Genomic DNA, 57,671 nt, shown 5'->3' with positions numbered 1-57,671 from the left:
CCACGCGCCCGGCGACGGTAAACGCCTCGTCGTCGGCGTATCGCTGTTCGTGCGCGGCGCCGGCCAGTCGCTGTGGGAAAACGGCATCTTCCAGAACTGCCTGCTGCTGATCCTGCTGCTGCGCCAGTCGCCGCTCGTCGCCGAAGCCGTAATGGTGAACGGCGGCGAACAGCTCGCCGATCCGCAGATGATGCTCGGCGAATGGAACGTGCCGCTCGTCACGATGGACGAAGCGATGCAGCGCTGCGACGTGCTGATCGAAATGAGCGCGCAGTTCAGCGCCGACTATCTGCGCGCGTTCCGCGAGCGCGGCGGCAAGGTCGTGACGATGCGCGTCGGCAACGACTACGTGATCGACATCGAGCGCGCGATGTTCGGCAAGCCGTCGGGCTTCCTGTTCTCGGGTGCGCCGTACGACGCGGTGTGGACGATTCCGGAATTCGAGCGCTCGTGCCTGCACTACTACCGGACGGGCCTGCGCGCGCCGGTCACGATCGTCCCGCACATCTGGCATCCGGTGCTGTTCGACAAGGCGCGCGCGACGCTCGGCGCCGGGCTGTCGTTCGGCTATCGGCCGGGCAAGCCGCGCTGGCGCGTGACGATGTTCGAACCGAACATCTGCATGGTGAAGACGAGCATCATTCCGATGCTCGTGACGGAAGAAGCGTATCGGGCGAAGCCGGATTTCCTCGAGATCGTGCGCGTGTGCAACACGCTGCATCTGAAGGAGCACGCGACGTTCGTCCACTTCGCGAAGAGTCTCGACATCGTCAATCACGGCATCACGACGTTCGAAAGCCGCTACGCGGTGTACGAGTTCATGGCCGCGTACGGCGACGCGGTGGTGTCGCACACGTGGGAAAACGCGCAGAACTACCTGTATTACGAGCTGCTGTACGGCGACTATCCGCTGATTCACAACTCGCCGTTCCTCGGCAAGGCCGGGTATTTCTATCCGGACTTCGACTGCCAGGCCGGCGGCCGCGCGCTGCTGCAGGCCTTTGCCGAACACGACGCGAACCTCGATGCATATCGCGAGCAGTCGAAGCACGTGCTCGATTCGGTCAGCATCTACAACCCCGACAACGTCGCCGCGTATACGAACGCGATCGCGGCGCTCTACACGACCGGCGCGTGACGCGCCGGCTTCAACGGACCTCGACATGAATGCATTCCTGCCCGTCACCCGCGCGAAATGGCTGATCGGCTGCGCGCTCGCTTCGATCGCGATCGGCGCGCACGCGCAACCCGGCGGCGAATCGGCCGACGAACTGCTGCGCGACGCGGACGCGGTTTTCAAACGGCTGGACGCGGGGCAATACGCGGCGGTGTGGGCCGACGCCGCGCCGTTCGTGAAGGCGCGCATCAAGCAGGACCAGTTCGCGGCCGACATGCAGCGCGCGCGCCAGTCGGTCGGCACGGTCGGCCGTCGCGGCTGGGCGCAGATCACGCGCATTCTCTACACGAATTCACCGCCGCTGCCCGACGGCCTGTATGCGAACGTCGACTACGCGACGACGCTGACGAACGGCGCGACCGTGTTCGAGAAGCTGAGCTTCCGCCTCGACGACGACGGCCGCTGGCATCTGACCGGCTACGTGCCGCGGCAGGCGCAAAACGACGCACGTTGAAACGGGCGACGCTCGCCGCGCCGATTCCGGCGCAATGTCGCGACCGCGATGAACGGCCGATGCAGCGCGGCGCGATGCGCTACGCGAACATGCGTGCGCCGCATTGCGCAGCGAACGTGCGACCGTGCCGCCGTCCGATTCGCGCAACGCTGATGAAACAGCGCAGCACCGCGCGGTCCGCATGACGGGCCTGCCGCGCGAGATCGTCCGACACGCCGCGCGCGATCGCCGAATCGTCCCCGCACGCGCCTGCGATCACGCCTGCGTAGTAGTGGCGCGCCGCGGCCTCACGGCCGCGCGCGTCGAGCGCCGCCATCCGCCGAATCCGGCGCGCGACCGCATTCAATCCGTTCAGATACCGCGCGATGTCGGCCGGCGCATCGGCCGCTTCCATGCCGAGCTGCCGCAGCATGTCGGCCAGTTCGCCGAGCGCGAGCAGTTCGCGCGTCGCGCTCGCGTGCGTATCGGTTCGCTCCGCAGCCGTCGTCTCCACCATGTCCGTGCCCCTTTACGGTTCGTCGATCGGCGGCCGCACCGCGGGCCGCATGCACACCGTCACGCGGCCGCCGGCGACCGCCACGAGAAACGGATGCCCTGCGCCCACGCGACGCCGGCATCGACGATCATCTGCCGGTCGCTCTCGTTCTCCACGCCTTCGACGACGACGTGCCGCGCCCCTTCGTGCGCGAACGCGATCAGCCGGCGGAACTGGTAACGTCCGATCGCGTTGCGCTTGATCATCGACAGGATCGACTTGTCGAGCTTCACGATATCGGGATTGCCGACCACCAGATTGTTCAGCGCGCTGAACCCGACGCCGAAATCGTCGATCGCGACGCGGCAGCCGGCGCGCCGGAACCGGTGCACGAACGACCGCCCGGCGACGGGGTTCAGCGGGCCCGTCTCGGTAATCTCGACGACGAGCCGCGCCGCAACCGCCGGTTCGCGCTCGAGCCGCCTGAAGATCGCGAGCCATCCGTCGTCCATCACCGCGCTGGCCGCCGACACGTTGCAGCCGTATACGGCATCCGGATCCGCGCGCAGCTCGTCAATGGTCCGTCCGACCACGAGCCGGTCGAACCATTGCATCAGCCCGAGCGATTCGAGACGCGGCAGGAACGCGACCGGTGCGAGCGCGGCGCGCGGCCCCCAGCGCAACCGCGCGAGGCATTCGTGATACAGCACGCCGGCCGACAGATCGGCCCGGCACACCGGCTCGCGCACGAACCTGAGCCGGCTTTCCACGAAACTGCGTACCGACGCGAGATCGGGGTGATCGTCGGGTGCGCCGAACACGAGATCGACTTCGTCACGATTGGCTACCCGATTCGCCTGCAGGCGAGCTTCGATCGCATTCATCCGGCGCTCCGGCAATGTCGGGCCACCGAGAACGGCACGCCCCCACGATTCATGCGGAGCGAGTCGACTTCACGCGCGCCGCCGCTTACCCGGCCATCCTGTTATTTCGATCTTTCCGGGAGCGTACTTTTCATTTCGGCGCGCCGTCAAATCCGATATTTGCTTGCGATATTCAGTTTCATAAAATAAACCATGCATCGGGGAAGTGAATTGTGCGGCAGATTACATAAAGCAGCCGATGCAATTGAAATTTCTGCCAGCCATTGTTACCGGACAGGGCGCTTTGACCGGAATCCCTTTCAGGACGCACACTGCGCGGGACGCGCGACTTTTCCCCGCTCGCTCGCGGCGCCGCGAGCGCACCGCCGCGGGCGGCCTTCACAGCGGCATTCGATCGCGCCGGCATTCAATCTCTTCGTTTCAAAAGGCATTGCGTCGATTGCCCAATTCAATTCGATGCGGTCGCCCGATAATATCGAGAAGAATTATATGACGGTTATCAAACGCACGATGTTTAACAAACCTTCCAGCTTGTTAACCTATAAGATGATTACCGACGGACGTCCTCGGAGCCGTCAAATTCGTGCCTTGAAAACCATCGGATCACCCCGGTCCGATGGTTTCTTTTTTTGCGCGATGCGCCGCGTGTCTGCCGAAAATCTGCCGGCGCCGCGCTTCAACCCGCGGTCGCGCCGATCAGGTTCGCGAGCAGCGCGTCGTACTCGGCGACGAGCGCCGGATTCGCCGACGTATAGCGCGCGAGAATCTCGCGCTGGCGCCGCGTATACGCGTGCCACGCGTCGTCGTGCGTATGCAGCGCATGCAGCAGCGCGTCCGCGCCCTTCTGCACGTCGTTGTCCGGGTAGTAGTAGCCGAGATCCGGCGCGAGGCTCGCGTTGTGCACGAGCGGGTAGCCCTGCCAGCACACGTCGAAATAGAAATAGTTGAGCGGGTTCGACCATTGATGCGACACGACGACGTCGGTCAGCTCGGCGAGGAACACCGGCGTGTCGAAGCGTCCGACGAAGCTCGCCTTGCCCGCGCGCACGATGTCCAGATAGTTCATCAGCATCACGAATTCGGGGCTCTCGCGCGCGAGGCGATCGGCGTTCGTCACGTGCGTGAAGCAGATCGAATCGGGATCGCGGCGGTACGCTTCGTCGATGATCAGCATCGGATACACGCAGAACTTCACGACGTTGTGATTCGGCTCCATCACCGTCAGCCGCTTCGCGCGCTCGCCGCGCGGCCGGTATTCGCCGTGCTCGGGCAGCGAGCGCGCCCGCTCGGTCACGAACATCGGGTCCCATACGAACGGCACGACGCGCCCCGGACAGCGGCGCAGCGATTGCAGGAACGGCAGCGACGACGGCGCGATCTGCGGAATCGCCCACACTTCGTCGTAGCCGCGGTTGATGAACAGCGAATCCCACAGCCGGCGGCCGAACAGCATCGACTCCATCGCGTTGATGTACTCGACGCCGCAGCAATAGCTGACGATCTTCGCGCCGCGCGCCTTCAGATAGGCGGTCTGCTCGCCGTCGATCTGGCCGCCGAGTTCGATCAGCACGTCGAGCGCATCCTTCATGTCGGCGAACGCGCGCGTGTCGTACACGCGGCGATCCCACGGCAGCGCGTCCGTCAGCGGCACGTCCGTCGTGTTGACCAGCGTCACGCGGTAGCCGTGCGGCGACGCCATCAGCAGCTTCGCGAGAAACAGCGCGTTCTGCTTGATGCCGTTGATCCACAGGCTTTCGTCGGGGGCGCGCAATCCGATCGTGATACCGATGCGCAGGCCGTTCAGGGCAGGAGACGTCATCGTCGGCGGGATGGGACAGTCGAGGAACGGAGTGTAGCGTGCGCGGCAGCGCACGCCTGAAACGACTCGCATTCTAGCCGAGCGCGGGCCGGCGGACTGTCATGGATGGTCAGGCCCGGTCGGCTACGGCGATGGCGCGCGCCGCCGGCGTCGAATGGCGGCGCGTCCGATGCGTCCGATGCGTCCGATGCGTCCGATACTTCCAACGCTTCCGGCGCCTCCGACATCCAGCGACGGCCGCAACCGGCCGTCATCGCACGTCGCGATCAGCCTTCCGCCATCCGCAGCAGCTGCGCGCCGTCCGCGACCTGATCGCCGACGCCGTACAGCACTTCGGCGACGACACCCGCATTCGGCGCGCCGATCGTGTGCTCCATCTTCATCGCTTCCATCACGATCAGCGGCGTGCCGGCGTCGACCTTCTGGCCAGGCTCGACGAGCACCGCGATCACCTTGCCGGGCATCGGCGCGGTCAGCCGGCCGCCGCCGTGCTCCGCGTCGCCCGCATGCGCGAGCAGGTTGCGCCATTCGAACGTCTCGGCCGCGCCCTGCGTAAATACGTGGAACTGATCGCCGTCCGCATAAACGCGGCCGCTGCTGCGCACGCCGCCGAGCGTCACGTCGAAATCGAGCGGCGTCGCGCCGCGCGTCCATGCGAACGACTGCGGCGTGCCGCCGTCGATCGCGATGCGCGCGCCGCCGTCGCCGCTTTCGTAAGCGACTTTCACGTCGGCTTCGCGCTCGAGCGCGCGCCATTCGAGCGTGCGGCGATAGCCGCCGTTCAGCCGCCAGTCCGGCAGCGCAGCCCACGGCGACGCGCTCGCGCTCGCGTGCGCGTCGCGTTCGCGCGCCAGCAGCGCCGCGCATGCGAGCGCGAGCGCCGCGCGCGGCGACTGCGGCGGCGCGAACAGCACGTCGTGGTTGCGCTCGATCAGCCCCGTATCGAGATCGCCGATCGAAAACGGCTCGCTCGCGACGATCCGCTGCAGAAACGCCGCGTTCGTGTGCAGTCCGACCACCTCGCATGCGCGCAGCGCGCGCAGCATCAGCGCGAGCGCTTCCGCGCGGTCGGCGCCGTGAACGATCAGCTTCGCGATCATCGGATCGTAGAACGGCGTGATCGCATCGCCTTCGCGCACGCCGCTGTCGATACGCACCGGCGCGCCGATGTCGAATTCGACGCCGTCCGGCAGCCGCAGGTGCTTCAGCGTGCCGGTGGACGGCAGAAAGCCGCGCGCCGGATTCTCCGCATACAGCCGTGCCTCGATCGCATGTCCGCGCACGCGCAGCGCGTCCTGCGTCAGCGGCAGCGGCTCGCCGGCCGCGACGCGCAGCTGCCATTCAACGAGATCGAGGCCCGTGACCATCTCGGTGACCGGATGCTCGACCTGCAGCCGCGTGTTCATTTCCATGAAGTAGAACGCGCCGCCGGTGATGATGAACTCGACGGTGCCCGCGCCGACGTAGCCGACCGCGCGCGCGGCCGCGACGGCCGCCTCGCCCATCGCGCGGCGCATGTCGTCGTGCAGCCCCGGCGCCGGCGCTTCCTCGAGCACCTTCTGATGACGGCGCTGCACCGAGCAGTCGCGATCGAACAGGTACACGGTATTGCCGTGCGTGTCGCCGAACACCTGCACTTCGACGTGGCGCGGGCGCGTCAGGTATTTCTCGATCAGCACGCGATCGTTGCCGAAGCTGCTCGCCGCTTCGCGCTGGCACGACGCGAGCGCCGCCGGAAAGTCGTCGGAGCGCTCGACCACGCGCATCCCCTTGCCGCCGCCGCCCGCGCTCGCCTTCAGCAGCACCGGATAGCCGATCGCGTCGGCTTCGCGATGCAGCCGCGCGGGATCCTGATCGTCGCCGTGATAGCCGGGCACGAGCGGCACCGCGGCCGCGTGCATCAGCGCCTTCGCGGCCGCCTTCGAGCCCATCGCGGCGATCGCGTCGACCGGCGGCCCGATGAACACGATGCCGGCCGCTTCGCACGCATGCGCGAAATCCTCGTTCTCCGACAGAAAGCCGTAGCCCGGATGAATCGCCTGCGCGCCGGTCGCACGCGCGGCGTCGATGATCCGGTCGATGCGCAGATAGCTGTCCGCGGCCGCCGCGCCGCCGATGTGCACCGCTTCGTCGCATGCGGCGACGTGTTTCGCGTGCGCGTCGGCATCCGAATAGACGGCGACGCTCGCGATCCCGAGACGTTTGCACGTGGCGGCGACGCGGCACGCGATTTCGCCGCGGTTGGCGATCAGAATCTTGTCGAACATGGCTTCGATGTGTTCCGGAAAGGGTTATTCACGCCACGACGGCGTGCGCTTCTCGAGAAACGCCGCAATTCCTTCGCGCGCCTCCGCGCCGGCGCGCGTGCGCGCGATCCAGTCGGCGGTCTGCTCGATCAGCGCGGCGTCGAGCGGGCGGCCGGCCACGTCGGCGACGAGCCGCTTGCACGCGCGCACCGCATCGGGGCCGTTCGCGACGAGCGCCGTGGCGAGCTTCGCGATCGTTTCGTCGAGCGCGTCGGCCGGCACCGCGTCGTGAATGAAGCCGAGCGCCGCCGCGCGTACGCTGTCGAACACTTCGGCGGTCGTGAAGTAGCGGCGCGCCGCGCGCTCGCCCATCGCACGCACGACGTACGGCGCGATCGTCGCCGGAATCAGCCCGAGCCGCGCTTCGGACAGGCAGAACTTCGCGCCGTCGGCGGCGATCGCGATGTCGGCCGCCGCGACGAGGCCGACCCCGCCCGCATACGCGTCGCCGTGCACGCGCGCGATCACCGGCTTGCTGCAACGATGGATCGCCTCGAGCATCCGCGCGAGCCGGCGCGCGTCGGCGCGGTTCTCGTCGTCCGAGTAGCCGGCCATCTTCTTCATCCAGTTCAGGTCCGCGCCCGCGCAGAACGCCGGACCTTCGGCCGCGAGCACGACGGCGCGCACGCCTTCGTGCGCATCGAGCCATTCGAACGCAGTGGTCAGCTCGGCGATCGCCGTCTCGTTGAACGCGTTGCGCACGTCGGGACGCGCGAGCGTGACCGTCGCCACGCGGCCCGCTTCGCCGACCTTGATCGTTTCGTATCGCATCGGTGAGCCCTCCCGGCCGTCACATCCGGAACACGCCGAAACGCGTGTCGTCGATCGGCGCGTTCATCGACGCAGCAAGGCCGAGGCCGAGCACGTCGCGCGTCTGCGCGGGATCGATCACGCCGTCGTCCCACAGTCGCGCGCTCGCGTAGTACGGGTGGCCCTGGCGTTCGTACTGATCGCGAATCGGCTGCTTGAACGCGTCCTCTTCGTCGGCCGACCACGTGCCGCCCTTCGCCTCGATCCCGTCGCGGCGCACCGTCGCGAGCACCGACGCGGCCTGCTCGCCGCCCATCACCGAAATGCGCGCGTTCGGCCACATCCACAGGAAGCGCGGCCCGAACGCGCGGCCGCACATCCCGTAGTTGCCGGCGCCGAACGAGCCGCCGATGATCACCGTGAACTTGGGCACCTTCGCGTTCGACACGGCCGTCACCATCTTCGCGCCATGCCGCGCGATGCCTTCGTTCTCGTATTTGCGGCCGACCATGAAGCCCGTGATGTTCTGCAGGAACACGAGCGGAATCTTGCGCTGGCAGCACAGCTCGATGAAATGCGCGCCCTTCACCGCGGATTCGGAGAACAGGATCCCGTTGTTCGCGACGATGCCGACCGGATGCCCCCAGATGTGCGCGAAGCCGGTCACGAGCGTCGTGCCGTAGCGCGCCTTGAACTCGTCGAACTCGGAGTCGTCGACGATTCGCGCGATCACCTCGCGCACGTCGAACGGCTTGCGCGTGTCGACCGGAATCACGCCGTACAGGCTCTTCGCGTCGTAGCGCGGCGGCTTCGGCTCGCGCAGCGACACCGGCGGCGCGATCTTCGGCGCGAGATGCGCGACGATGTTGCGCGCGATCGACAACGCGTGCGCGTCGTTCTGCGCGAGATGATCGGCAACGCCGGACAGCCGCGTGTGCACGTCGCCGCCGCCGAGATCCTCCGCGCTCACTTCCTCGCCGGTCGCGGCCTTCACGAGCGGCGGCCCGCCGAGAAAAATCGTGCCCTGGTTCTTCACGATGATCGATTCGTCGCTCATCGCGGGCACGTACGCGCCGCCCGCCGTGCACGAACCCATCACGACCGCGATCTGCGCGATGCCGGCGGCCGACATCGTCGCCTGGTTGAAGAAGATGCGGCCGAAGTGGTCGCGGTCGGGAAACACGTCGTCCTGGTTCGGCAGGTTCGCGCCGCCCGAATCGACGAGGTACACGCACGGCAGCCGGTTTTCCGCGGCGATCTCCTGCGCGCGCACGTGCTTCTTCACGGTCATCGGATAGTAGGTGCCGCCCTTGACCGTCGCGTCGTTGCACACGATCACGCATTCGCGGCCGGCGATCCGGCCGATCCCGGTGATGATCCCGGCGCCCGGCGCATCGTCGTTGTACATGCCGTTCGCCGCGAGCTGCGACAGCTCGAGAAACGGCGAGCCGGGGTCGAGCAGTTGCGCGATGCGGTCGCGCGGCAGCAGCTTGCCGCGCGACAGATGCTTGTCGCGCGCGGCCTGGCCGCCGCCCTGCGCGAGCTGGTCGATCTTCGCGCGCAGATCGGCGACGAGCGCGTCGAGCGCCGCGGCGTTTGCCCGGAATTCTTCGGAACGCGGGTTCAGTCTGGATTCGATGATCGGCATCGGCAGGGCTCCGTTCGCGTGACGTGGGCGTTACATCGTTTCCGCGAACAGCTCGCGGCCGATCAGCATCCGGCGGATCTCGCTCGTGCCGGCGCCGATCTCGTACAGCTTCGCATCGCGCCACAGGCGGCCGACCGGATATTCGTTGATGTAGCCGTTGCCGCCGAGGATCTGGATCGCCTCGCCGGCCATCCACGTCGCCTTCTCCGCCGTATAGAGAATCACGCCCGCGCAGTCCTTGCGCACCTGCCGCACGTGCTCGCTGCCCGCCGAGTCGAGATGGCGGCCGACCGCGTACAGATACGCGCGGCACGCCTGGAACGTCGTGTACATGTCGGCGACCTTGCCCTGGATCAGCTGGAATTCGCCGATCGCCTGGCCGAACTGCTTGCGGTCGTGGATATACGGAACGACCGCGTCGAGGCACGCGGCCATGATGCCGGTCGGGCCGCCGGCGAGCACCGCGCGCTCGTAGTCGAGGCCGCTCATCAGCACCTTCACGCCACCGTTGAGCTGGCCGAGGATGTTCTCTTCCGGCACCTCGACGTCCTCGAACACCAGCTCGCCCGTGTGCGAGCCGCGCATCCCGAGCTTGTCGAGCTTCTGCGCGACCGAGAAGCCCTTCATGCCCTTCTCGACGATGAACGCGGTGATGCCGCGCGGGCCGGCTTCCGGGTCCGTCTTCGCGTAGACGACGAGCGTGTCGCAGTCCGGCCCGTTGGTGATCCACATCTTCGTGCCGTTCAGCACGTAGCGGTCGCCGCGCTTGTCGGCACGCAGCTTCATGCTGACGACGTCGGAGCCCGCGTTCGGCTCGCTCATCGCGAGCGCGCCGATGTGCTCGCCGGACACGAGCTTCGGCAGGTACTTGCGCTTCTGCGCTTCGGTGCCGTTGCGGTGGATCTGGTTCACGCACAGGTTCGAATGCGCGCCGTACGACAGGCCGATCGACGCCGATGCGCGCGAGATTTCCTCCATCGCGACCATGTGCGCGGTGTAACCCATGTTCGCGCCGCCGTATTCCTCGGACACCGTCATCCCGAGCACGCCGAGATCGCCGAACTTCTTCCACAGATCCATCGGAAACTGGTCGGTGCGGTCGACCTCCGCCGCGCGCGGCGCGATTTCCTTCGCCGCGAAGGTCGCGACCGCGTCGCGCAGCATCTCGATGTCTTCACCGAGCATGAATTGCACGCCGGGCAGGTTCGTCATGTCTCCTCCGTCTCCAGAAAGGGTGTCGCACGCGCCGATTTCTGAGTTTTGCTCAAATCGGCTTCGTGCGCGAATTCAGTAATCCATGTAGCGGAAATTTCGCACAGTTTCGCGCGCCGCTCGGTGCGGCGTCAATAGTTTTTTGAGTGCTACTCAGATATCATGCGGAGCATGACAGCCGCTCGCGCCGACACCATGACCGCCACCGCCAGACCCGACCGCGCCGACCTCTCACGCGCGCCCGCCGGACGCAAATCGCAGCAGCGCGTGCAGGACATCCTGCGCGCCGGACGCGACGTGTTCGCCGAGAAGGGCTACGAGCACGCGACGGCTGCCGAGATCGCGCAGCGCGTCGGCGTGTCGGAGGCGACGGTATTCAGCTACTTCCGCGGCAAGCGCGAGCTGTGCGCGCGCGTGATCGCCGACTGGTACGACGAAATCATCGCCGCGTTCGAGCACGGGATGCCCGAGCACGCATCGGTGCAGCAGCAGTTCGCGTTCATCGTGCGCACGCATCTGCGGCTGATGCTCGTGAACGGCACCGGACTGTGCGCGCTCGTGCTGTCCGAAGGCCGCGCGAAGCAGCATGCGCTCAGCGATGAACTGACCGCGCTGCAGCGCCGCTACACCGCGCCGCTGATGGACGTGCTCGCGCGCGGGCAGGCGGCCGGACAGGTACGCACCGACGTCCCGCTGAGCCTGCTGCGCTCGATGGTATTCGGGCCGATGGAGCACGTGCTGTGGGACGCGATCCTCGGGCACCGGAAGCTCGATACCGACACGACGGCCGAACAGCTGATCGACATGCTGTGGGCCGCCGTCCAGCCGCCCGCACCGGAGCAGGCGGCGCTCGTGCGGTTCAGGAACGAGGTGGCGGAAGCGATGCGGCGGCTGGAAGGCGACGATCCGCGCGCGTGATGCGTAATGCGGATGCGCGATGCCGACGGCGACGTCGCTTCGCCGTCCGGCATCGACGGTCGCGTACCGCCGATGCGGTCGCGCGCCGCCACCCTGGGCAGTCGAAATCCGATCGACCGCCTTTTCATTTCAATTGCAAACGATTCTCATTACCGCTACCATTGCGCGTCCCGTCGCCGCGCCCCGCTGCGGCCCGTCATACGTCCCGTCGTAACCGAAACCTTCACAGATTCATGCGATCCCGCCGAACGCCGTGCCGCGCCCGGACCTTGCGTCCGTGGCGCGCGAGCCTGCCTGCCCTGATCACCCTCTGCGTCGCGAGCGGCGCGCATGCCGCCGACGACGAACGCGCGCAACACGCCGCGCGGCCCGCGCCGGCCTCGGCACCGCCGGCCGCGCACGAACTCGCGCCGATCAGCGTCAGCGCAGCGGCGCTCGCCGATCCGACCGTCGGCTATCAGCCGCGCACCAGCAGCATCGCAGGCGGCGACGCGCGTCCGCTGAAGGACATTCCGCAATCGGTCGCGGTGGTCAGCAGCGCCGTGATGCAGGACCAGCAGGCGCGCTCGCTCGACGACGTGCTCGGCAACATCAGCGGCATCACGCAGACGAATACGCTCGGCGGCACGCGCGACGCGTTCATCAAGCGCGGCTTCGGCTCCAACAACGACGGTTCGGTGCTCGTCGACGGCGTACGCACGCCGGTGCTGCACAGCTACCTCGCGACGATCGACCGCGTCGAAGTGCTGAAGGGTCCGGCTTCGCTGCTGTACGGAATGCAGGATCCGGGCGGCGTGATCAACCTGATCACGCGCAAGCCGGAAGACACGTTCGGCGGTTCGATTTCCGCGTCGCGCACGAGCCACGGCGGCAGCAGCGCGCTGTTCGACCTGACCGGCCCGCTCGGCAAGCCGGGCCAGGTCGCGGGCGGCACGCTCGCGTTCCGGCTCACCGGCGAATACGACACGAGCCGCTACTGGCGCTCGTTCGGCCGCGAGCGCGACGCGCTGATCGCGCCCGCGCTGTCCTGGCACGATGCGAACACGTCGATCGACGTCAGCTACCAGTACGTCGACTACACGACGCCGTTCGATCGCGGCACCGTGCTCGTGAACGGCCAGCTCGACGAGTCGCTGCGCTATCGCCGCTACGAGGAAGCGTGGGCGCAAAGCAGCGGCATCCAGGAAACGCTGCGGGCGCGCATCGAGCATCGCCTGTCCGATGCGTGGCGCGTGCGCGCGACGTACGGCTGGGGCCGCGACCGCTACGACCAGTACATCACGCGCGCAACCGCGTTCAACGGCGCGACCGGCGCGATGACGCGCTCGTCCGACGCGAACCTCGGGCGCAACGATTCCGACCAGATCGCGACGCTCGGCCTGTTCGGCAACGTGACGCTCGCGGGCATCCCGCACGCGCTCTACATCGGCAGCGAGTACGAGCGGCAGCGCAGCTTCCGCGGCGACACGATCCGCGGCAAGGCGACGAAGGGATTCGACCTGTTCGATCCCGTGTACGGGCTGCTGCCGGCGGGCGGCACGCCGAGCGCCGCGCAAAGCGATTCGCGCTCGGTCGTGCACGCGTATTCGATGATCGTGCAGGACTCGGTGAAGATCACCGACCGGCTCACCGCGGTCGGCGGGCTGCGCTGGGAGGACTGGCAGCAGGAATCGGGAATGGGCCGGCCGTTCGCGTTTTCGGATCGCTCGCACGGCAACGTGTGGCTGCCGCAGTTCGGGCTCGCGTATGCGCTCACGCCGTCGCTGACTGCGTATGCGAACGTGAGCCGCTCGTTCAAGCCGAACGTCGCGTCGAACGTCGCCGCACCGCTCGCGCCGGAGTTCGGACGCGTGCTCGAGGCAGGGCTGAAATTCAGCCTGAAGCCGGGCATCACCGGCACGCTCGCCGCTTATCAGATCGACAAGCGCAACGTCGCGGTCACCGTCGGCGACATCACGTCGACGATCGGCACCGCGCGCTCGCGCGGCATCGAGCTCGACGTCGCCGGACAGATCACGCGGCACCTGAGCGTGATCGGCAGCTACGCGTATACGAATGCGAACGACCGCGACAGCAACACGCCGCTCGTCAACGTCGCGCGTCACACGGGCAGCCTGTTCGCGGTGTACGACACGGCGATCGCGAACCTGCCGGGCCGCTGGCGCTTCGGCGGCGGTGCACGGCTCGTCGGTGCACGGCCCGGCGACGTCGCGAACAGCTTCACGCTGCCCGGCTATATGACCGTCGATGCGTTCGCGGCCTACGAAACGACGATCGGCAAGTTCCCGACGCGCTTCCAGCTCAACGTGAAGAACCTGCTCGACAAGACCTACTATCCGTCGAGCAACAGCAATCTGATCGTCGCGGTCGGCGAGCCGCGGCTCGTCACGTTCACGACGACCGTATCGTTCTGACGCGCAGCGGCACGGCGGCGCGGCGGCGCTTGCCGCGTGCCACGCGATGCGCGGTCACGGACGCCAGCGATACACGACGATGCTCGACCCGTTGTAGTTGTCTTTCGTGATCACGTACTCGCCGTTCGAACGCAGATACGCGCGAATCCCGTACATCGAGTCGACGTCGTTGCCGACGTCCATCGCCGACGTGTTCGAGTTCGTCAGCGTGGCGACGAGATTGCCGGTATTGAGGTCGAACACGTCGATGTTAGGCACCGTGTGCACGTAGCCGACGAACAGATAGTGGCCGGCCGCCGCAATCGATTTCGGATTCGCGCTCGTCAGGTCGATCACCGGGTTCGGCGCGCTCGTGTTGCCGCCCTTCCACCCGCGATAGACCTCGATGTGCCCGTTCATCGCGGTCCAGTCCCAGCTGCCCGAAATCCCTTGCGCGAGAATCATCGTGTCGCTGTCCGCCTGATAGATGATCCGCGTGAGCGGCAGCACGCTGCGCGGAATCGGGATCTGCGTCGGCTTGCCCCACGACGGCTTGCCGTTCGCGTCGAAGCCCGTCATCGGATAGTGCGAAATGTTGTTGGTGCGGTCGAGCCCGGCCCACACGTCGCCGTTGTCGTCGATCGCGAAACCGGCCGTCACCTGCAGCGTCGTGTTGAACGGCTTGCCGGGAATCGAGCCGGCCGGAATCGCGATGTAGCCGGTCGCCGGCGTGAAGTAATAGAAGTTGAAGTTGCCGGGGTTCTGGCCCGACGCGACGAGAATCCGGTTGCCGCCGACCATCGCGAGCTGGCCGAAGTGCTGGCCGCGCTGATAGTCGTTGATGTCGAGGCGCGGGTCCTTCGGGTACGTGAACGGGTCGATCGTGTTCGCGACGAACGTGCCGCCGGCGGTGCCCGTATAGACGTTGTTGCCGCTGTAGAAGAACGCGCCGTCGGTCACCGGATCGGGTGCGGCGACGCCTTCGAAGTTCAGCGCCTGCAGCTTCCATTGCAGCGTGCCGGTCGGGCTGTACGAATGCAGGTCGGTGCTGCCGTTGCGGCCGAGATCCCAGCCGCCGCCCCACGCGTTGTTCAGCACGTACAGATTGCCGGCCGCATCCTTGCCGATCGCCGCGACGCGCGTGAAGCGCTTGTCGCCGACTTGCCCCTTGATGCCCGTCGTCGTGTTCAGATAGCCGCCCTGCACGCCGAACGTGCCGACCTGCACGGGCGTGCCGATCAGCGCGTACACCTTGATGTTCATGTCCGGCCCTTCGTCGCCCACCAGCAGCTGCCCGGCCGGCGCGTCGAAAAACAGCGACGCGGGCCGTGCGCCGGCCGCCATCTGGATCGTGTTCATCGGCGTGCCGGTCGGGCTGTACTGCGCGACGACGCCCGCGCTCTTGCGCGCGACCCACAGATTGCCGGCGGCATCGGTCGCGAGCGCGCCGGGGCTCTGCACGGCGATGTCGCGCTGCCAGACGCCGTCCGTCGTATAGACGCGTACGCGGTTGCCGTAGAAGTCGCTCACGTACAGCAGCGTGCCAGCCGTCGCGAGCCCGGTGATCACGTCCGCGTACTGGATGCCCGTCCACGTGCTGACCGGAATGCGCAGGTCGCGCTTGTTCGTGCTGCGGTCGTAGCGGCCGACCGAGCCGCTGCCGAACGTCCGGTTGTAGCCGAGCGCGACGAACAGCGACGTCGCGTTGCCGGTGATCGCGCCGCCCTGGAACTCGTCGTGGATCCCGATCGTGCCGAGCGGCTGCCCGTTCTGGTAGATCGCGACGCCACCCGCGTTCTCATCCCAGCGCGACGCCGTGTAGATCACGCCTTCGGGCGCGACCCACATCGAGCGCGCGCCGTTGCCGACGTGCGTGGCCAGCGTGCCGAACGTGTTCGCGAGCCAGTCGGTCGTGTATTGCACTTGCGCGTAGCCGGCCGACGCGATCATTGCGATGCATATTCCAAGCAACGCTGCGCGAATTTGTTTCGATAACATGAACGATGCTCCCGGACGATCGTTTTTCGACACTGTAAATCGCTGCATATGAAAGATCGGTGATTTCGGTAAAAAGCCGTTTCACCGAAACCGCGAACGATTCATTCGCCGCCACCGTTGCGCGATGCATTTTCCTCGACCGCCGGCCGACGCTTGCTCCGCGCGGCACCACGCACCCGCACCGCCGTTTCGTCGACTTTTCACGGCATTTTCTTCCGAATTCTTTCATGTGCACCCGTCATTTTTTCTGATGCGCACGCAACGATTTATTTACCGTCTATCGTCTGAATAATGGCAAATCGAAATTCAAATGAAAGAAAAAAATATTGTCGGCCGCGATCGTTTTTCCGGAGGTGCGGCACGCATGCCGATCGTCCGTCATGACGAAGCGCATTACCGCAAATCGTGAAGCCGTCGAACGGCGAGCAACCGACATGCCGTTGCCCGGCACAAATCGGCCGCGAGCGCGGCGAAGGTTCGAGCGGAGCCGAGCAAAAAAGCGGCCGCGTTGCGCGGCCGACGATAGATGGAACGTGTGCGATCGACCACCGACGTCGAGCGTCGGACCGTCGCGCGCGGTCAGAACCGCTGACGCAGCCCGACGCTGACGATCGTCTGCGATTGCGACGCCGCCGAGTGGCCGTTCGCCTTGTCCGATACCGACGCCGTCGCGGCCACCGGCCGGCCGAGCGCGTCGAGCGTCGTGCCGGACGCATGCTGATACGCGCCGAGCAGATACACGCTGGTGCGCTTCGACAGATCGTAGATGGCGCCGAGCGTGACGTTGTGATACTGCGCACGCTCGTCGATACCGTCGACTTCGCCGCCGCGCGTGTAGCTGTAGCCCGCGAACAGCTGCGTCTGCGGCCGCACGTTCCAGCGCGCAAACACGCCGGCGACGTTGAACGTCGCGTGCCCGGTGAACAGCGAACGGTCGCCGCCGCGGTACTGCACGTGGCTGTAGTTCATGCCGACCACGGCGGGGCCGAAGTCGTACGTCGCGCCGGTCGCGACGATCTGCTGCGATTGCGCGCTCGCGTAGCCTTCGTTGATCGACGAATTGAACAGCCCGTCGTCGGTGCTCTGCCACTTGCCGATCGTCGTATCGGACGCGCCGGTCTTGCTGTTGTCCGACCGCTCGTAGCCGACGCCGACGCGCAGCGGGCCGGCCGCGTACGCGGCGCCGACGCTCCACGTATTGCGCTGCGTGATGCTGCCCGGCTGACCGCCGAAGCCGTACAGCGCGCCGAACGTGAAGCCCGAGTAGTTCGCGCTCGTGTACTTGATCGAGTTGTCGACGCGCGCGGTCTGGTCGAGATCGTCGATGTCGCCCGGATGCGCGCCGAACCCGCCGACGAACGACGACGGGCCGACCGGGCTCACGAAGTCGTCGAGCGACGTGTACTGGCGGCCGAGCGTGATCGAACCGTAGCGGTCGCTGCCGAGCCCGACGAACGCCTGCCGGCCGAACTGGCGGCCGCCCTGGCCGGACGTGCCGTTCGCGATGTCGAAGCCGTTCTCGAGCACGAACAGCGCGCGCAGCCCGCCGCCGAGATCCTCGCTGCCCTTGATGCCCCAGCGGCTGCCGGACAGGTTGCCGGTCGTCAGTCCGACGTTCGAATGGCCGGTGTACGCGCGCGGCGCGCCTGCCCGTTCGTTGCTGCGATAGGTGACGCCCGCATCGACGATGCCGTACAGCGTGACGGAACCTTGCGCGGACGCAATGCCCGCGAGCGACAGCAGCAGCGGCGCTGCGATCAGTTGCTTGTTCATGATTGTCTTGTCTCCGGGCGGCGAACCCGTTGTTCGAGGGACTTTGCGGGCGGCGGCGCGCGGCCGGCGAGTTGCGCCGGCCGCACGAGGCCGGCGGCGTCCGCACGCGAACCCGCGGTACGCACTACGCGTATGCGACGTCGCGGCGGGGCGCGCCGCCGCGGCCGACATGGTAGGGCGAACCGGTTCCAGCCGAAACCGGCGGAATGAAAACAGTTTCTTGCCGAATTCGAGATAGTGGCGGGCGCGACGGCGGCCGCCGCGCGGCGAGTGCTGTCCGATTGCGGGCGGCCCGGCCGATAATCGACACCGGCGCGGTCGCGTGCGTGCATGCGCGATGCGGTTGCGGCACGCGGCCCGCGCTCCGCCATAATCCGCACGTCGCTGCGCCGACGCCCCCGCCCACATCACGCGACTTTCGACGAGGACTCACGATGAGAATCGATGCGCCGCCCCGCTCCGGCTTTCCCGGCCTGTCGCTGCGTCAGCTCGAACGTGCGGACGTCGACGCGTGGTACGCGTATCTGTCGAACCCGGACGTCGTCCGCCACACGAGCTGGAACCTCGGTTCGCGCGACGACTTGCTGCCGCTGTTCGACGGAATCGAGTCCGCGCATCCCGATTCGATCCGCCGTCTCGCGATCGTCGACGATGCGTCGGCCGCACTGATCGGGACGATCGGCTTCCATACGGTGTCCGCCGCGAACCGTTCGGCCGAGATCGCGTACGACGTCGCGCCGTCGCATTGGGGACGCGGCATCGCGAGCGCGACATGCGCCGCCGTCGCCGCATGGGCGTTCGCCGAATGGGGTCTCGTGCGCGTCCAGGGCGTCGTGCTGACCGCCAATGCCGGCTCCGCGCGCGTGCTGCAGAAGTGCGGCTTTCGCTACGAAGGACTGTTGCGTGCGTACCGGATGGTGCGCGGCACGCCGGGCGATTTCGCGATGTACGCGCGCATCGCGACGGACTGACGCGAGTGCGAGCAACCGAGCACGCGCGCGGCAATGCGCGCATCCCGTTGGACGATCGACGTCGAACCGGCGACAATCGCCGTTCCCCGCTCCCCCGCCCCGCACGATGAAAATCGCCGCCCTCTCGGACATCCACGGCAATCTCGCCGCGCTCGACGCGGTGCTCGACGACATTCGCCGCCGCGGCGCCGACGTGATCGTCAATCTCGGCGACATCGTGTCCGGCGCGCTGCATCCGGCCGAGACCGCCGACCGCCTGATCGCGCTCGACCTGCCGACGATCCGCGGCAATCACGAGCGGCAGCTGCTCGCCGGCGACCGCGAATCGATGCGGCTGTCCGACCGCCACGCGCATGACGCGCTGCGCGACGACCAGCGCGCATGGCTCGCCGCGCTGCCCGAACGTCGAGCGCTCGGCGACGACGTGCTGATGGTGCACGGCACGCCGAGCAGCGATCTCGCGTATTTCCTGGAAACGGTCACGCCCGACGGCTGCCGCGCGGCGACGCGCGACGAGATCGCGCAGCGGGCGGCCGACGAATCGGCATCGCTGATCCTGTGCGGCCACACGCATGTACCGCGCATGGCCGCGCTCGACGACGGGCGACTGATCGTCAACCCGGGCAGCGTCGGGCTGCAGGCGTACACGGACGATCGGCCGCACCCGCACCGGATCGAAACCGGCTCGCCGCATGCGCGCTACGCGATGGTGTCGCGCACGGCGGCCGGCTGGCGCGTGCAGTTCCATGCGGTCGAATACGACTGGCACGCAGCCGCCGCGACCGCGGCATCGCTCGGCCGCGACGACTGGGCCGTCGCATTGCGCACCGGGCGCTGCTGACGTTGCGCATTCGAGCGCGCAAGCGCGTCACCCATGCGCGCGCGGCTCTGCGTCACTGCGTGTTCCGGAGCGTGAGCCGCGCCTCCAGCCCGCCGCCGTCCGTCCGGTTGTGCAGCGTCAACGCGCCGCCCATCGCGAGCGCGAGTTGCCGCGCGATCGCGAGGCCGAGCCCGGTGCCGCCCGTCTCGCGGTTGCGCGACGTCTCCACGCGGCGGAACGGTTCGAACACCGCGTCGAGCTGATCGCCCGGAATGCCGGGCCCGCGATCGCGCACCGAGATGATCGCGCCGCCGTCGGGCGCGGCCTGCACGTCGATCTCGGCCGCGCCCGCGAACTTCAGCGCGTTGTCGACCAGATTGCCGACGATGCGGCGCAGCGCCTTCGGCCGCGTGACCAGTGCGAGCGGCGCGCGGCTCGCCAGCGTCACGCACTGCCCGGCGTCCGTGTAGTCGTACACGATGCTGTCGAGCAGCGCGTCGAGATCGATGCGGCGCGCTGCCTCGTCCGTGCCGTGCAGCGTCCGCGCATACGCGACGCCCTCCTTCACCAGATGCTCCATCTCGAGCAGATCGTTGCGCAGCTTCGTGCCCTGTGCGTCGTCGTCCATCACGTCGACGCGCAGCCGCATCCGCGTGATCGGCGTCTGCAGGTCGTGCGAGATCGACGCGAGGATCTGCATGCGCTCGGCCATGTACTGCGCGATGCGGTCCTGCATCGCGTTGAACGCGCGCGCGGCGCGCGCGACCTCCGACGGGCCGTCCTCGGCGAGGCGCTCGCCCTTCAGGTCCGGCCCGAGCGCGTCGGCGGCCTGCGCGAGCTGGTTCAGCGGCCGCGTCGCGAGCCGCACCGCGAACCAGCAGCACGCGCCGAGCACCAGCAGCTGGAACGCCAGCACGTAGGGCAGCCAGTCCGACAGCGGCACCGTCGACATCGGACGAATGTCGATCGTCAGCGGCGAACCGTCGGTCAGGCGCAGATGCACTTGCAGATGTTCGCGATCGCCGGGAATCTCGTTCGCGGTCAGCGGATAGTCACCGCCGATGCCGTCCGAGATCGACCGCTCGACGCGCGCCGACAGCCGCGCCTCCGGCGGCGTGCCGGTCTCGCCGGGTCCGAGGATGAACGTATAGCTGCGCCGCGCGAGGCGCGGCAGCCACGTGGCGCGTTCGGCCGGCGGCAGATGATCGAGCAGCGCGACCGAACTCGCGACCTCGCGCTCGATGTAGCCCATCATCAGATTGGTAGTCGCCTGGTCGCGCTCGGTCACGGTGAGCCAGAACGACAGCGTCTGCGCGAGCACGAGGCCGACGCACAGAATCAGCGCGAGCCGCGCGAACAGCGAGCGCGGCCAGTGCCACAGCGCGCGCGCGTTCATTGCGTGCCTTCGACGACGGTCACGGCCGACGAGAACACGTAGCCCTCGTTACGCAGCGTCTTGATATAGCGCGGCTCGCGCGCGCCGTCGCGCAGCCGCTGGCGCAGCCGGCTCACGAGCAGGTCGATCGACCGGTCGAACGGATCGGACTGCCGGCCCTGCGTCAGGTTCAGCAGCTGGTCGCGCGTCAGCACGCGCTGCGGATGATCGAGGAACACGCGCAGCAGCCGGTATTCGGCGCCGCTCAGCGCGACCAGCGTGCCTTCGGTGTCGAGCAGATGGCGCCCCGTCGTGTCGAGCCGCCACTCGCCGAACGCGAGCATCGCGGCCGTCTCGGTCACCTGCATGCCGGGCGGCAGCATGCGCGCGCGACGCAGCACCGAGCGAATCCGCGCGAGCAGCTCGCGTACCGCGAACGGCTTCGCAAGATAGTCGTCGGCGCCCATCTCGAGCCCGATGATGCGATCGGTCTCCTCGCCGCGCGCGGTCAGCATCAGCACCGGCACCGTGCGGAACTTGCCCGCGCGCAGATCGCGGCACAGCGCGAGGCCGTCCTCGCCCGGCAGCATCAGGTCGAGCACGATCAGGTCCGGCGCGCCGTCGTCCAGCACGTTGCGCATCTCGCGGCCGTTCGCGGCGAGCGACACGCGCATCCCGTTCTTCTCGAGATAGTCGGCAATCAGTTCGCGGATGGCGCGGTCGTCGTCGACGATCAGCACGTGGTCGATCTTGTCCATGGGTCGGGTCTTGAGTCGGGGCCGTTCGGCCCGGTCGGGCGATGCCCGACTTTATACCGTACGTCGGCCGGGCGTTTGTATCCCAATGTATCGCGCGGGCGCGGCGACACACAACATTGCACATGCGCGGCGCGGCCGACACATCGCAGATACGTGCGCGCGGCTCAATGGGGGCTGTCGAAACCTGCCCCGCCGCCGCGCGCCGCGCATCGGCCGGCCGAACCGGAGAACGCCATGCTGCCCAGACTCAAGACCGCCGCCCTCGTCATCGCCGTCGCCGCCACGGCCGGGCTTGCCGCGTTCGCCGGCACGCGCGACGACGCCGGCATGACGACGTCGGCGGCCGGCATGCCGGCGCCCGACTTCACCGGCATCGACCGCTGGCACAACAGCGCGCCGCTCAAGCTCGACCAGTTGCGCGGCAAGGTCGTGCTCGTCGATTTCTGGACGTATTCGTGCATCAACTGCATTCATACGATTCCGTACGTGAACGATTGGTACCGCAAGTATCGCGATCAGGGGCTCGTCGTGGTCGGCGTGCATACGCCCGAATATCCGTTCGAACGCGACGCGGGCAACGTGGCCGATGCGATCAAGCGCTTCGATATCCGCTATCCGGTCGCGCAGGACAACCGCTACGACACGTGGCGTGCGTACGGCAACCAGTACTGGCCCGCGCTGTATCTGATCGATGCGAACGGCAAGATCGTCTATACGCGCTACGGCGAAGGCGGGTACGACAAGACCGAAGCGGCGATTCGCGGCGCGCTCGCGCAGGCCGCGCAGCAGACGACGCGTACGCAGTAGCGTGCGGGCAGGTGCGCTCGCCGTTCGCCTGCACGCGGCGGCCGCCGGCGCGCGCTTTCGTCGGGCCGGTTCAGGCTAATGGCGGACTTGCGCAGGCCGCCGGAACGGCCGAGCGGAAGGATTGCGACGCCCTTCCGGCACGACGAGCGCAACGACGCGTTCGCTTGCGTGAACAGGCGCTGGTCGATCATGCTGCGTTACGCGCGCTTCGCATCGGCCTCCGCCAGCATCGCTTCGCCGATCGCGACGTTGCCCGCCGCGACCAGCGCGTCGCCGGCACCGCGAATATCGTCGACGGCCTTGTTCTGTCCGAGCTTGCGCTTGCCGACGAGCCGCGTGATGTCGATCTGCAGCCCGACGATCGACTGCAGCATCGTGTCGAGATAGTCCTTCGGCGCGTCGGCCATCTTCCACGGCACTGGCTGCGACGCCTCGTGCGTGCGCGTGAGCCGCGCGACCACGCCGCGCACGAACTTCTCGTCGTCGCGCACCGTGATCCGCCCGTGCGCGTGCACGACCACGTAGTTCCACGTCGGCACCTGCCGGTGCGCGGCATGCTTGCTCGGATACCAGTTCGGCGAGATGTACGCGTCGCCCGCGCGGAAGATCACCAGCACGTCGTCGCCGTTCGCAACCTCCTGCCAGACCGGATTCGCGCGCGCGACGTGCGCATGCAGCTCGCCGAGCCCGCCGTCGCCGGGCAGCAGCTCGAACGGCAGGTGGTTCGCGTCGAGGCCGTTCTTCCCGTGCGTGATCAGGCTGCCGAACGGATGCCGCGCGATCAGCTCGCGCAAAACGTCGGGACGGGATTCGTCGAAAGGGGCAGGAACGTACATGTCGGCTCCACGGTCGTGCAGGTTCGAAAAAGACGCGGGGCGCAAGCCCCGCGATGCGCCGATTGTGCTGCCAAACTGGTTTATGCTGTAGAGCCGGTTTGAAACATTTCCAGCGGACCAGAATCATGGCAAGAACGGCGCGCGTCGTCGAAATCCCGTCGCTCGGCGCGCTCGATCGCCGCGCCGGCGACCTCAGCCGCCAGCTCGCGCAGGCGCTTCGCGACGCCGTGCGCCGCGGCGACGTGCGGCCGGGCGACATGCTGCCGTCCACGCGGCTGCTGGCCGCGTCGCTGCAGGTCGCGCGCGGCACCGTCGTCGACGCGTATGCGCAGCTCGTCGCCGAAGGCTTTCTCGAATCTCGCGGCGGCGCGGGCACGCAGGTCGCGAACGCGCTCGCACGGCCGCTGCAGCCCGACGAGCCGCGCGCCGCCGGCCGGCGCACCGCGCGAGCCGGGCTGCCGGAGCCGGCCGCGACGTTCGCACGAATCGCGCGCGAATTCCGTCCGCTGCCGCTCGTGCCGTTCGCGATCTCGGTGCCGGTCGGGCTGACCGCGCCCGACGACGTCTGGCGCCGGCTCGGCAACCGCGTGCGGGCGCGCGGGCCCGGCGCGCCATCCGGCTATGCCGATCCGCAAGGCGCGCTGCCGCTGCGCGAAGCGATCGCCGACTACGTGCGCCGGTCGCGCTCGGTACGCTGCAGCGCCGCGCAGGTCGTGATCACGAGCGGCACGCAGCAAGGGCTCCATCTCGCGAGTCAGGTGCTGCTCGGCGCGCACGATCGCGCGTGGGTCGAAAACCCCGCCTATCGCGGCATCACCGCGCTGCTCGACAGCACCGGGCGGCACGATGCGATGGTTCGCGTGCCGGTCGACGCGGACGGCATCGACGTCGAAGCCGGCATCCGCATCGCGCCGGACGCGCGCGTCGCGTTCGTCACGCCGTCGCATCAGTACCCGCTCGGCATGCCGATGAGCATGGCGCGGCGCAACGCGCTGCTCGCGTGGGCGCGCAAGCAGCGCGCGTGGATCGTCGAGGACGATTACGACAGCGAGCTGCGCTACGAAGGCTATCCGTTTCCGTCGCTGCAGGGGCTCGATCCCGATCGCGTCGTCTATCTCGGCACGTTCAGCAAGATCCTGTTTCCGTCGCTGCGGCTCGGCTACGTGATCGCGCCCGACGATCTCGTGCCCGCGTTCTGCGGCGCGCGCGTACTGATGGATCGCCACGCGCCGACCGCCGATCAGCACGTGCTCGCCGCGTTCATCGCGGACGGCCATCTCGATCGCCACATCCGGCGCGTGCGCGGCGTGTATGCGGCGCAGCGCGCGCTGCTGATCGATACGCTCGGCGCGCGGCTGCCGCGCGAGCTCGCATGGATACAGCCGGGCGACCAGGGGATGCACGTCGTGCTGTGGCTCGCCGACGGCATCGACGATCTCGACGTGGTCGCGCGCGCCGCGCAAGCCGGCGTCGCGGTGCGTGCCGCGTCGCCGATGTTCGCGCCCGGCACCGCGCGGCCGGGGCTCGTGCTCGGCTTCGGCGGCTTCGATCGCGCGCAGATGGAAGCGGCCGCGCAGCGGCTCGCGAACGTCGTCGCCGATGCGGCGCGGACGACGCGTTCCGCACGTTCGCCGCGCGTGCGCCGCGCATGACGCGCCGCGACTGAGCGACGTTCGACCGCGCTTACGGCAGCGTCGCGATCCGCTCGAGCAGCGCCGCGTAAAAACGATCCGCGTCGACCTCGTTGATCCACGTCGCGTTCGGCGCGCGGCCGGTGCGCCCGTTCCAGTCGACGACCGTCTCGCCGAGCGTCCACTGCCCGACCGTCTCGATCGCGACGTTGACCTTGCGGCCGCCGAACAGCGACGCATCGACGAGATAGCCGACCGCGCTCGGGTCGTACATCGGCGCGTCGTCGGCGCCGCGCTGCTTTCGGCTGTAGGCGAGCTCGGCGCTCATGATGTCCGCGACGATCGCGCCGCAGCGGTTGCCGAGCGCGCGAAACGGCGCGATGCGCGCCGCCGTGATCGGCGCCTTCACCGCGACGTCGCGCGGCAGCACGACGATCGGCACGCCGCTGCCGAACACGACGTCGGCCGCCTGCGGATCGACGTAGATATTGAACTCCGCGGCCGGCGTGATGTTGCCGCGCTCGAAGAACGCGCCGCCCATCAGCACGATTTCCCGCAATCCGCCGCGGATCTGCGGCGCCTCGATCAGCGCGGTCGCGATGTTGGTCAGCGGGCCGAGCGCGCACAACGTGATGCTGTTCGGCGCCGCACGACTCAGCGTGTCGACGAGATACGACACCGCGTGACCGGGCGCGAGCGGGCCGCGCGGCTCGTGCAGCTCGACGCCTTCGAGGCCGGTCTTGCCGTGCACGTTCGCGGCGGTCACGAGCTCACGCACGAGCGGACGCGGGCAACCCGCATACACGGGAAGCGTGTCGGTGCGGCCGGCCCAATCGCGGACGATCCGCGCGTTGCGCTCGGTCAGATCGAGCGGCACGTTGCCGGCGACGGCGGTGATCGCGCGCACGTCGACACGGTCGCGCGCGCCGAGCGCGAACAGGATCGCGATCGCGTCGTCCTGCCCCGGATCGGTATCGATGATCACCGTTCGGCGTGCGGCATCGCCGCCGGACGCGAACGCGCCCGTTTCCGGCAGCAGCGCGGTGCCGGCGAGCGCGGCGGACAGTTTCAGGAAGGAGCGGCGGGATGCGATCGGATGCGGCATGGTCGTGTTCGTCGTGTGCGTTCAGGTGATGGAAAGTCGGCGGCGGCGCGCTGCGGCAGGCGGCGGCGCGCGACACCGTTGCGAAGCGAATCGTCTGCGCAATCGTAGCGCCGGCGACGGTTGAACGGCAGCGCCGCGTGTCGTTGCCGGGGAGATCGGCTGCCAGTGCACGCGACGCGGCCGCGGTCGCCTACACACACCGGATCGCGCCGACGCGGCCGACCGGGCCGACGGAACCGACGGAACCGACGGAACCGACGGAACCGACGGAACCGACGGGAAAACGTTACGCCGTTTTCCTTTTTTCTCGCACGAGTTTTCGGTGCGATCCGCCGGTTTCCCCCGGCGATCGCACCGGCATACGCAGTCATACGGCGCCCGATTCGCGCTGCCGTCCGCAGCAAAGCCGCCGTTCCGCATTCGAGCAGACAAACATGAGGACAGCATGAGAACGATCGCGATCGATGTGCGGTCGCGGCTGCGGGCGCTCGGCCGGCAGTCGAATCCGCTCGCGCACTCGACGATCACCGGACGCACGCATGCGATCGGGCTCGCGACAGTCGATATCGCGAATCCGCGCTTCCCGCCCATCGCGGCGCGCGCAAATCGAGTCGCGCGGCGGCACGACTGCATGCGTGTGCTCGTCGATACGGACGATGACCGCGCTCGCGAGCGCCCGCGGACCGAAGCGCTGGCATACGCCGCACACGCCGCACACACCACCTACGAGCCGACGCCCGCCGTTCGCGAGCGACCGCGCAGGCCGCGTGAACGCCGCTGCGCACGGGCGTCGTGATCGCGCCGGTGTGCGTCAGTCCGCCGTATCGCCGCCCTTCGGCAGCTTCGACCATGCATCGCGTCCCGGCCGCGGCGACCACGCCGGCCGCGTGCGGCGCGCGCTGTCGATCACGACCAGATAGCGGCCCGCGATCGGCGTGATGTCGCGATCGCGCCGCAGCACCCACAGCGACTTGCCGGACTCGACGCGCGCCTGATAGTCGTCGTCGAGTATCCCGTGCCGGTCGACGAACGTGTTCAGCGACGCCGGAATCCGCACGCAGCCCTTCGAATGCCGGATGCCGAGCAGCGGCTCGAGGCGGTCCGGATCGGTCGCATGCATCTGGAAGCGCATCGGCGACGTGCCGCCCTTGCCCCAGCCGCGCTCGCCGTCGACCCAGCCGAAATCGTAGATGCGCATGTCGCGGTGGCCGTAGCCGCGAATCCCGTTGTCGTTCGTCGTGCCTTCCGCGCGGAAATCCATATGGTCCGGCGAATGGTGGAACACGCCGAGCGGCGTCAGGAAGTGGTCGTACTGTCCGGGCCAGCCGGTCGCGACCGGCGACGCGCCGATCATCAGCCACGCATTGGCCGGCGTCGCGCGGAAGTAGATGAACAACGCCTGCACGTTCGGCGCACGATCGACCATCACGACGTATTCGCCCGCGAGATCGCCGAGCTTCGCATCGGCGAGCGCGTTCTGCAGCCGCTCGCCGTACGCGCGCTGTTCGTTCGCCGGCACGTCGAGCCGCCGCGTGACTTCCTGCGTGAAACGCTTGCGCATGTCGAGCGCGCGTGCGGTCGCGCTCTGTGCCTCGTCCGCGGACAGCGGCGGATGCCTGCGCGGCGGGGTCGGCGCAGGCGGCTCGGCTTCGCTCGCGGCGGTGGCGGAGGCGGCCGATGCAGGCAATGCGGTCGATGCCGCAGAAGCTGGCGATGTTGGAGAGGCTGGCGGTGCTGGCGGTGCTGGAGAAGCCGCAGAAGCCGGAAAAGCCGCAGAAGCTGCGGACGCACCGGACGACGCACGCGCGGCCGACGCGTGACGCGCGCCGGAAGCAGCCGATGCGGACGACGCGTCCGGCGGCGACGATCCAACACCGGATGAAGACGCGTCGGACGCGGCAAACGCCGGATGCGCGACGAGCAACGAGATCGGCGATGCGACGGCAGCGCACACGGACGCTGCGACGACGAGACTACGGCAACGCGGCATTGCGAGCCGCCGCGTCGAATCGGGAAGTGGCATACGGTCGAAGCCATCGGCCGGCGCAGCCGCCGCACATCGTGCGAACGGCGCGTATTCCGCGTGGGCGGTCGACATGTTGCGCGCACCGCGTGCGCGGACACCGACGCCTCGTTGCGGCAGACCCTCGCGCTGCGGCAGCGTGCGCGGTCGATGGCGGCTGATGAGTCGTCAGGCGTTTCATTCTACTTGCGCGAACCCGAATGCGCAGCGACGCGCGCCGCTCTTTTACCGGTTCTTGCGCTTCGTCACGCTTTGTTTCAACTGGTCGCCGCGTCGATCCGCTTGCAGCGTCGCAATCGCAGCGTCCGTCTCAGGCGGTTCGCGCACGCCTTCAGCACACGAGCGACGCACGCATCGCCGCATCGATGCGCGGCGGCGGCGCGATGCGTTCGCAACGTTCGGCGAGCACGCACGCCGCCGCGCGAGCGCGCCCCCCGCTTACTTCGAAATGGTTTCGAGCGCGATGCCCTTCGTGCGCGGTCCCATCAATCCGATCGCGGCCATCACGATCGCCATCGCGCCCGCGATGAACGCGAACACGCCGAGCGTGCCGAAGCCTTTCAGCACGGCCGCAATGACGAACGACGAGAAGATCGCCGAGAAGCGGCTCCACGAATACACGAAACCCACTGCGCGCGCGCGGATCGACGTCGGAAAGAGTTCGGCCTGATATGCATGGAAGCTGTACGACATGATGTTGCTCGCGAGCGTGAGGCCGATGCCGAGCACGATCAGCAGCGCGCCGATCGTCGTCTGGCTGAACAGCAGCCCGCACACGACGATCGTCGCGGCCATCGCGACGATCACCGACTTGCGCTCGAAGCGGTCGGCGATCACGAGGCCGATCAGCGGACCGATCGGCGCGGCGAGCGCGATCACGCTCGAATACATCAGGCTCGACGTAATCGTGATCCCCTGCTTGATCAGCAGCGTCGGCACCCAGTTCGCGAAGCCGTAGAAGCCGACCGTCTGGAACACGTTGAAGATCGTCATCATGATCGTGCGGCTGCGATACGGCGGCACCCACATGTCGCGGAAGCTGCCGCGCGGCTGCACCGGTTCGGCGGGTGCGGGCGCCGGCAGCGGCCGGCCGTATTCGGCTTCGACCTTCGCCTCGAGCGCGCGCATCACGCGATCGGCCTCGTCGAGCCGTCCCTGCTGCGCGAGCCAGCGCGGGCTTTCCGGCAGTTCACGGCGAATCCACCAGACGAAGATCGCGCCATGCGCGCCGATCAGCACGACCCAGCGCCAGCCGTCGAGGCCGAGCGGCGCATGCGGGACGAGCAGATACGCGAGGAACGCGACCACCGGCACCGCGACGAACCCGACCGCCTGCTCGCATGCGAATGCGCGCCCGCGGATCTGCTTCGGCACGAGCTCGGAGATGTACGTGCCGATCGTCACCATCTCGACGCCGAGCCCGAGACCGACGACGAAGCGCCAGAAGTTCAGGCCGGTCGCGGTGTCCTGGAACGCCATCACGACGTTCGCCGCCGTGTACCACAGCAGCGACCACGTGAAGATCGCGCGGCGCCCGAAGCGGTCGGCGAGGAAGCCGCATGCGATCGTGCCGATGAACAGCCCCGAAAACAGCGCGGCGATGAAGCTCGCGACGCCCGTCGTGCCGAACAGCCCGTGCGTGGTCGCGGTGAGGATGCCGCTTTTCACCAGGCCCGGCGCGACGTAGCCGCTGTACAGCAGATCGTAGAGTTCGAAGAAGAAGCCGAGGCTCAGCAGCACGACGAGCTTCCACACGCTGCGCGTCGGCGGCAAACGGTCGAGGCGGGCCGAGATCGACCCCGCATCGAGGGAAGGGGATAAGGCCGGTGCCTGCTGAAAGCTGTCCGTCGAGGCCATCTTGCGCGCGTCTCCTGATCGTGTCGTTGTGTCGTGCCGTGTCGTGTCGTGCGTCGTCGGCGACGCGCATCGAGCGGCCGTCCCACGAATCGCAGCATTGTACCGGCACGTCGGTGCCGGCGGCATCGCATGCGCGCCGCGCGCGGCGCGCCCTATGGCGGCCGAACAAGTTGTAAATTCCGTAACCGTCTGTCGACCGGCACGGGCGATCCGGATGGCGATCGGCACCCGCGCAGCCACGCGCGCCGGCCCGTCCAGACGGGGATGCGAGCCGATTGCGGCCCGTGATCGGGCCGGCCCGATCGCGGCTGGCCGCGCAATCGATCCGCGCGCCCGCGGCGCACGCACGCCGGTAACATGCTACCGGGCCAATCACCGGCTTGCGGACGCCTTTCGGTGTCCGATATCGTCGGCAAATCGTAAGCATTCCATGTTCATACAACGACTATCCACGTACGCGGCGCGGATCGCGCTGATCGCATTGCTGCAGTGTGCGGCCGTGGCGAGCGCATCGGCGTTTCCGGCCGCCGCTTCCGCGCCGGGCGCGAGCGGCGTCGGCGCGCCCGTTCCGACCATTTCGCTGAGCGAAGCCGTCGCGCAGCTCAAGCAGATGCAGATTCAGCAGGACCGCATCAAGCAGCGGACGTCGGCCGCGACCAACAGCAAGGAGCTGGACGCGCTCGGCGACGCGACGCAGGAATTGAGCGCCGACGTCGAGAAGCTGCAGAGCGAACTCGTTCCGCAGCGCGCGCAGATCCAGGCGCAGCTCGACGTGCTCGGGCCGCCGCCCGCGCCCGGCGCGTCGCCGGAGACGCCCGCCGTCGCGCAGCAGCGCGCGACGCTGAACGCGCGCAAAGCGCAGATCGACGCGGCGCTGAAGCAGGCGGCCGAGCAGAAGACCAACCTCGCGAACCTGTCCGATCAGTTCGCGAAGCTGCACCGCAGCCTGCTGAGGAACCAGCTGGCATTCCGCTCGGGCAGCATCTTCGGCGCGCAGTTCTGGCTGCCGCTGTTCCATCTGCCGCCGGACGACGTGCAGCGCCTCGACGATTTCGACAGCGAGCTGCGCGACATGCTGCGCTCGTCGTGGACGCCCGGCCAGCGCGCGATCACCACGCTGCTGCTGGTCGCCGCGCTTGCCGTGTGGCTTGCCGGCCGCCGCATGGCGGAGCGCGGCCTGGCGTGGGTCTGCCTGAACCGTCTGCCGCCGACGCGGCTGCGCCGCAGCGCGCTCGCGCTGTCGACCGCGATTTCGACGCTCGTCGCGACGGCCGTCGCGGTGCAGATTCTCTATCTCGCGCTTGCGCGGCACTACGAGCCGACGCCGGCGATCACCGATCTGTGGGATCAGTTCGCGAAGCTCGCAGTCACATGCGCGCTGATCGCCGGGCTCGGCCGCGCGCTGCTGTGCACGAAGCACCCGTCGTGGCGGCTGCCGGCGCTCGCCGATCCCGTCGCGCTCGCGATGAAGCCGTTCCCCGGCGTGCTCGCCGCGCTGCTGCTGGTATCGGGCACGCTCGAATCGATCAACCGGATCGCCGATACGAGCCTGTCCGTCACGCTGTTCGGCCGCGGGATCGTATCGCTCGTCGTCGCGCTGACCGTCGGCGCATCGCTGCTGCGCGCGAACCGCGTGCGCAGCGCGATCGCGGCTGCCGGCGATGCGCCCGAGCAGCGCTCGACGCTCGCGGGGCTGATCCATGCCGGCGTCACGCTCGCGATCGTCGTGTCGCTGCTCGCGCTCGCGATCGGCTACATCACGGTCGCGCGCTTCATCACGTACGAACTGGTGTGGTTCGAGATCGTGCTGTGCAGTGTGTTCATCCTCACGCAGCTCACGCGCGACGCGAGCGAGAGCGTGTTCTCCGCGAACCTGGCGACCGGCAAGCAGATCAAGCATCTGTTCGCGCTCGACGACCGCCATCTCGAGCAGGCCCACACCGTCGTATCGGGTCTCGGTACGAGCCTGCTGATGCTCGTCGCGGCGATCGCGCTGCTGACCGGCGGGTTCGGCACGACGCCGAGCGATCTGCTCGACAGCGCGATCGCGATGATCGGCGGCCAGCGGCTGCAGAGCCTGAACATCATGCCGGACCGGATCCTGAACGCCGTGATCGGATTCTCGATCGGCTTCTATCTGCTGCGCTCCGTGCGTCGCTGGCTCGACAACGAGTTCCTGCCCGCGCTCGGCATGGACGCGGGGATGCGCGCGTCGCTCGTCACGCTGTTCGCGAACGTCGGCTACGTGCTGCTCGTGCTGATGACGCTCGGGCTGCTCGGCGTCAAGTGGAGCAATCTCGCGTGGATCGTCAGTGCGCTGTCGGTCGGGATCGGCTTCGGGCTGCAGGAGATCGTGAAGAACTTCGTGTCCGGGCTGATCCTGCTGACCGAGCGGCCGGTGAAGGTCGGCGACATGATCAGCATCGCCGGTGTCGAAGGCGACATCCGCCGCATCAACGTGCGCGCGACCGAGATCCAGCTCAGCGATCGCTCGACGGTGATCGTGCCGAACTCGCAGCTGATCTCGCAGAACCTGCGCAACGTGACGATGGGCAACAGCACGCAAGGCGTCGCGACGCTGATGCTGACGTTCCCGCTGAATACCGATCCCGAGCAGGTGCGCGATCTGCTGCTTGACGCGTACCGCGAGCATCCGGCGATTCTCGACAAGCCGGCGCCGTCGGTCACGTTCAGCCAGCTCGCGCCGGACGGGATCACGCTCAGCGTGACGGGCTACGTGTCGAGCCCGCGGATTGCCGCGTCGACGAAGAGCGATCTGCTGTTCGAGATCCTGAAGCGGCTGCGCGCCGCGCAGATCACGCTGTCGAGCCCGCAGATGCTGGTCGTGCAGAATATGCCGGCGGCGGACGGCTGACCGGCGCACGCGAGCCGTCGCACGGGCGGCGCCGAAAACGGAAAGGGCCGGTTACCGCGTCGCGGCAACCGGCCCTTCGTCATCGTGTGCGGCGTCGGACCGACGCCCGCATCACACGTCGAACTTCACGCCCTGCGCGAGCGGCAGTTCGCGGCTGTAGTTGATCGTGTTCGTCGCGCGACGCATATATGCCTTCCACGCATCCGAACCCGACTCGCGGCCGCCGCCGGTTTCCTTCTCGCCGCCGAACGCGCCGCCGATCTCCGCGCCGCTCGTGCCGATGTTCACGTTGACGATCCCGCAGTCGCTGCCGGCCGCCGACATGAAGTACTCGGCCTCGCGCATGTCGTTCGTGAAGATCGCCGACGACAGCCCTTGCGGCACCGCGTTGTGCACGGCGATCGCGTCTTCGAAGTCGTCGTAGACCATCACGTACAGAATCGGCGCGAACGTCTCGCGCTCGACCACCGCTGTCTGCTTCGGCATCCGCACGATGGCCGGACGCACGTAGTACGCGTCCGGATGGCCGACGTCGACGCGCTCGCCGCCCTTCACTTCGCCGCCCTGCTCGCGCGCATCGGCAAGCGCCTTCTGCATCGCATCGAACGCCGCGCGATCGACGAGCGGCCCGACGAGCGTGCCTTCTTCGAGCGGATTGCCGACCTTCACCGACGCATACGCCTTCTCGATGCGCGGCAGCAGCTGATCGACGATGCTGCGATGTACGATCAGGCGGCGCAGCGTCGTGCAGCGCTGGCCGGCCGTGCCGACCGCCGCGAACGTGACCGCGCGCACGACGAGATCGAGATCCGCGCTCGGCGCGACGATCATCCCGTTGTTGCCGCCGAGCTCGAGGATCCCGCGCGCGAGACGCTGGCTCAGCACCTTCGCGACTTCCTGGCCCATCCGCACGCTGCCCGTCGCGCTGACGACCGGCACCTTCTTCGACGACGTCAGCACTTCGCCGACGTCGCGCATGCCGAGCACCAGCTGATGCAGACCTTCCGGCGCGACGCCCGGATGCGTGCGGTCGAACTCGCGCAGCGCCTTGCCGAGCAGCACGTGGCACGCGATCGCGGTGAGCGGCGTCTTCTCGGACGGCTTCCACACGACCGGATCGCCGCATACGAACGCGAGCGCCGCATTCCACGCCCACACCGCGACCGGGAAGTTGAACGCCGAAATCACGCCGCATACGCCGATCGGATGCCACGTCTCCATCATCCGGTGGCCGGGACGCTCGGACGCGATCGTCAGACCGTAAAGCTGGCGCGACAGACCGACCGCGAAATCGCAGATGTCGATCATTTCCTGCACTTCGCCGAGCCCTTCCGACGTGATCTTGCCGGCTTCCAGCGTGACCAGACGCCCGAGCGCGGCCTTGTGCTCGCGCAGCACATTGCCGAACACGCGCACGAGCTCGCCGCGCACCGGCGCCGGCACCGTGCGCCACTTGAGGAATGCGTCGTGCGCAGCGTCGATCTTGCGCTCCGCTTCGGCCGGCGTATCGACGGCGAGCGTGGCGAGCGTCGCGCCGTCGAGCGGCGAGCGCGCGGTCAGCGCCTGGCCTTTCCACTGGGCGAGATCGATGTCGAGCGCGGCAAGAATGTCGTTGAATTGCATCACTTCCTCTTCAGGGACAGATTGATCGGTGCGGCGGCGACGCCGCCCGCGTGATTCGATTGGAGCGCGTTCGCATGCGCGGTGCAAGCGGATGCGGGGCCGGCGACTCCGGCGGCCGCTGCCGCGCGGTGTGCTGCGCGCGGCAGCAAGCGGGCCGCGCCGCGCATCGACACGGCGCGACGCACGATTGACGAATGACATTGTCGGCGGCCGCAATTCAGGCGGCTATTGATATTAACTCACCACTTCATTCCGAAAATGCAACACCTTGGTGGAGCGGAACGGTTGCGGCCGGACGCCGGGACGATGCACGCGCAAGGCCCGCGGCTGCGGTGCATCGAGACGGCGATGCGCGCACACTTGATGACGGCGCTGCATCATGCTGGTCGGAAATATCGTTTGCTGCCCGTGTGCCGCCGCACCGGCGACGGATGTCGCCCGCGATTCGACTCGGCGCGCGCCTTCAGGCAAGATCGACGCGCGCCGCCCCGTTTTTCAGCCGATACGAACGATCGAACCGCATGCAGAACTTCTACGAAGCCACCGTTACCCGCGAATCCTATCCGTCGCTGACCGGCACGATCGACACGCAGGTATGCATCGTCGGCGGCGGCCTCGCCGGCCTGTGCACGGCGCTCGGCCTCGTCGAGCGCGGCATGCGCGACGTCGTCTTGCTGGACGGCGAGCGGGTCGGCTTCGGCGCGTCCGGCCGCAACGGCGGCTTCGTGTTCGGCGGCTACAGCCTCGACAACGCGGATCTGCTGCGCACGCTCGGCCGCGACGAAGCGCGCCGCCTGTACCGGCTCACGGTCGATGCGGTCGATCTGATCCGCGCGCGGATCGCGCGTTACGGAATCGATTGCGACATCGTCGATGAAGGCGTGATGCTCGCGAACTGGTTCGACGATCCGTCCCGCCTCGACGCCGTGCGCGCGCTGATGAAACGCGAATTCGACGTGGACTGGGAACCGGTCGCGACCGACGCGCTGCGCGCGCGGCTGAAGACGCAGCGCTACCACGGCGGGCTGTTCGAGCCGAATGCATTCCATTTTCATCCGCTCAAGTACGTGCTCGGCGTCGCGGCTGCCGCCGCACGCGGCGGTGCGCGCGTCTACGAACGCTCGGCCGCGCTCGGCATCGCGCGCGAAGGCGCCGGCTACGTCGTGCGTACCGCGCACGGCGCGGTGCGCGCGAAGGACGTCGTGTTCGCGGGCGGCGGCTATGCGCGCGGCGTGTCGCCGCGCATCGAGCGCGCGGTGCTGCCGATCGCCACTTACGTCGTTGCGACCGAACCGCTCGGCACGCGGCTGCCGGACGCGATCGACGCGCCGTATGCCGTGTACGACACGCGTTTCGCGTTCGACTACTACCGCCCGCTGAAGGACACGCGCATTCTGTGGGGCGGCCGGATCTCGGTGCTCGACCGCGGCGCGGACGCGATCGCGCGGCTGCTGCGGCGCGACCTGCTGCGCGTGTATCCGCAGCTCGACGGCGTGAAGATCGAATACGCGTGGGGCGGGCTGATGAGCTACGCGCGGCACAAGATGCCGCAGATCGGCCGCGACGCCGACGGCGTCTGGCACGCGATCGCGTTCGGCGGCCACGGCATGGCGCCGACCACGGTCGCCGGCGAAACGCTCGCCGCCGCGCTGGCCGAGGGCCGGCCGGTGCCGGACGGCTTCGCGGCGTTCGGGCTCACGCGCACGTTCGGGCTCGCGGGCCTCGCGGCCGCGCAACTCGCGTATACGGTATATCAGGCGCGCGACGCGCTCGCGTCGTACCGCCGATGAGCGCCGCGGCGGCGGCCGAAACCGCGCCGCCGTTTAGAGCCGAAGGTCGGCCGAACGCCGATTTTTCACATGCTAGAATGCCTCGTCCAAGCCGCCGCGAAGCCAGAACAACACATGAAAGCAGGAAGCAAGGCCGCCACGTCCGATAACCGCGCGCTTGCGTCCGACGCGCGGCGCAAATACGATCCCGAGCAAACCAAGCGCAACATCCTCGACGTCGCCACGCAGGAATTTTCCGCGATGGGCCTCGCCGGCGCGCGCGTCGACGCGATCGCCGAGCGCACGAACACGACGAAGCGGATGCTCTACTACTACTTCGAAAGCAAGGAAGGCCTGTACGAGGCCGTGCTCGAGAAGGTGTACGGCGACATTCGCGCGCTCGAGCAGGAGCTGCACGTCGGCGACATGGAGCCGCGCGAAGGCATGCGCCGGCTCGTCGAATTCACGTTCGACTATCACGACAAGCATCGCGATTTCGTGCGCCTCGTGTCGATCGAGAACATTCACGGCGCGAAGTATCTCGAACAGCTGAAGTCGTTCAAGAACCGCAACGTCAGCATCATCAAGACGCTCGAGGAACTGCTCGAGCGCGGCGCCGCGAGCGGCGCGTTCCGCAGCGACGTCGACGCATTCGACCTGCATCTGCTGATCAGTTCGTTCTGCTTCCACCGCGTGTCGAACCGCTACACGTTCGGCGCCGCGTTCGGCCGCGATCCGTCCGCACCGCGCCTGCGCGCGCGGCATCGCGAGACGATCGCCGACGCGGTGCTGCGCTACGTCGCCGCGTAGCCGCGTCGTCCGCTTTCCGCCCATACCGTCCACGCCGCCCGGCAAGCAAGATCGCGCCGCGGCGCTTGCATGCCGGACGGCTCGCAAGCACCCGCAACCGGCATCATGTAGAACAGCCTGCGTGCCGGCACCGCGCGTCAGCCGGACGATGCCGGCGACGCCAGCGCGATCCGCGCCTTCTCTTCCGGGCTTCCCGCCACGTAATACTTCTTCGCCCAGCTCGAATCGGGTGCGAGCGCGAGCCGCCGCTGCGCGTGCGTGCCGCGCTGCTTCGCGCCGATCGCGAGCGCCCGCGCGCGGTAGTGCTCGTAGAGCCGCAGGAATTCCGCGAGATAGATCGCGGCGATCCGTGCGTCGCGAATCTCGAGCAGATTCTCGTCGTTGTACTGCTCGGAATTGCGGCTCATGTTCGCCGAGCCCGTATAGACGACCGGATTCGCGCCTTCCGCATCGATCACGATGAACTTGTGATGGATCACGACGGGCGGATAAGCCGGCGGCCGTTCGCCGGGAAACAGCCGCAGCTCCGGCTCGAATCCGTGCGGTACCGTCGTCGGCGAAAAGTACGCGGCGTCGATCACGTCACGGTGATCGCGGCGGCGATGGTACAGCTCGAGATTCGCGAGCGTCGCCGCGTCGAGCGATCGACCGTCGCGCTGTGCGGCGTCGGCTTTCGTCGCGCTGCCGGCGTTGATCCGGTTCACGAGGCCGAACATCATCAGCCCGCGGTCGCCGGCCGCGAAGCAGGCGTCGCGCAGCGCGGCATCGGTCGGCATGAACAGGCAGAACGACACCGAATGCTTCGCGGCCGCGATCGCCGCGACGATCGTGTCGATCTCGGTGCGCTGCCCGGCCGGCTCCGGCGAAAACGCGACGCGCACCTGCGCGCTGCCGATCGTCATCGGCGCCGACCAGCCCGGCGACAGCCGCGCGGTCTGCGCGATCGACGGATTCGCGGCGAGCGCACGCGCGCGGTCGTCGTACAGCGCGGCGAGCGCCGGCGAATCGAACGCGTGCAATACGTTCGCCTGCTGCGTCAGCCCTTCGGTCGTGAAGTTCGCGGAGCCGGTCAGCACGCGTGCGGGCGCCGCGTTCGGCGGCGCGTCGGTCACGATGAACTTGTCGTGCATGATGCGCGTCCGGTCGCGCGGCGCGAGCGTCGCGATGCCGTGCAGCGCGTCGACGGCCGGCTGGTTCGGCGACGGCTGCGCCGGCTTGCCGTTGCGCGCGGCGGTCTCGTGCGCGTCGTAGACGATCGCGAGCGATGCCGCGCCGTGCTTGCGCGCGAATGCATCGAACGCGGGCAGCGCCCACAGCGTGTCGGTCAAGTGATAGACCGCGGCCACCGCACGCGACGCGGGGTTCAGCATCTCCGCGAACACCTGCTCCATGTCGTTCGCGAGCCACGTACGCAGCTTCAGCGCCTGCGCGTCGCTCGGCGCTTCGCCGGGCGCGAGGCCGAGCGCCGCGACCTGTTTCGCGAACGCCTGCGAGCTGATCACCGCCCGGTTGAACCACGTGCCGATGCCGTCCTCGATATGCGACGGCAGCACGACATTGCATACGCCGGCCTGCGCGTCGAGCACCTGCAGGTTCGCCGGCGTGCCGACGACCGGACAGACGTCGTAGCGAAACGACGCACCGCGATCCTGCGGATCGATGCGCGCATCCCACCACATGAACTTCTGGATCGGCGCCTGATCGGTGGGCGCGTCGCCCTGCGTGTCGGCGGCCGGGCCGTCGAACGTCAGGCGGTTCGGCAGCCAGCTGTTCGGCGCGCGCGTGCGGCCGTCCGCGGACCAGAAGCCCGGCGTGCGGCGGATCGCGAAGCCGAGGAAATCGTCGCGCGACTGCGCATCGGCCCAGTCGAACGCGAGCAGAACCAGAGTCGGAGAAAGATAGCTGCGTACGCTGACGGTCATTCGTCGCTCCCTGGCCGAGGCCGGTCGAAATGAATGGGTCAGTGTCGGCGGCGGTTCTTCCCGCAGGATGACGATTCGATGAAGGTTGCGTGTCGCGCGTGCGTCAGTCGCACACGATCAGCTCGATGCCGCGGGCAGTGAGCGCGCGCCGCACCGGCTTGTCGGGCGCGCAGTCGGTGACGAGATAGCGCGCGGCCGCCGTGCCGTTGATCCGCACCGGCGTCACGCGGCCGAATTTCGAATGGTCGGCGACGAGGATCGCGATGCCGGCCGCCGCGATCATCCGGCTGCGCACTTCGGCCGCGAGCCGCGAGTAGTCGGTGCATTCGCCGTCGGCCGTGATGCCGCCCGCGCCGACGAATGCGAAATCGACGTGGTATTGCGCGAGTTGCTGGATCGTGTCGAGGCCGAACGTCGCGTCCTCGTCGTCGGACAGCTCGCCGCCGAGCAGCGTCACGCGGTTGCCGTTGCGCCGCGCGAGCACGAACGCGGTGCGCCAGTCGTTCGTATAGACCGACAGCCGGTGCCGGTCGGCGAGCGCGAGCGCGACCGCATGCGGCGTGCTGCCCGAATCGATCAGCACCGACGCGTCGTCCGGCACGAAGCGCGCCGCACGACGCCCGATCGCGCGCTTCGCGTCGGCATTCGCCGCTTCGCGCTCGGACAGGCTCGGCTCGCGGCGGTCCGCAGCCAGCGCGCCGCCGTGCGTCATCACGAGCAGGCCGCGCGCGGCGAGCGCATTGAGGTCGCGCCGCACGGTTTCGCGCGACACGTCGAGCGAGCGCACCAGCTCGGCGACCGACAGCGCGCCCGAGCGTCCGAGCTCCGACAGAATGTATTGATGACGTTGTTCCGCCAGCATCGCGTGGGCGCCCGAGGCGACCGGTAATGAATGAGCCGAGCATTGTATTACGGCCGTTTGACCGCGATTTGACCGCGGCGCGGCGGGCGACGCCGCGTATCGCACCGCGCGGCGAACGCGAAATTCTGTATTGCCCGGTGCGCGCGAATCGCCGCGGCAGCCGTTGCTACACTCTGCGTTTCGCCGAACGGCCGACCATGCAAAAGGCGCGTGCAATGTATCGCAAAGGCAGTGTGCTCGAAATCCAGTTTCCGCCCGAACGGCTCAACGATGCGGCCGGCGATCCGTACTGGATCGATCTGACGCTCGACGAGGCTCGCCGGCTCTACGATCAACTCGCCGCGCGTTTTGCGACCGACGCGCGCGCGAACCAGCCGCTCGATACGTTTTCGCTCGACTGAGCTGCGTCGCGGTTCTTCGTCGCGGCCCGTGCGGCGTGGCGTTCGCGGTTCACGACCTTCGCGCTCGGCGCTCGGTTCGTGCGGCGGCCGACGACGTTGCCGTGCCGCAGTCGCGGCCGACGGGCGCCCGACTCCGCGTCAATGCGACGCGCGACGTTGCGGTCAGCAGCGGCCGGCTGCCGATGCCGAAGCGGTACCCAGCCGCAACCGTAGCCGTAGCCGTAGCCGTAGCCGTAGCCGTAGCCGTAGCCGAAGCCGAAGCCGAAGCCGAAGCCGAAGCCGAAGCCGAAGCCAAGCGTAGCAGCCCGCGTGCGGCGCACGCCGACTCGTACGCCGCCGACGACGCGAGTGCAGGATTCGACAAGACACCGGCCGCGCTTCGACCGATACTGGCCGACTTTACGATTCGATCCGGCCGCATCGCGGCCCGCCACGCATGCTGACCTCGCTCGTCGCCGCGGCCTTCGTCGCGCTCTGGTCCACCGGCTTCATCGTCGCGCGGGCCATCAAGCCGTACGCCGATCCCAACCTGTTCCTGCTCGCCCGCTTCGCCGGCACGGCCGCGCTGTTCGGCGCGGTCGCGCTCGTCGCGCGCGCACCGTGGCCCGCGCGCCGCGAATGGCCGCGTCACCTGATCGCCGGTGCGTTGCTGCAGGGCGTCTATCTCGGCGCAAGCTACTGGGCCGTCGCACAAGGACTGAACGCGGGCGTGATGGCGCTGCTCGGCGCGCTGCAGCCGCTCGCGACCGCCGTGCTCGCCGTCCCGCTGTTCAACGAGCGGCTGCCCGCGCGCGGCTGGGTCGGGATGGCGCTCGGGCTCGCCGGCGTCGCGCTGGTGCTCGCGCCGAAAGTCGCGGGCGGCGTCGCGCCGGCTCCGGGCGCCGCGCCGGCGTGGCTCGTCGTCGCCGTGTCGGTGCTGTCGGTCGGCGCGATCACCGCGGGTTCGCTGTATCAGAAGGGCAAGCTCGCGCAGAGCGATCTGCGCACCGCGGTCGCCGTGCAGAATTTCGGCGCGGCAGTCGTCGCGGCCGTCTTCGCCGCGATGCTGCACGAAACGCGCTGGATCGGCGCGCCGGCGCTGTGGGTGTCGCTCGTGTGGGGCGTCGTGTTCCTGTCCGGCGGCGCGGTCACGATGCTGATGTGGATGCTCAGGCGCGGCAACGCGGCGCGCGCGACGTCGCTGCTGTTCCTCGCGCCGCCGCTCGCTGCGCTGCAGGGCTACGTGTTGTTCGGCGAAACGCTAGCGGGCATCCAGCTCGCCGGCTTCGCGCTCGCGCTGGTCGGGGTCGTGCTCGCGCGGCGTTGATCGGTACGGAGTGCATGCGGCGGTGACGCGCTCGGCATTCGGATCGACTAGTGTGACCGTCGCAATCGCGCCGTGGCGTCGAGGGCAGCACCCTCATCGCAACGATACAGGCACGCTGCTCGGCCGACGCGGGCAGCGGTTCCGCCGCCGCTGTCGCGTATCGCGGCGATGCCGGCACGGCGCGCGGCATGTCGGCCGGCGCCTCGTCCGTTTGTCCGCCTCGCGTGTCTCGTCCGCCTTGCCCGCCTTGCCCGTTTCGTCCGTCTCGTCCGTCCTCGTCCGTCCTCGTCCGTCCTCGTCCGCCTCGTCCGCCTCGTCCGCCTCGTCCGTCTCACCCGCCTCGCCCGTTCTCCCGTACCTCCCGCCCCGTCTCACCGATGCAACGCAAGCACCGCAGACCGCATGCCGCGCGCGGCGGCACGCCGCGATTGCGCTTATGATGGGCGCCTTGCATTTCGTTCCGGAACTCTCCCCATGACATCCGCCGATTACGCCAGCCGCCAACTCGCGATCATTGCCGAACTGAACGTCACCCCGCAATTCGATGCCGACGCCGAAGTCGCGCGCCGCGTCGATTTCCTCGCGCAGTATCTGCGCTCGACCGGGCTGCAGACCTACGTGCTCGGGATCAGCGGCGGCGTCGATTCGTCGACGGCCGGGCGGCTCGCGCAACTGGCCGTCGAGCGCCTGCGCGCCGACGGCTACGACGCCCGTTTCATCGCGATGCGCTTGCCGAACGGCGTGCAGAACGACGAAGCCGACGCGCAGCGCGCACTCGCGTTCGTCCGCGCGGACGAGGTGCTGACGGTCGACGTGAAGCCGGCCGCCGATGCGATGCTCCGCTCGCTGATCGCGTCCGGCCACGCGTTCGACACGCCAGCGCAGCAGGATTTCGTGCACGGCAACATCAAGGCGCGCGAGCGCATGATCGCGCAGTACGCGGTAGCCGGCGCGCGGCGCGGGATCGTGATCGGCACCGATCATGCGGCCGAATCGCTGATGGGTTTCTTCACGAAGTTCGGCGACGGCGGCGCGGACGTGCTGCCGCTCGCCGGCCTGAACAAGCGTCGCGTACGCGCGGTCGCGCGCGCGCTCGGCGGCGAAGAGGCGCTCGTGATGAAGGTGCCGACGGCCGATCTCGAGGAACTGCGCCCGCTGCGCCCCGACGAACACGCGTACGGCGTGACCTACGACGAGATCGACGACTTCCTCGAAGGCAAGCGCGTCGACGATCGCGTGTACGAAACGGTGCTGCGCTTCTATGACGGGTCGCGCCACAAGCGCGCACTGCCTTACACGCCGTTCGACTGGCCGGGCGCCGCGCGCGCCGCGTAACGCACCGGCATACCCGCGCCGCCGCGTGCTCGCGCGAAGGCGGTACATCGGCACATCGGCACATCGGCGCGAGCCGCCGCGTCGTGGCGCGGGCCGCGCCGGCGGACGAACCACGGACGAAACGCGCGCGCGCCGTCGGCGGCCGAGCGGCGCAGCACGCCAACCCGCCGCCGATGCGCAACCGCCGCTGGACCGACTACGCGTTCCCGCCCGTCTTCTTCGCCTGCAGCGCGCGGATCCGCATCCGCGCACCCGTATCGGCGACGGTCGCGTCGTACATCGCCGCCAGATCGCGCTTGAGCGCGGTACGCGAACCGCCGTCGAGATACACCATGTGCCCGGACGGATAGAAGCGCGCGGACAGGTTCTGCCGCACCTTCTGATCCTCGAGCGGCATCTGCTGCAGATCGAGCACGCTCTGGTAGAACGGCGTGACGAAATCGTACAGCCCGTTCGCGGACAGCACCTTCAGGTCGACGTTCAGCGCCATCACCGCGGCGAGATCGCCGCCCGTATAAAGGATTACGTTCCCTTTCGCGTCGATCCCCTGCTGCTCGCCGGTCGGATCGATATGGCTGAAATCCCAGTTGCGGAACGCCTGATCGTTCAGGTCGGTAAACGCCGAGTTCGACGTGAACTTCAGCTGCTCGTTCAGATAGCTGTTCCACATCGCCGTATAGACGCCCGTCACGGCCGTCATCGTCGGATCGTTGCCGCCGGAGTTCGGATCGATCTTGCCGGCGATGCCCGTCGAGATCGCCGTCACGCGGCCGTCGTACGAACCGAGCGCAAGCCCTTCGTCGCGCAGCAGCGTCGTCAGGAACAGCGAATTGCCGCGCGCGTCGTAGCCGGCGATGTCGAGATTCCACGACTGCAGCGTCGCGGTGTCGATGCCCGTGTAGTCCGACAGCTTCTGCACGACGGCCGGATCCGCATGCGGCGCCTTGCGCAGCGCTTCCAGATAGTCGGTGCGCGCGAACTGCGCGACTTCCTCGACGAAGGCGCCGAGATCGGCGGGCGCCGGCTTGATGCCGAGCCGGTTGTGATACCACGCGTCGGCGGCGGCAGTCGGCAGCGCGCCGACCGGGTTGCCGGCCTGCCGATAGTCGAGGATCGACGACTGCAGCGTGATGCCGTTCAGGTCGACGCCGTCTTCGTGCAGCTTGTATGCGAGCACGCAACTGCGCGCGGTGCCGTACGATTCGCCGAACAGGTATTTCGGCGAATTCCAGCGATTGTTCTTCGTCAGGTAGCGCTTGATGAACTGCTTCAGCGAATTCGCATCCTGATCGACGCCCCAGAAATCGCGGTTCTTGTTCGGCGCGACGGCCGCCGAATAGCCGGTGCCGACCGGATTGACGAACACGAGATCGCTGTGGTCGATCATGCTGTCCGGGTTGTCCTCGATCTGGTACGGCGCGGGCGGCGTGAACCCCGGCATCGACGTCTTGATCCGCTTCGGCGCGAACGAGCCGAGCAGCACGAACACCGACGACGAGCCGGGCCCGCCGTTGTAGAAGAACGTGACCGGCCGCGTTTCCTCCTTCGCGCCGTCCGCCGTGAACGCGACGTAGAAGATCTTCGCGGCCGGCTGCGAGCTGCTCGGATCGACGGTCACCAGATGACCGACCGTCGCCGTGTATGCGATGCGCTTTCCGCCGATCAGGATCGTGTGATGCGTGATCGCGGCCGCTTCGGTCGTGTCGGTCACCGAGTCGTCCGGACCGTTGCCGTATGCGACCGGATCGAAGAACGGCTGGTCGCGGCCGTGGCTCAGCGCGACCGGATTGACGGTCGGCGGCACGCCATGCGAGTTGTGGTCGCCGTGATGCAGCGGATACACGCCGCCGGAAGATGCGGAATCGATGCCCATCGTGCTGCTCCTGGAGGTGAAAAAAGACGCGGGCAGGACACCCGCGTCGGACGAAAAGGCGTGCGCGCGCGTCAGGTCGACGGCTTGCGCGACAGGATCGCGGCGAGCTGCGCGCCGTCGGGGCTGCCGAGGCCCGTGCACGCGTCCCATCCGGAAGCCGCCGCATACGTGCCGTTCGATCCTTTCGTGATGTCGCGCAGCGCGCGCGGATTCCTGTACAGCGTCGGATTGATCCAGCCGGCCGACACGCCGGCCGCCGCGTTGATCCGTGCGATCAGCGCAGCCCACAGCGGCGCGACCGCGCTCGTGCCGCCCATCACGGCCGGCGTGCCGGCGACCGACACTTCGTAGCCGGTCTGCGGCGACGCATCGCCGGCCACGTCCGGCACGCCGCGCTTCGCGAGCGGCACGCGGCGGCCGTCGGCGCGCGTCACCTCGAGCCCCTGTTGCCATGCAGGCACGTCGAACAGCGCGCTGATGCCGCCGCCGCCCGCGCCGCCGCCGGATGCGTCGTCGTTCCACGTGACCTCGCTGCGGATGCCCTGCCCCGGCAACGCGTCGAGCTGCGTGCCGCCGCAGCCGAGCACGTACGGGCTCGACGCGGGAAAGTCGACGTGATCGGCGCCGTCCTGCAGCCCGTCGCTCGACCCGCTGTCGCCCGACGCCGCACACACCGTGATCCCCTGCGCGGCCGCCGCCTGCAACACGCGATTGAACGCGTTCGCCGACTGCGTCTGCCAGATCGCTTCCGGGCCGCCCCAGCTGATCGAGATCACCGAAGGCTTGTTGACCTTGTCGGTGACGGCCGCGTTCACCGCCTGGATAAAGCCCGCATCGCTGTTCGGCGCGAAGTACACCGCGATCTTCGCGGCCGGCGCGATCGCACCGGCGATCTCGATGTCGAGCGCGACTTCGCCGTCCGGGCCGTTCGGGTCGCCGGTCGGCGCATTGCGGCCCGTCCCGACGTTGACGTCGACGAGCGTCGGCGGCGTGGCGATGCCGAGCCCGCGGAAATATCGCTGGATATCGGCCGCGCGATAGCCGCCGCCGAGTTCGATGATCGCGATGCATTGGCCGGCGCCGTCGCCGGCCGGAAAGCCGTAGAGCGACGCGAGCTGCAGCGGCGTGAACGTGACGGCCGACGCGCCGCGCGCCGGTTTGAACGGTGGGCGCAGCCGGAAGTGCGGCCGCGCCTGCGGGCGGCTGTCGAGGCCGAGTACGGCCGTGACCGCATCGCCGAGTTCGTCCGGCAATGCGATCGGGCCCGAGCGGCCGCGATACTGGCCGATCGCGCGATGCTCGAAGCGCTCGAGCTTCACGCCGAACGCGGTTTCGAATTGCTGGATCGTGCCGGACAGCACGACGACGCTTTCGACCGGATCGACGCGATCGATCGCCAGCTGATGGCGGCGCGCGAAATCTTCGGTCTTGCGGATGTCGTCGGGATTGGCGGAAAACCGCTGCGCGAACGCGTCGCGCGACAGCGGCTTGGCCTGTGCGTCGCCGGCGGCGAGCTGGTGGATCAACGCGTCGAGCTGCCCTTCTTCCTGCCGCCGCAGCATGATCGTGACGTGGATGCGTTCTGCCGGATCGCACGGACCGAGGCACTTCGACTCGGCGACGATTCGGGGTTCACGGTCGGCGTGAAGATGCCTTGCCATGTTCAGACCCTCCTTTGTACCGCGTTGCACGGAACAGCCAGGAATCGGACAGGGTCGGCGATAGACGGTTCCGTTCGATCGGTCGCTTCGCAGCAGCGCGAAGTAACAGGAAGTGTAGAACAGTCAGACGATTTGCGCGCACGCCGTTCTGCGGCAAAGCCGACACGCGCGGGCACGGCGCGTCGGCTTCGTTCGCCCGCTCCGTCGCGTCGTGCCGCCGCATGCAGCCGCGGCACGGCGGCCGCACGCGGTCAATCCATCGACAGCCGCAGCGCGAAGCCGATCAGCGCGGCCGAGAACGTCCAGCGCTGCACGGTCTGCGCGAGCGGATGCGCGCGCATCCACGACGCGATGCGCGCCGCGCCGAGCACGCATGCGACGTCGAAGCACATGCCGGCTGCGACCAGCAGCGCGCCGAGCTCGAACATCTGCACGACGACGGGCCCCGCTTCCGGCCGCACGAACTGCGGCAGCAGCACCGAGCAGAACAGCAGCGCCTTCGGGTTCAGCAGGTTCGTCAGCAGCCCCTTCACGAACGACTGGCGCAGCTCGCCCGCCGGTGCCGCGTCGCCGTCGCCGAGCGCGAAGACCGGCGAGCGGAACACCTGGATCGCGACATACGCGAGATAAAGCGCGCCGCCGTAGCGAATCACTTCGTACAGCCACGGCGCGCCGCGGATCAGCGCGGCGACGCCGCACGCGGACAGCGTCACGTGCGTGCTGCGCGCCAGCGACAGGCCAGCCGCGGCCGCGATGCCGGGCCGCACGCCGCGGCCGATGCTGGTCTGCAGCACGAGCGCCATGTCGGGCCCGGGCACCGCATAGATGGCCGCCAGCGCGGCCAGGTAGATCAACAGCAAATGCGTGGAAATCATGGTCTGCCCCTTCGGCTCGATGGCGATATGTTGCCGTCGAAGGCGGAGCGATTATTGGCCTTCTTCGGCCATGAATCGAAGCTTCATGGAGGAATCCGCCATAATCCATGCATTCCGACAAGGATTCCGCCAATATGACCGATCTCGACAAAACCGACCGCGCGATCCTCGCCGCGGTGCAGCGCGACGGACGCATGCCGATCGCGCGGCTCGCCGACTCAGTCGGCCTGTCCGAAACGCCGTGCGCGCGCCGGCTGAAGCGGCTCGAAAACGACGGCTACATCGAGCGCTACCGCGCGCAGCTGTCGCGCAAGGCGCTGGGCTTCGGCGTCGTCGCGTTCGTGCTCGTGCGGTTCGCGACGCACGACCGCAAGGTCGCCGACCGGTTCGAGCGCGAAGTGCTCGGCATCGAGCGGATTCTCGCGTGCCACAACGTCGCCGGCACCGCCGACTATCTGCTGCAGGTGGTCGCGCGCGATCTCGACGACTACGGCACGTTCCTGCGCGACTCGCTGCGGATGCTGCCGGGCGTCACGTCGATCGAATCGGCGCTGTCGTTGCGCGAGGTGAAGCACGACGCGGGCTTGCCGGTGCCGTGATGCGCACGCGGCCGGTCCGCGCGACGCGCGGTCACCGTGCCGGCGCGCCCGCGCTCACGCGTCCGGCGACTGATGCGCGCGCTCAAGATCCTCGAGAAACGCGTCGACGAGCGGATTGCCGCGCGCGTTGCGCGCGACGACCATGTGGAACGTCACGTCGTAGTGCAGCCGCTGCGGATTGAGCGGCGCGAGCAGTCCCTGCGCGACGTACGGCGCCGCGAAGTGCTGCGGCAGATAGCCGAGGTGGTGTCCGGACAGGATCAGCAGCGCGACGGCCTCCATGTTGTCGGCGGTGGCCGTCACGCGGTCGGGCGTCGTCGACATCTGCGCCTCGGGCAGCGGATACGAGCGCCACGCCCATTCGAACCCGGCGACGTCGGCCGGCATGAGCGCACCCGCGCGCTCGAACAGCGGATGACCGCGGCCGCAGTACGCGACCTGGCGCTCGACGAACAGCGGCGTGTAGTGCAGCGACGGCACGCGATGCCAGAAATAGCCGACCGCGATCTGGATCTCGTCGCTCAGCAGCTTTTCCTCGAGATCGCCGGGCGCACGCACCGAGATCGAGAAGCGCACGGCTTCGTCGCGCGTGCGGAACGCAGCGATCGCTTCGGCGATCCGCGCGTTCTGGCTCACCGGCGTATGGCCGATCAGCCCGATGTTCAGCGTGCCGACCAGTTGCCGATCCATGTGCCGTGCGGCCATCCCGAACTCGTCGAGTGCGGCGAGCAGCTTGCGGCTCATCGCATGGAACCGCTCGCCTTTCGGCGTGAGCCGGAAGCCGCTGCGGCCGCGCTCGCACAGCCGGTAGCCGAGCCGCGTTTCCAGCGACGACAGCTGCGCGCTGATCGTCGACTGGCCGACGTTCAGCACCGCCTGCGCGGCCGATACGCCGCCCGCGTCCGTGACCGCGAGAAACACGCGGATCAGCCGCAGATCGAGGGTCGACAGATTCCCCAGCACGCTATTCCCCTTCCATGCATCGATGAAGACCGATGTTTACGTCGATATCTTCGCATTCTTCTTTGCGGCCGGAGCGCGTAAAACTGTGCGCCACGCGCTTGGCCGCGTCGAATGATACGGCAACCCCAACATCGGAAGAGACACCCCCATGAACGACCAAACCCGTTTCCAGCCGCTCGGCGGCAACGAAATGCCGCGCTGCGGCGGCATCGCGACGATGATGCGCCTGCCGCACGTGGCGAGCGCCGCCGGCCTCGACGCATGCTTCGTCGGCGTGCCGTTCGACCTCGGCACGTCGAACCGCACCGGCGCCCGCTTCGGCCCGCGCCAGATCCGCACCGAGTCCGTGCTGCTGCGCCCGTACAACATGGCGACGCGCGCCGCGCCGTTCGATTCGCTGCAGGTCGCGGACATCGGCGACGTCGCGATCAACCCGTACAATCTGCACGATTCGATCGCGCGCATCGAAGCCGCGTACGACGCGATCCTCGAGCACGACTGCAAGCCGATCACGCTCGGCGGCGACCACACGATCGCGCTGCCGATCCTGCGCGCGATCCACCGCAAGCACGGCAAGGTCGCATTGATCCACGTCGATGCACACGCCGACGTGAACGATACGATGATGGGCGAGAAGATCGCGCACGGCACGCCGTTCCGCCGCGCGGTCGAGGAAGGCCTGCTGCACGGCGACAAGGTCACGCAGATCGGCTTGCGCGGCACCGGCTACGCGGCCGAGGATTTCGACTGGTGCCGCGAGCAGGGCTTCCGCGTGGTGCAGGCGGAAGAATGCTGGAACAAGTCGCTTGCGCCGCTGATGGACGAAGTGCGCGCGCGCATCGGCGATACGCCCGTCTACATCAGCTTCGACATCGACGGCATCGATCCGGCCTACGCGCCGGGCACCGGCACGCCGGAGATCGCGGGCCTCACGGTGCCGCAGGCGCTCGAGATCATCCGCGGCGCGAAGGGGTTGAACATCGTCGGCTGCGATCTCGTCGAAGTGGCGCCGCCGTACGATCCGTTCGGCACCACGGCGCTGCTCGGCGCGAATCTCGCGTACGAGCTGCTGTGCGTGCTGCCCGGCGTCGCGTACCGCGACTGACGGCCGCCGGGTCCGACCGCCAACCTATTCCAATCAGAGGATTCCAGAGGAGCACGACAGAAGATGGGGACTTCCATCAAGCAACCGAAGCGGGCAGCGCTCGCGTCGTTCGTCGGCACCACGATCGAGTGGTACGACTTCTATAGCTACGCGACTGCCGCCGCGATCGTGTTCGGCCCGCTGTTCTTCCCCGGCGAAAACCGTTTCGTGAGCCTGCTCGCGTCGTTCGGCTCGTTCGCGGTCGGCTTCTTCGCGCGCCCGTTCGGCGGCGTGATGTTCGGCTACCTCGGCGACCGCTTCGGCCGCAAGCGCTCGCTGCTCGCGACGCTGATGCTGATGGCCGTGTCGACGGTCGCGATCGGGCTGCTGCCGACTTACGCGCAAGCCGGCATGCTCGCGCCGATCCTGCTCGTGCTGATGCGCGTGCTGCAGGGCATCGCGGTCGGCGGCGAATGGGGCGGCGCGGTGCTGCTCGCCGGCGAGCATGCGCCGGAAGGCAAGCGCACGTTCTTCGCGTCGTTCGCGCAGCTCGGCAGCGCGAGCGGGCTGATCCTGTCGATGCTCGCGTTCGGCGCGATCAGCACGCTGCCGAAGGACGACATGATGAGCTGGGGCTGGCGCGTGCCGTTCCTCGCGAGCGCCGTGCTGCTGGTCGTCGGCTTCGTGATCCGCGCGAGCGTGTCGGAGTCGCCGGAGTTCGAGGAAGTGCGCAAAAGCGGCGACACGGCGCGCAATCCGGTGCGCGAAGCGCTCAGGTACTGGCCGCTGCTGCTGCTCGCGATCGGTGCGAACGTGTATGGGATCGCCGGCGTCTATTTCAGCAACATCTTCATGATCAGCTACGCGACGCAGTTCCTGTCGCTCGACCGCTCGATGGTGCTGCACTGCATGACGATCGTCGCCGTGCTGCAGTTCGTCGTGCAGCTCGCGGCCGCGTTCTTCGCGCAGCGCTTCGGCACGACGCGCGTGCTGCTGATCGCCGGCGCATGGGCCGCGATCGTGCCGTTCGTGATGCTGCCGCTCGTGCACGTCGGCACGCCGCTGTCGATCACGCTCGGCGTCGGCCTCGCGACGCTCGCGGAATCGGGCTACTACGCGGTGGTCGCCGGGTTCGTCAGCGGCATCTTCGTCGCGCGAATCCGCTACACGGCGATCTCGATCGCGTACCAGGTGTGCGGCGCGCTCGCGGGCGGCCTCACGCCGCTCGTCGCGACCGTCATCGCGCAGAACACCGCGCCGCAATGGTGGCCGCTCGCGCTGCAGTACACGAGCGCCGCACTGCTGTCGTCGCTGTGCGTGTGGCTGATCTCGCGCCGCGTGAGCATCGACGACGCCGGCTCTCGTCGCAAGACCGCCGAGCCGCTGCCGCGCGACGCGCGTACCGCGTAACTTCGCGGCGGTGCGCGGCACCGCCGTTTCCGCATCGCGCGGCCGTCGTCGCGTGCCGCGACCGCATCGCGGCAGGCCGGCGAGCGCGGCCGCCGCCGTCGCGCTCGCGGCGGCCGCGCATCACTGCATGCGCTCGCGCAGCACCTTCGCGGCCGCGACCATGTTCGTCAGCGCCGGGATCACTTCGGCCCACTGACGCGTCTTCAGCCCGCAGTCCGGATTCACCCACAGCCGCTGCGGCGGAATCCGCTCGGCCGCCTTCTTCATCAGCCCGACGATGTGGTCCTGCGTCGGGATGTTCGGCGAATGGATGTCATAGACGCCGGGCCCGATCTCGTTCGGATACCGGAAGCCGTCGAACGCGTCGAGCAGCTCCATGTCGGAGCGCGACGTCTCGATCGTGATCACGTCCGCATCCATGTCGGCGATCGACGCGATGATGTCGTTGAACTCCGAATAGCACATGTGCGTGTGGATCTGCGTGTCGTCGCGCACGCCGTTCGCGGCGATCCGGAACGACTCGACCGCCCACTTCAGATACTCGCCCCATTCGGAGCGGCGCAGCGGCAAGCCTTCGCGCAACGCGGCCTCGTCGATCTGGATCACGCGTACACCCGCCTTCTCGAGATCGAGCACCTCGTCGCGGATCGCGAGCGCGAGTTGCAGGCACGACACCGAGCGCGGCTGATCGTCGCGCACGAACGACCAGTTCAGGATCGTCACCGGGCCGGTCAGCATCCCCTTCATCGGCTTGCTCGTCAGCGACTGCGCATACGCGATCCACTCGACCGTCATCGCGCGCGGACGACTGATGTCGCCGAACAGGATCGGCGGCTTCACGCAGCGCGACCCGTACGACTGCACCCAGCCGAACTGGCTGAACGCGTAGCCGTCGAGCTGTTCGCCGAAGTATTCGACCATGTCGTTGCGCTCGGCTTCGCCGTGCACGAGCACGTCCAGTTCCAGCGCCTCCTGTTCGCGCACGCTGCGCGCGATCTCGGCCCGCATCGCGGCGCGGTAGCCCGCTTCGTCCAGCGCGCCCGCCTTGAACGCGCTGCGCGCGCGGCGAATCTCGGCGGTCTGCGGGAACGAGCCGATCGTCGTCGTCGGAAACGCGGGCAGGTTCAGTCGCGCCGCCTGCTTTACCGCGCGCTGCGCATACGCGCTCGTCCGGTTGCCGAGCCGCGCGTCGATGCGCGCGACTGCGGCCTTCACCGCCGGGTTGTGCACGCGCGGCGAGCGTCGCCGCGATTCGATCGCCGCGGCGTTCGCGGCGAGCGCGTCCGCGACCGCATCGCGCCCTTCGTTCAGCGCGGTCGCGAGCACCTTCAGCTCGTCGAGCTTCTGCCGCGCGAACGCGAGCCACGAACGAATCTCGGGATCGAGCTGCGTTTCGCTCGCGAGATCGACCGGCACGTGCAGCAGCGAGCACGACGGCGCGATCCACAGACGCTCGCCGAGCCGCTTCGCGAGCGGCTCGAGCCAGTCGAGCGTCGCGTTCAGATCGGTCTTCCAGATGTTGCGGCCGTTGATCGCGCCGACCGACAGCACGCGATCGGCCGGCCACTCGCGCAGCAGCGCGTCGATTTCGTCGCGCGCATGGATCGCATCGATATGCAGACCGTCCACCGGCAGCGAGCACGCGAGCGTCAGGTTGTCCTGAAGCCGGCCGAAGTACGTCGCGAGCAGCAGCTTGATGCGACGCGTCTCCAGCGCCGCATACGCGGTGCGCAGCGCGTCGCGCCACGCGGCGTCGAGTTCGGTGACCAGCACCGGTTCGTCGATCTGCACCCACTCGACACCCTGAGCGGTCAGCGTGTCGAGCAGCGCGCCGTACACGGGCAGCAGCTTCGGCAACAGCGCGAGCCGATCGGAATCGTCCTTTGCCTTGCCGAGCCACAGATAGGTAATCGGCCCGAGAATCACCGGCTTCGCGCGCACGTGCGCGGCGTTCGCGTCCGTCAGCTGCTGCAGCAGCCGCGACGGATCCAGCGAGAAGTTCGTGTCCGCATGAAACTCCGGGACGATGTAGTGATAGTTCGTATCGAACCACTTCGTCATTTCGCCTGCCGCGACGCCGCCGCAGCATCCCGCATGCGGTTCGTCCGACTGCGCGGAACGGCCGCGCGCGACGCGGAAATAGTTGTCGAGCGCATCGCCGTGAAAGCCCTGCACGCGCTTCGGCAGGTTGCCGAGCGTGAAGCTCATGTCGAGCACGTGGTCGTAGAACGAGAAATCGCCGAGCGGCACGAAGTCGAGATCGCGCTGGTCGTTCCAGTGGCGCCGGCGCAGCTCCGCGCCGAGCGCGGTCAGCTCGGCGCGCGACGACTCGCCTTTCCAGTAGCGTTCGAGACCGAACTTGAGTTCGCGTTTCGCGCCGATGCGCGGATAACCGAGGCTGTGTGTCGTGACCATTGAAGCTGCCGTCCAAGTGATGAAGAGTCGGCAGCCATGATAGGGATTTCAAACCATGAAATAAAATGGCATTATTTCATTCATCCATTAAATCTGTTCATGCTTCTATCGGCCGGGCGAACACCATGCTGGAGCGGTTCCATCTCGTCGTCATTCGCGAAGTCGAGCGCCAGGGCTCGCTTACTGCGGCCGCGAATGCGCTGCATCTGACGCAGTCCGCGCTCAGCCATACCGTGCGGAAAATCGAGCAGCAGCTCGGCACGCCGATCTGGGATCGCGAAGGGCGCGGCCTGCGTCTCACGCAAGGCGGACAGTATCTGCTGAAGCTCGCGCACCGGCTGCTGCCGCAGTTCGAGCTCGCCGAAGAGCGGATGCGGCAGTACGCGAAAGGCGAACGCGGCACGCTGCGCATCGGGATGGAATGCCATCCGTGCTATCAGTGGCTGCTGAAAGTCGTGTCGCCGTACCTGTCGCGCTGGCCGGACGTCGACGTCGACGTGAAGCAGCGTTTCCAGTTCGGCGGCATCGGCGCGCTGTTCGGCTACGACGTCGACGTGCTCGTGACGCCCGACCCGCTGAACAAGCCGGGCCTGCGCTTCGATCCGGTGTTCGACTACGAACAGGTGCTGGTCGTCGCGGACGCGCACCGGCTCGCGAACGCCGCCTACGCGACGCCCGAACAGCTGGCCGACGAGGTGCTGATCACGTACCCGGTCGAGACCGACCGGCTCGACATCTACAACCAGTTCCTGACGCCGGCCGGCATCGTGCCGAAGCGGCACAAGTCGATCGAGACGACCGACATCATGCTGCAGATGGTGGCGAGCGGGCGCGGCGTCGCTGCATTGCCGAGATGGCTCGCCGACGAATATGCGGACCGGATGCCGATCGTGCCGGTCAAGCTCGGCAAAAAAGGGATCGCGAAGCAGATCTTCCTCGGTATTCGCGAAGCGGATGCGGCGATCGACTATCTGGCTGCGTTCGTTGCGCTTGCGCGCGAATCGACGTGGGACGCGCCGCGCATGCTGCGCTAGGCGCGAATATCGCGGCGACCTTACATCTCCGTAAGCCGATCGATTCGTTCGTGCTACGGACTGTCATCAAACTGACTGGAACGCGACGCTAGCATCGGACGGGACTCCTCCTGCGAGATGCCGTCATGAACCAGCCTGCTTCGTCGTCCGTGAACAATCAGGGTGCCATCGAGCGCAATCGGCAGATCGGCTATGTCGTGTTCCTGCTGGTGCTCGCGATCGGCGCCGTCTATGTCGCCACGCATCTGATCGCCGATCTGGCGCCGATCCGCGAAGGCTCGCTGTTTCCGTATCTGATGCTCGGCGCCGCGCTGCTGATCGCGCTCGGCTTCGAATTCGTCAACGGATTCCACGACACCGCGAACGCCGTCGCCACCGTGATCTATACGCATTCGCTGACGCCGAACGTCGCGGTGATCTGGTCCGGCATGTGGAACTTCGTTGGCGTGATGATCTCGAGCGGCGCCGTCGCGTTCGGAATCCTGCAGTTGCTGCCGGTCGAGCTGATCCTGCAGGTCGGCAGCGGTGCGGGCTTCGCGATGGTGTTCGCGCTGCTGATCGCCGCGATCGTGTGGAATCTCGCGACCTGGTATTTCGGCTTGCCGTCGTCGAGTTCGCATACGCTGATCGGCTCGATCATCGGCGTCGGGCTGATGAACCAGCTGATGCACGGCGCGTCCGGCACGAGCGGCGTCGACTGGGGGCAGGCGCTCGGCGTCGGCAAGTCGCTGCTGCTTTCGCCGATCGTCGGCTTCCTGTGCGCGTCGCTGCTGCTGCTCGTGCTGAAGGCCGTCGTGCGCGTGCCCGATCTGTACCGGGAGCCGCCGAAGGATCAGCCGCCGCCGTTCTGGATTCGTTGCCTGCTGATCCTGACCTGCACCGGCGTGTCGTTCGCGCACGGTTCGAACGACGGGCAGAAAGGGATGGGCCTCATCATGCTGATCCTGATCGGCACGGTGCCGACCGCTTACGCGTTGAACAAGGCTGTCACGCCGGCCGAATCGCAGACGTTCGTCGCCGTCGCGAACCAGGCCGCCGCGACGTTCGGGAAGTACACGAACGGCGTCGCGCCGTCCGCGAATCCGCGTGCCGACGTCGAGCGCTTCGTGCAGCATCGCGAGCTGACGCCTGCGGTGCTGCCGGCCGTGCAGCAGTTGTCGACGTCGCTCGCATCGTCGGTCGGCTCGTCGGGGTCGATGGCGGCCGTGCCTCAAGGCGACGTCGACAACGTGCGCAACACGATGTATCTCGTATCCGAAGCGATTCGCCTGATCGAGAAGTCCGGAAAACCGGCGTTCGCCGCCGACGACAAGCTCGCCATCGACAACTACCGCACGCAGCTCGACCACGCGACCAAGTTCATTCCGACGTGGGTGAAGGTCGCCGTCGCGATCGCGCTGGGTCTCGGCACGATGGTCGGCTGGAAGCGGATCGTCGTGACCGTCGGCGAGAAAATCGGCAAGCAGCACCTGACGTACGGACAGGGCGCGTCGGCCGAACTCGTCGCGATGCTGACGATCGGCGCGGCCGACGTGTACGGACTGCCCGTGTCGACGACCCATGTGCTGTCGTCGGGCGTCGCCGGCACGATGGCGGCGAACGGGTCGGGACTGCAATGGAATACCGTGCGCAGCCTCGTGCTCGCGTGGGTGCTGACGCTGCCTGCGTCGATCGCGCTCGCTGCGGGGCTTTATTGGTTGTTCAGGGCGTTGGCTTGAGTGGGGCTGGTGGTGGCGGGTGGGGCTTGCTGTCTTGCTGTCTTGCTGTCTTGCTGTCTTGCTGTGCGTGGCGAGTGGGACGTTCGGCGTCGTTGACCGCTGCCGGCGTCGATCGCATACGTGGTGGCCTTTGTTGGTTGTTCCGGGCGTTGGCTTGAATTGGTCGGCGAGCCACCGGAAGACGTGCAGTTGCAGGCTTGTTGTGGCGGGCTGGAGCGGTGCACTTTTGGGCGCCGACGCTGCCGGTGTCGATCGCGGTCGCGGTGGAGTTATTCGCGTTCCGGGCGTTCCTTGAGCCGGCCGGTAAGCGACCCGCGGGTGCAGTCGAAGCCTTGCTGTGGCGTGCTGGGTGGTACGCCTTTGGATGTCGACACTGTCGGTGTCGATGGAAGTCGCGGTCGAGTTTTATTCGCTGTTGCGGTTTGTGGCTCGAGTTGGTTGGCGGGCGAGCGGACGCTTGCTACGACGCTGCGCTAAGCAGTACGCATTTGGGCGCTGCCGGTGTCTATCGACGTCACGGTGGAATTTTGTTCGCTGTTCCGGGGCGTCGGCATGAGCGGCCGGCCAGCGAGCGGCGGGCGTGCAGGCGAACGCTCGCTACGACGCCGCGCTGAGCGGTACGCCTTTGGACGCTGGCGCGGCCGGTGCCAATCGCCGTCACGGTGGAATTTTGTTCGCTGTTCCGGGGCGTTGGCATGAGCCGCCGGCGAGCAAGCGGTGGGCGTGCAGGCGGAGCTTGCTACGACGCCACGCTTAGCGGTACGCCTTTGGACGCTGGCGCGGCCGGTGTCAATCGCCGTCACGGTGGAATTTTGTTCGCTGTTCCGGGGCGTTGGCATGAGCCGCCGGCGAGCAGGCGGCGGGCGTGCAGGCAGGGCTCGCCATGCGTGCGAACAGGTGCACCTACATCGCTGACGCTGCCGGCGTCAATCGAACCCGCGGCAGGGATTGATCAGCTGTTCTGATCCTTGAGCTGGCCTGCGAGCGAGCGGTCAGTGTGCAGGCCGGCGCCGGTCGCTGACGCGCTTCCGCAGCACCGGCTTGGACGGCCGCGCTGTCCGATCGCGCCGGGCCTATCCGTGATTTCGTGGGCGGGGCATATCATGAGGTGTAAAAGTCATGGATATGCCAATGAAGAAGAAAAGG

44 protein-coding genes (1 of these 44 running past the window's edge) are annotated in these 57,671 nt (G+C 68.0%); 20 read left to right on the top strand and 24 right to left on the bottom strand.

Annotated features, from left to right (window positions below):
- Both BUB20358_RS16925 and BUB20358_RS16920 read left to right on the top strand, forming a co-directional pair.
- Positions 1 to 1,138, top strand: the 3' portion of a protein-coding gene (locus BUB20358_RS16925; protein WP_006766452.1) for a DUF2827 domain-containing protein. Its footprint begins 20 nt before the window's first position; 1,138 of the gene's 1,158 nt are visible here — the last part of the coding sequence; its start codon lies beyond the left edge, outside the window; its stop codon occupies positions 1,136 to 1,138.
- Between the two features lie 25 nt (positions 1,139 to 1,163).
- Positions 1,164 to 1,631 carry a DUF4019 domain-containing protein gene (locus tag BUB20358_RS16920; protein ID WP_006766453.1) on the top strand — a complete coding sequence of 156 codons (468 nt, stop codon included), beginning with the start codon at positions 1,164 to 1,166 and terminating at the stop codon, positions 1,629 to 1,631.
- A 79-nt stretch (positions 1,632 to 1,710) separates the two neighbouring features.
- Here the strand turns inward: BUB20358_RS16920 and BUB20358_RS16915 are convergent, their stop codons facing one another.
- The 7 genes from BUB20358_RS16915 to BUB20358_RS16885 form a co-directional block, all read right to left on the bottom strand.
- Positions 1,711 to 2,127, bottom strand: coding sequence for a hypothetical protein (locus BUB20358_RS16915; RefSeq protein WP_035974539.1), 417 nt, complete (start codon positions 2,125 to 2,127; stop codon positions 1,711 to 1,713).
- Positions 2,128 to 2,186: 59 nt separating this feature from the next.
- The gene (locus BUB20358_RS16910; RefSeq protein WP_006766454.1) at positions 2,187 to 2,990 is read right to left on the bottom strand and encodes an EAL domain-containing protein; all 804 of its coding nucleotides are present in this window, start codon (positions 2,988 to 2,990) and stop codon (positions 2,187 to 2,189) included.
- A 676-nt stretch (positions 2,991 to 3,666) separates the two neighbouring features.
- Positions 3,667 to 4,809, bottom strand: coding sequence for a DUF2827 domain-containing protein (locus BUB20358_RS16905; protein WP_006766455.1), 1,143 nt, complete (start codon positions 4,807 to 4,809; stop codon positions 3,667 to 3,669).
- Positions 4,810 to 5,075: 266 nt separating this feature from the next.
- A complete protein-coding gene (locus BUB20358_RS16900; protein ID WP_006766456.1) occupies positions 5,076 to 7,076 on the bottom strand; it encodes an acetyl-CoA carboxylase biotin carboxylase subunit in 2,001 nt (666 codons plus the stop codon).
- Between the two features lie 24 nt (positions 7,077 to 7,100).
- The gene (locus BUB20358_RS16895) at positions 7,101 to 7,886 is read right to left on the bottom strand and encodes an enoyl-CoA hydratase/isomerase family protein (protein ID WP_006766457.1); all 786 of its coding nucleotides are present in this window, start codon (positions 7,884 to 7,886) and stop codon (positions 7,101 to 7,103) included.
- Positions 7,887 to 7,905: 19 nt separating this feature from the next.
- On the bottom strand, positions 7,906 to 9,513 hold the full coding sequence (locus tag BUB20358_RS16890) for a carboxyl transferase domain-containing protein (RefSeq protein WP_006766458.1): 1,608 nt from the start codon (positions 9,511 to 9,513) through the stop codon (positions 7,906 to 7,908).
- A gap of 30 nt (positions 9,514 to 9,543) precedes the next feature.
- Complete coding sequence (locus BUB20358_RS16885; protein WP_006766459.1) at positions 9,544 to 10,725, bottom strand: isovaleryl-CoA dehydrogenase; 1,182 nt, start codon at positions 10,723 to 10,725, stop codon at positions 9,544 to 9,546.
- A 171-nt stretch (positions 10,726 to 10,896) separates the two neighbouring features.
- Between BUB20358_RS16885 and BUB20358_RS16880 the strand changes: the two genes are divergently transcribed.
- Together BUB20358_RS16880 and BUB20358_RS16875 are read left to right on the top strand one after the other, a co-directional pair.
- On the top strand, positions 10,897 to 11,643 hold the full coding sequence (locus BUB20358_RS16880) for a TetR/AcrR family transcriptional regulator (protein WP_035974541.1): 747 nt from the start codon (positions 10,897 to 10,899) through the stop codon (positions 11,641 to 11,643).
- Positions 11,644 to 11,876: 233 nt separating this feature from the next.
- A complete protein-coding gene (locus BUB20358_RS16875; RefSeq protein WP_035974543.1) occupies positions 11,877 to 14,057 on the top strand; it encodes a TonB-dependent siderophore receptor in 2,181 nt (726 codons plus the stop codon).
- A 54-nt stretch (positions 14,058 to 14,111) separates the two neighbouring features.
- On the opposite strand, the gene BUB20358_RS16870 is transcribed toward BUB20358_RS16875, so the two are convergent.
- Positions 14,112 to 16,034, bottom strand: a complete 1,923-nt coding sequence (locus BUB20358_RS16870) for an NHL repeat-containing protein (RefSeq protein ID WP_035974545.1) — start codon at positions 16,032 to 16,034, stop codon at positions 14,112 to 14,114.
- 579 nt (positions 16,035 to 16,613) lie between these two features.
- Positions 16,614 to 17,807 (bottom strand): porin, encoded by a 1,194-nt coding sequence (locus BUB20358_RS16865; protein WP_035974547.1) that lies wholly within the window; start codon positions 17,805 to 17,807, stop codon positions 16,614 to 16,616.
- A gap of 434 nt (positions 17,808 to 18,241) precedes the next feature.
- On the opposite strand from BUB20358_RS16865, the gene BUB20358_RS16860 reads away from it, so the two are divergent.
- On the top strand, positions 18,242 to 18,778 hold the full coding sequence (locus BUB20358_RS16860) for a GNAT family N-acetyltransferase (RefSeq protein WP_006766464.1): 537 nt from the start codon (positions 18,242 to 18,244) through the stop codon (positions 18,776 to 18,778).
- Between the two features lie 106 nt (positions 18,779 to 18,884).
- Positions 18,885 to 19,619 carry a metallophosphoesterase family protein gene (locus tag BUB20358_RS16855; RefSeq protein ID WP_006766465.1) on the top strand — a complete coding sequence of 245 codons (735 nt, stop codon included), beginning with the start codon at positions 18,885 to 18,887 and terminating at the stop codon, positions 19,617 to 19,619.
- 52 nt (positions 19,620 to 19,671) lie between these two features.
- Here the strand turns inward: BUB20358_RS16855 and BUB20358_RS16850 are convergent, their stop codons facing one another.
- Positions 19,672 to 20,994 (bottom strand): ATP-binding protein, encoded by a 1,323-nt coding sequence (locus BUB20358_RS16850; protein WP_006766466.1) that lies wholly within the window; start codon positions 20,992 to 20,994, stop codon positions 19,672 to 19,674.
- Entirely contained in the window at positions 20,991 to 21,731 is a 741-nt protein-coding gene (locus tag BUB20358_RS16845; RefSeq protein ID WP_006766467.1) for a response regulator, read from the bottom strand. Before BUB20358_RS16845 ends, BUB20358_RS16850 begins: the two co-directional genes overlap by 4 nt.
- Before the next feature lie 234 nt (positions 21,732 to 21,965).
- Between BUB20358_RS16845 and BUB20358_RS16840 the strand changes: the two genes are divergently transcribed.
- A complete protein-coding gene (locus BUB20358_RS16840) occupies positions 21,966 to 22,538 on the top strand; it encodes a thioredoxin family protein (RefSeq protein ID WP_006766468.1) in 573 nt (190 codons plus the stop codon).
- A gap of 197 nt (positions 22,539 to 22,735) precedes the next feature.
- Here the strand turns inward: BUB20358_RS16840 and BUB20358_RS16835 are convergent, their stop codons facing one another.
- Positions 22,736 to 23,374, bottom strand: coding sequence for an FMN-binding negative transcriptional regulator (locus BUB20358_RS16835; protein ID WP_035974549.1), 639 nt, complete (start codon positions 23,372 to 23,374; stop codon positions 22,736 to 22,738).
- Positions 23,375 to 23,499: 125 nt separating this feature from the next.
- On the opposite strand from BUB20358_RS16835, the gene pdxR reads away from it, so the two are divergent.
- Positions 23,500 to 25,026 (top strand): MocR-like pyridoxine biosynthesis transcription factor PdxR, encoded by a 1,527-nt coding sequence (gene pdxR / locus BUB20358_RS16830; protein WP_035974551.1) that lies wholly within the window; start codon positions 23,500 to 23,502, stop codon positions 25,024 to 25,026.
- A gap of 31 nt (positions 25,027 to 25,057) precedes the next feature.
- Here the strand turns inward: pdxR and BUB20358_RS16825 are convergent, their stop codons facing one another.
- Entirely contained in the window at positions 25,058 to 26,110 is a 1,053-nt protein-coding gene (locus tag BUB20358_RS16825; protein WP_006766471.1) for a nucleoside hydrolase, read from the bottom strand.
- A 322-nt stretch (positions 26,111 to 26,432) separates the two neighbouring features.
- Between BUB20358_RS16825 and BUB20358_RS16820 the strand changes: the two genes are divergently transcribed.
- Positions 26,433 to 26,906 (top strand): hypothetical protein, encoded by a 474-nt coding sequence (locus BUB20358_RS16820; RefSeq protein WP_123806750.1) that lies wholly within the window; start codon positions 26,433 to 26,435, stop codon positions 26,904 to 26,906.
- A gap of 15 nt (positions 26,907 to 26,921) precedes the next feature.
- Here BUB20358_RS16820 and BUB20358_RS16815 read toward each other — a convergent pair whose 3' ends face one another.
- A complete protein-coding gene (locus BUB20358_RS16815; RefSeq protein WP_006766472.1) occupies positions 26,922 to 28,208 on the bottom strand; it encodes a hypothetical protein in 1,287 nt (428 codons plus the stop codon).
- A 363-nt stretch (positions 28,209 to 28,571) separates the two neighbouring features.
- Positions 28,572 to 29,990 (bottom strand): MFS transporter, encoded by a 1,419-nt coding sequence (locus BUB20358_RS16810; protein WP_035974555.1) that lies wholly within the window; start codon positions 29,988 to 29,990, stop codon positions 28,572 to 28,574.
- Between the two features lie 430 nt (positions 29,991 to 30,420).
- Here BUB20358_RS16810 and BUB20358_RS16805 point away from each other — a divergent pair, with 430 nt between their 5' ends.
- Positions 30,421 to 32,865 carry a DUF3772 domain-containing protein gene (locus BUB20358_RS16805; protein ID WP_035974557.1) on the top strand — a complete coding sequence of 815 codons (2,445 nt, stop codon included), beginning with the start codon at positions 30,421 to 30,423 and terminating at the stop codon, positions 32,863 to 32,865.
- Positions 32,866 to 32,976: 111 nt separating this feature from the next.
- On the opposite strand, the gene amaB is transcribed toward BUB20358_RS16805, so the two are convergent.
- On the bottom strand, positions 32,977 to 34,488 hold the full coding sequence (gene amaB / locus BUB20358_RS16800; protein WP_035974559.1) for an L-piperidine-6-carboxylate dehydrogenase: 1,512 nt from the start codon (positions 34,486 to 34,488) through the stop codon (positions 32,977 to 32,979).
- A 521-nt stretch (positions 34,489 to 35,009) separates the two neighbouring features.
- Between amaB and BUB20358_RS16795 the strand changes: the two genes are divergently transcribed.
- The gene (locus BUB20358_RS16795; protein ID WP_006766476.1) at positions 35,010 to 36,278 is read left to right on the top strand and encodes an NAD(P)/FAD-dependent oxidoreductase; all 1,269 of its coding nucleotides are present in this window, start codon (positions 35,010 to 35,012) and stop codon (positions 36,276 to 36,278) included.
- Between the two features lie 114 nt (positions 36,279 to 36,392).
- Positions 36,393 to 37,067, top strand: a complete 675-nt coding sequence (locus tag BUB20358_RS16790; RefSeq protein WP_035974562.1) for a TetR/AcrR family transcriptional regulator — start codon at positions 36,393 to 36,395, stop codon at positions 37,065 to 37,067.
- A 137-nt stretch (positions 37,068 to 37,204) separates the two neighbouring features.
- Here the strand turns inward: BUB20358_RS16790 and BUB20358_RS16785 are convergent, their stop codons facing one another.
- Complete coding sequence (locus BUB20358_RS16785; RefSeq protein ID WP_006766478.1) at positions 37,205 to 38,989, bottom strand: phospholipase D-like domain-containing protein; 1,785 nt, start codon at positions 38,987 to 38,989, stop codon at positions 37,205 to 37,207.
- Positions 38,990 to 39,092: 103 nt separating this feature from the next.
- A complete protein-coding gene (locus BUB20358_RS16780) occupies positions 39,093 to 39,851 on the bottom strand; it encodes a DeoR/GlpR family DNA-binding transcription regulator (protein WP_035974564.1) in 759 nt (252 codons plus the stop codon).
- A 215-nt stretch (positions 39,852 to 40,066) separates the two neighbouring features.
- Here BUB20358_RS16780 and BUB20358_RS16775 point away from each other — a divergent pair, with 215 nt between their 5' ends.
- Positions 40,067 to 40,252 (top strand): hypothetical protein, encoded by a 186-nt coding sequence (locus BUB20358_RS16775; protein ID WP_006766480.1) that lies wholly within the window; start codon positions 40,067 to 40,069, stop codon positions 40,250 to 40,252.
- Here the strand turns inward: BUB20358_RS16775 and BUB20358_RS16770 are convergent.
- A complete protein-coding gene (locus BUB20358_RS16770) occupies positions 40,183 to 40,572 on the bottom strand; it encodes a hypothetical protein (protein WP_052688544.1) in 390 nt (129 codons plus the stop codon). The genes BUB20358_RS16775 and BUB20358_RS16770 overlap by 70 nt on opposite strands.
- A 116-nt stretch (positions 40,573 to 40,688) precedes the next feature.
- Between BUB20358_RS16770 and BUB20358_RS16765 the strand changes: the two genes are divergently transcribed.
- Together BUB20358_RS16765 and nadE are read left to right on the top strand one after the other, a co-directional pair.
- On the top strand, positions 40,689 to 41,558 hold the full coding sequence (locus BUB20358_RS16765; RefSeq protein WP_035974566.1) for a DMT family transporter: 870 nt from the start codon (positions 40,689 to 40,691) through the stop codon (positions 41,556 to 41,558).
- Positions 41,559 to 42,032: 474 nt separating this feature from the next.
- Positions 42,033 to 42,893, top strand: a complete 861-nt coding sequence (gene nadE, locus BUB20358_RS16760) for an NAD(+) synthase (protein WP_035974568.1) — start codon at positions 42,033 to 42,035, stop codon at positions 42,891 to 42,893.
- Between the two features lie 196 nt (positions 42,894 to 43,089).
- Here nadE and BUB20358_RS16755 read toward each other — a convergent pair whose 3' ends face one another.
- The 3 genes from BUB20358_RS16755 to BUB20358_RS16745 all read right to left on the bottom strand — a co-directional run bounded on the left by BUB20358_RS16755 (position 43,090) and on the right by BUB20358_RS16745 (position 47,302).
- A complete protein-coding gene (locus BUB20358_RS16755) occupies positions 43,090 to 44,766 on the bottom strand; it encodes a S10 family peptidase (protein WP_006766483.1) in 1,677 nt (558 codons plus the stop codon).
- A gap of 71 nt (positions 44,767 to 44,837) precedes the next feature.
- Complete coding sequence (locus BUB20358_RS16750) at positions 44,838 to 46,427, bottom strand: S53 family peptidase (protein ID WP_035974574.1); 1,590 nt, start codon at positions 46,425 to 46,427, stop codon at positions 44,838 to 44,840.
- 251 nt (positions 46,428 to 46,678) lie between these two features.
- Complete coding sequence (locus tag BUB20358_RS16745) at positions 46,679 to 47,302, bottom strand: LysE family translocator (RefSeq protein ID WP_006766485.1); 624 nt, start codon at positions 47,300 to 47,302, stop codon at positions 46,679 to 46,681.
- 134 nt (positions 47,303 to 47,436) lie between these two features.
- On the opposite strand from BUB20358_RS16745, the gene BUB20358_RS16740 reads away from it, so the two are divergent.
- Entirely contained in the window at positions 47,437 to 47,901 is a 465-nt protein-coding gene (locus BUB20358_RS16740) for an Lrp/AsnC family transcriptional regulator (protein WP_035975374.1), read from the top strand.
- A gap of 54 nt (positions 47,902 to 47,955) precedes the next feature.
- On the opposite strand, the gene BUB20358_RS16735 is transcribed toward BUB20358_RS16740, so the two are convergent.
- Positions 47,956 to 48,864, bottom strand: a complete 909-nt coding sequence (locus BUB20358_RS16735) for a LysR family transcriptional regulator (RefSeq protein ID WP_006766487.1) — start codon at positions 48,862 to 48,864, stop codon at positions 47,956 to 47,958.
- A gap of 148 nt (positions 48,865 to 49,012) precedes the next feature.
- On the opposite strand from BUB20358_RS16735, the gene speB reads away from it, so the two are divergent.
- The gene (gene speB, locus BUB20358_RS16730) at positions 49,013 to 49,969 is read left to right on the top strand and encodes an agmatinase (protein ID WP_006766488.1); all 957 of its coding nucleotides are present in this window, start codon (positions 49,013 to 49,015) and stop codon (positions 49,967 to 49,969) included.
- Between the two features lie 63 nt (positions 49,970 to 50,032).
- Positions 50,033 to 51,358: an MFS transporter gene (locus tag BUB20358_RS16725; protein ID WP_035974576.1), complete on the top strand. Its 1,326-nt coding sequence runs from the start codon at positions 50,033 to 50,035 to the stop codon at positions 51,356 to 51,358.
- Between the two features lie 120 nt (positions 51,359 to 51,478).
- On the opposite strand, the gene metE is transcribed toward BUB20358_RS16725, so the two are convergent.
- Positions 51,479 to 53,773, bottom strand: a complete 2,295-nt coding sequence (metE, locus tag BUB20358_RS16720; protein WP_035974578.1) for a 5-methyltetrahydropteroyltriglutamate--homocysteine S-methyltransferase — start codon at positions 53,771 to 53,773, stop codon at positions 51,479 to 51,481.
- A 125-nt stretch (positions 53,774 to 53,898) separates the two neighbouring features.
- Between metE and BUB20358_RS16715 the strand changes: the two genes are divergently transcribed.
- Entirely contained in the window at positions 53,899 to 54,807 is a 909-nt protein-coding gene (locus BUB20358_RS16715) for a LysR family transcriptional regulator (protein WP_035974581.1), read from the top strand.
- A 125-nt stretch (positions 54,808 to 54,932) separates the two neighbouring features.
- Complete coding sequence (locus BUB20358_RS16710; protein WP_006766492.1) at positions 54,933 to 56,525, top strand: inorganic phosphate transporter; 1,593 nt, start codon at positions 54,933 to 54,935, stop codon at positions 56,523 to 56,525.
- The last annotated feature ends 1,146 nt before the right edge of the window (positions 56,526 to 57,671 follow it).

It is taken from the genome of Burkholderia dolosa (assembly GCF_902499135.1).
In the GTDB taxonomy this organism is placed as follows: Bacteria; Pseudomonadota; Gammaproteobacteria; order Burkholderiales; family Burkholderiaceae; genus Burkholderia; species Burkholderia dolosa.
This window is presented reverse-complemented; position numbering and strand designations above follow the sequence as displayed.

Excerpts from the sequence above, each read along its gene's own strand:
- BUB20358_RS16920 (WP_006766453.1), top strand. The coding sequence starts at position 1,164 with ATGAATGCATTCCTGCCCGTCACCCGCGCGAAATGGCTGATCGGCTGC.
- BUB20358_RS16915 (WP_035974539.1), bottom strand. The coding sequence starts at position 2,127 with ATGGTGGAGACGACGGCTGCGGAGCGAACCGATACGCACGCGAGCGCG.
- BUB20358_RS16910 (WP_006766454.1), bottom strand. The coding sequence starts at position 2,990 with ATGAATGCGATCGAAGCTCGCCTGCAGGCGAATCGGGTAGCCAATCGT.
- BUB20358_RS16905 (WP_006766455.1), bottom strand. The coding sequence starts at position 4,809 with ATGACGTCTCCTGCCCTGAACGGCCTGCGCATCGGTATCACGATCGGA.
- BUB20358_RS16900 (WP_006766456.1), bottom strand. The coding sequence starts at position 7,076 with ATGTTCGACAAGATTCTGATCGCCAACCGCGGCGAAATCGCGTGCCGC.
- BUB20358_RS16895 (WP_006766457.1), bottom strand. The coding sequence starts at position 7,886 with ATGCGATACGAAACGATCAAGGTCGGCGAAGCGGGCCGCGTGGCGACG.
- BUB20358_RS16890 (WP_006766458.1), bottom strand. The coding sequence starts at position 9,513 with ATGCCGATCATCGAATCCAGACTGAACCCGCGTTCCGAAGAATTCCGG.
- BUB20358_RS16885 (WP_006766459.1), bottom strand. The coding sequence starts at position 10,725 with ATGACGAACCTGCCCGGCGTGCAATTCATGCTCGGTGAAGACATCGAG.
- BUB20358_RS16880 (WP_035974541.1), top strand. The coding sequence starts at position 10,897 with ATGACAGCCGCTCGCGCCGACACCATGACCGCCACCGCCAGACCCGAC.
- BUB20358_RS16875 (WP_035974543.1), top strand. The coding sequence starts at position 11,877 with ATGCGATCCCGCCGAACGCCGTGCCGCGCCCGGACCTTGCGTCCGTGG.
- BUB20358_RS16870 (WP_035974545.1), bottom strand. The coding sequence starts at position 16,034 with ATGTTATCGAAACAAATTCGCGCAGCGTTGCTTGGAATATGCATCGCA.
- BUB20358_RS16865 (WP_035974547.1), bottom strand. The coding sequence starts at position 17,807 with ATGAACAAGCAACTGATCGCAGCGCCGCTGCTGCTGTCGCTCGCGGGC.
- BUB20358_RS16860 (WP_006766464.1), top strand. The coding sequence starts at position 18,242 with ATGAGAATCGATGCGCCGCCCCGCTCCGGCTTTCCCGGCCTGTCGCTG.
- BUB20358_RS16855 (WP_006766465.1), top strand. The coding sequence starts at position 18,885 with ATGAAAATCGCCGCCCTCTCGGACATCCACGGCAATCTCGCCGCGCTC.
- BUB20358_RS16850 (WP_006766466.1), bottom strand. The coding sequence starts at position 20,994 with ATGAACGCGCGCGCGCTGTGGCACTGGCCGCGCTCGCTGTTCGCGCGG.
- BUB20358_RS16845 (WP_006766467.1), bottom strand. The coding sequence starts at position 21,731 with ATGGACAAGATCGACCACGTGCTGATCGTCGACGACGACCGCGCCATC.
- BUB20358_RS16840 (WP_006766468.1), top strand. The coding sequence starts at position 21,966 with ATGCTGCCCAGACTCAAGACCGCCGCCCTCGTCATCGCCGTCGCCGCC.
- BUB20358_RS16835 (WP_035974549.1), bottom strand. The coding sequence starts at position 23,374 with ATGTACGTTCCTGCCCCTTTCGACGAATCCCGTCCCGACGTTTTGCGC.
- pdxR (WP_035974551.1), top strand. The coding sequence starts at position 23,500 with ATGGCAAGAACGGCGCGCGTCGTCGAAATCCCGTCGCTCGGCGCGCTC.
- BUB20358_RS16825 (WP_006766471.1), bottom strand. The coding sequence starts at position 26,110 with ATGCCGCATCCGATCGCATCCCGCCGCTCCTTCCTGAAACTGTCCGCC.
- BUB20358_RS16815 (WP_006766472.1), bottom strand. The coding sequence starts at position 28,208 with ATGTCGACCGCCCACGCGGAATACGCGCCGTTCGCACGATGTGCGGCG.
- BUB20358_RS16810 (WP_035974555.1), bottom strand. The coding sequence starts at position 29,990 with ATGGCCTCGACGGACAGCTTTCAGCAGGCACCGGCCTTATCCCCTTCC.
- BUB20358_RS16805 (WP_035974557.1), top strand. The coding sequence starts at position 30,421 with ATGTTCATACAACGACTATCCACGTACGCGGCGCGGATCGCGCTGATC.
- amaB (WP_035974559.1), bottom strand. The coding sequence starts at position 34,488 with ATGCAATTCAACGACATTCTTGCCGCGCTCGACATCGATCTCGCCCAG.
- BUB20358_RS16795 (WP_006766476.1), top strand. The coding sequence starts at position 35,010 with ATGCAGAACTTCTACGAAGCCACCGTTACCCGCGAATCCTATCCGTCG.
- BUB20358_RS16790 (WP_035974562.1), top strand. The coding sequence starts at position 36,393 with ATGAAAGCAGGAAGCAAGGCCGCCACGTCCGATAACCGCGCGCTTGCG.
- BUB20358_RS16785 (WP_006766478.1), bottom strand. The coding sequence starts at position 38,989 with ATGACCGTCAGCGTACGCAGCTATCTTTCTCCGACTCTGGTTCTGCTC.
- BUB20358_RS16780 (WP_035974564.1), bottom strand. The coding sequence starts at position 39,851 with ATGCTGGCGGAACAACGTCATCAATACATTCTGTCGGAGCTCGGACGC.
- BUB20358_RS16775 (WP_006766480.1), top strand. The coding sequence starts at position 40,067 with ATGTATCGCAAAGGCAGTGTGCTCGAAATCCAGTTTCCGCCCGAACGG.
- BUB20358_RS16765 (WP_035974566.1), top strand. The coding sequence starts at position 40,689 with ATGCTGACCTCGCTCGTCGCCGCGGCCTTCGTCGCGCTCTGGTCCACC.
- nadE (WP_035974568.1), top strand. The coding sequence starts at position 42,033 with ATGACATCCGCCGATTACGCCAGCCGCCAACTCGCGATCATTGCCGAA.
- BUB20358_RS16755 (WP_006766483.1), bottom strand. The coding sequence starts at position 44,766 with ATGGGCATCGATTCCGCATCTTCCGGCGGCGTGTATCCGCTGCATCAC.
- BUB20358_RS16750 (WP_035974574.1), bottom strand. The coding sequence starts at position 46,427 with ATGGCAAGGCATCTTCACGCCGACCGTGAACCCCGAATCGTCGCCGAG.
- BUB20358_RS16745 (WP_006766485.1), bottom strand. The coding sequence starts at position 47,302 with ATGATTTCCACGCATTTGCTGTTGATCTACCTGGCCGCGCTGGCGGCC.
- BUB20358_RS16740 (WP_035975374.1), top strand. The coding sequence starts at position 47,437 with ATGACCGATCTCGACAAAACCGACCGCGCGATCCTCGCCGCGGTGCAG.
- speB (WP_006766488.1), top strand. The coding sequence starts at position 49,013 with ATGAACGACCAAACCCGTTTCCAGCCGCTCGGCGGCAACGAAATGCCG.
- BUB20358_RS16725 (WP_035974576.1), top strand. The coding sequence starts at position 50,033 with ATGGGGACTTCCATCAAGCAACCGAAGCGGGCAGCGCTCGCGTCGTTC.
- metE (WP_035974578.1), bottom strand. The coding sequence starts at position 53,773 with ATGGTCACGACACACAGCCTCGGTTATCCGCGCATCGGCGCGAAACGC.
- BUB20358_RS16715 (WP_035974581.1), top strand. The coding sequence starts at position 53,899 with ATGCTGGAGCGGTTCCATCTCGTCGTCATTCGCGAAGTCGAGCGCCAG.
- BUB20358_RS16710 (WP_006766492.1), top strand. The coding sequence starts at position 54,933 with ATGAACCAGCCTGCTTCGTCGTCCGTGAACAATCAGGGTGCCATCGAG.